This is a genomic window from Microbacterium sp. PF5 (assembly GCF_004794315.1).
Lineage (GTDB): Bacteria > Actinomycetota > Actinomycetes > Actinomycetales > Microbacteriaceae > Microbacterium > Microbacterium sufflavum.
In genome coordinates this window covers 1-56,334 of the sequence record NZ_SSDQ01000129.1, presented here as the reverse complement: position 1 = coordinate 56,334, position 56,334 = coordinate 1, and the positions used below count along the sequence as shown (strand labels likewise).

Here is a 56,334-nt window from a genome sequence, read left to right as displayed (position 1 = left end):
CTACGGCTTCCTGTCGATGCTGGTGAACCTCATCAAGGCCGAGCAGCCGACGCATCTCGCCATCGCCTTCGACACGTCACGGCACTCGTTCCGCACCGACGAGTACCCCGAGTACAAGGCCACCCGCTCCGAGACCCCCTCCGAGTTCAAGGGCCAGATCCCGCTGCTGCAGGACTGCCTCGCGGCCATGTCCATCCCGGTCCTGACGCAGGAGGGCATCGAGGCCGACGACATCCTCGCCACGCTGTCGACCCAGGGCGCCGCGCAGGGCTACGACGTGCTCGTGGTGTCGGGCGACCGCGACACCATCCAGCTGGTCACCGACGACATCACCCTGCTGTACCCGTCCGTGCAGGGCGTGTCCCAGCTCAAGCGCTACGACCCCACGACCGTGCAGGAGCGCTACGGCGTCCGCCCGGAACAGTACCCCGACATCGCGGCGCTCGTGGGCGAGACCAGTGACAACCTGCCCGGCGTCCCGAAGGTGGGGGAGAAGACTGCGGTCAAGTGGCTCACCCAGTTCGGCTCTCTCGACGAGCTGCTCGATCGCGCCGACGAGATCAAGGGCGTCGTGGGCGGCAACCTGCGCGACCACATCGACGACGTGCGTCGCAACCGCAAGCTGAACCGCCTCCTGACCGACGTCGAGCTGCCGGTGGCCCCGGGAGACCTCGCGGTCACGCCCATCGACGCCCAGGCCGTGCGCGACATCTTCGCCCGCCTGGAGTTCCGCACCCTGCTGCCGCGGGTGTTCGAGGCGGTGGGCGCGGGCGAGGTGGCCGACGACCCGGCGGCCGTGGTCGAGATGCCCGTTCCCGCGCAGGTGAGCGGCGCCGAGCTCGCCTCGTGGGCTGCCGCGCAGGAGAGCGATGTGGCACTGCGCGTGACGATCGCGGCGGGGGCTCCCGTGCGCCTGGGGGCCGCCACCGAGACGGAGCTGCGCGAGCTCGACTGGTCCGACGACGCGGCCGCGGCTCTTCGCGACTGGCTCGAGTCCTCTGCCCCGAAGGTGCTGCACGACGCGAAGCCGCAGGTGAAGGCGCTGCGGCGCCACGGCATCCGGCTCGGCGGACTGGCGTACGACACGAGTCTCGCGGGCTGGCTCCTGCGCCCGAGCTTCCCCGACAAGACGCTGTCCGACCTGGTGCAGCGTTACCTCGGAGAGAAGCTGCCCGAGGCCGACCCCTCGCAGCTGGTTCCCGAGACCGAAGGGGCGACACCGTCGCAGGAGGCCTGGTTCGTCCTGCGCGTGGCCGAGGCGCTGCGCGGCGACCTGCCGGAGCCGGTCGCCGCCGTGCTCACCGACATCGAGCTGCCGACCCTGCTCACCCTCGCCGACATGGAGCTCGCGGGGGTCGCCGTCTCACACGAGGTGCTGTCCACGTTCTCGAGCGAGCTGGCGGCACGAGCGGATGTGCTCGCGCAGGAGGCGTTCTCGGTGGTCGGGCGCGAGTTCAACCTCGGCTCGCCCAAGCAGCTGCAGGAGGTGCTGTTCGAAGACCTGCAACTGCCGAAGACGCGCAAGACCAAGACGGGCTATTCGACCGACGCCGCGGTGCTGGCCGATCTGCAGGAGTCCCACCCGCACCCGTTCCTGAGCCTGCTGCTGCAGCACCGCGAGGCGACCAAGCTGCGGCAGATCATCGAGTCGCTGGACGGGGCGATCGGACCGGACCATCGGGTGCACACCACGTACGTGCAGACGGGGAGCCAGACCGGCCGGCTGTCGAGCACCGACCCCAATCTGCAGAACATCCCGGTGCGCACCGAGGAGTCACGTCGGATCCGCAGTGCGTTCGAGGTGGGCGAGGGGTACGAGACGCTGCTGACCGCGGACTACTCGCAGATCGAGATGCGCATCATGGCGCACCTGTCGGGCGACGAGGGGCTCATCGAGGCGTTCAACAGCGGCGAAGACCTGCACCGGTTCGTGGGTGCGCGGGTGTTCGGCGTCGAGCCGGGCGATGTCACCCCGGCGATGCGCACCAAGGTCAAGGCCATGTCGTACGGTCTGGTCTACGGGCTGTCGGCGTTCGGTCTGTCGAAGCAGCTGCGCATCGAGCAGGCCGAGGCCAAGCAGCTCATGATCGAGTACTTCGCCCGCTTCGGCGCGGTGCGCGACTACCTGCGCGCGTCGGTCATGAAGGCGAAGGAAGACGGCTACACCGAGACGATCTTCGGTCGGCGCCGCCCGTTCCCCGACCTCGCGAGCCCGAACCGGGTGCTGCGCGAGAACGCCGAGCGTGCCGCGCTCAACGCCCCGATCCAGGGCAGTGCGGCGGACATCATGAAGATCGCGCTGTTCCACATCCACGACGACCTGCAGGCCGCGGAGCTCTCGTCCCGGGTGCTCCTCCAGATCCACGACGAGCTCGTGGTGGAGGTCGCGTCGGGGGAGTGGGATCGGGTCGAGCAGATCGTCCGCACCCGCATGGGCGATGCCGCGCAGCTCTCCGTCCCTCTCGACGTGCAGGTCGGTCGCGGTCGCGACTGGAACGAGGCCGCGCACTGACCTCACTGGCGAGGGGTCGGGGATTAGGCTGGAAACCATGACTTCCGCACCCCGCACCCCCTCCGCCATCGACAAGGTCGCCGATGACTGGGTCGACACCATCGCCGTGCTCGCCCCGACCCTGGGCACCTACATCGGTCGCTCGGAGGTCAACGATCGATTCGGCGACCTGAGCCCGGAAGGCCACGAAGAGGTCGCCGCGGCGACCAGGGCGACGCTCGACAAGCTGTCCGCGCTCGAGCCCGTCGACGCGATCGACGAAGTCACGAAGACCGACCTGAGCGCCGAGCTGCGCCTGGACCTCGAACTGCACGACGCGAAGTGGCATCTGCGCGACCTCAACGTGATCGCCTCCGCGGCGCAGGACGTCCGCGCCGTGTTCGACCTGATGCCGACGTCGACGGTCGACGACTGGGAGGTCATCTCGACCCGTCTCGCGGCGGTCCCTGGTGCCCTGCGCGGGTACGTCGAGACGCTGCGCACGGGGATCGCCGAGGGGGTCACGCCCGCACGGCGCCAGGTCGCAGAGGTCGCGACGCAGATCGACCGCTACATCGCCGATGACGGGTTCTTCGCGGCCTTCGTCGCGCACGCCGACCCGGACGAGGGGCAGCTGCCCGCGTCGCTCGCGCGCACGCTCGCCGACAACTCCGCCGCCGCGCGCGTGGCCTACGGCGAACTGCGCCGCTTCCTCGCCGAGGAGCTCGCCCCCGAGGCGGGGGAGCAGGATGCGGTCGGACGAGAGCTCTACGCCCTCAACTCGCGTCGGTTCCTCGGGGCGACGATCGACCTCGACGAGACGTACGAGTGGGGCCGCGAGGAACTCGCGCGGATGGTCGCCGAGCAGACGGCGATCGCGAACGAGATCCTCCCGGGAGCATCGGTCGAGGAGGCTGTCGCTCACCTCGAGGGCGATCCCGCACGCAAGCTCGTGGGCACGGAGGCACTGCAGGCGTGGATGCAGGAGACGAGCGACCGCGCGGTCGCGGAGCTCGGCGCCTCGCACTTCGACATCCCGGAGGCGATCCGCACGCTCGAGTGCATGATCGCCCCGACGCAGGAGGGCGGGATCTACTACACCGCTCCCACGGACGACTTCTCCCGCCCCGGTCGCATGTGGTGGTCGGTTCCCGAGGGCGTGACCGAGTTCGACACCTGGCGTGAGCTCACGACGGTGTACCACGAGGGTGTTCCCGGTCACCACCTGCAGATCGCCCAGGCCGTGTACAACCGCGCCGAGCTGAACTCTTGGCGCCGGCTGCTGGCGGGAACGTCCGGTCATGCGGAGGGCTGGGCGCTGTACGCCGAGCGCCTGATGGAGCAGCTCGGGTATCTGGACGACCCCGCCGACCGCCTCGGCATGCTCGACGGACAGCGCATGCGCGCCGCTCGGGTGGTGCTCGACATCGGAGTGCACCTCGGCAAGCCCCGCCTCGACGGCGAAGGTGTCTGGGACGCGGATTATGCACTCGACTTCCTGCGCCGCAACGTGAACATGTCGGACCAGTTCGTTCAGTTCGAGGTGAACCGCTACCTCGGTTGGCCGGGGCAGGCACCGTCCTACAAGGTCGGTCAGCGCATCTGGGAGCAGGTGCGGGATGCGGTCGAGCAGGCGGAGGGCGACGCGTTCTCCTTCAAGGACTTCCATAAGCGCGCACTCGACCTGGGCGGCGTCGGTCTCGACACGCTGCGCAGCGCTCTGCTTCCGCGCTGAGACCACGGGAATGCCCCTTCGGCGTCCGCTGTTCATTCAGCTGAATAGAGAGGCATGACATGGACATCGAATTCGGGCTGGACACCTTCGGGGACATCACGCGGGATCAGGACGGCGAGCTGCTCACGGCGGCGCAGACGATCCGCAACGTCGTCGCTCAGGCAGAACTGGCCGATGCGGTCGGCGTCGACTTCTTCGGCGTGGGGGAGCACCACCGTCGCGAGTTCGCGGTGTCGTCTCCGGAGATGGTGCTCGCGGCGATCGCGGGCCGGACGAAGAGCATCCGTCTCGGCACCGCCGTGACCGTGCTGTCCTCCGATGATCCCGTCCGGGTGTTCGAGAGGTTCGCCACGCTCGACGCGCTGTCCAACGGTCGCGCCGAGGTCGTGCTCGGTCGCGGCTCCTTCATCGAGTCGTTCCCGCTCTTCGGCTACGACCTGCGCGACTACGACACGCTGTTCGAGGAGAAGCTCGACCTGTTCGTGCACCTCCTGGAGGAGAAGCCGGTGACCTGGTCGGGCACCATGCGGGCATCGCTGGAGAACGCCGACGTCTTCCCGAAGACCGACAAGGGTCTGCGGACGTGGGTCGGCGTCGGCGGCAGTCCGGAGTCGGTCGTGCGCGTGGCACGCCATGGTCTGGGATTGATGCTCGCGATCATCGGCGGACCGGCCGCGCGGTTCCGGCCCTTCGTCGACCTGTACCACCGCTCCGTCGCCTCGTTCGGCACGACGTCGCACCCCGTCGCGGTGCACTCGCCGGGACACATCGCCGACACGGACGCCGAGGCCTGGGACGCCGCGTACTCGGGCTTCGAGGCGATGAACAACACCATCGGACGCGAGCGTGGATGGCCGCCGTACAGCCGTGCGCGCTTCCAGAACGACGTGGGGCCGGAGGGCGCGCTCTATGCCGGTTCGCCCGATCGCGTGGCGACGAAGATCGCCGACACGGTGACGACCCTCGGCCTCGGCCGCTTCGACCTCAAGTACGCCACCGGCACCCTGTCGCACGAGGCGATGATGCGCAGCATCGAGCTGTACGGCACCGAGGTGATTCCGCGCGTGCGGCGCTTGCTGGCCGACCGCGACTGACGACGGCGGGCGGGCGGGCACCGCGCCCGCCCGCCTCTACGATGAGTGGCATGGCCAACACCGCCCTGCCGAGCCGCACCTCGCTCGCCCAGCGCCTCGATGTCCTTCCGTTCACGCGCCGGCACCTGCGAGTGCTCTCCGGCTCCGGGGTGGGGTGGGCGCTGGACGCGATGGACGTCGGTCTCATCTCGTTCATCATCGCGGCGCTCACGCAGCAGTGGGACCTGTCGAAGGGCGAAGCGGGGCTCATCGCATCGATCGGCTTCGTCGGCATGGCTGTGGGGGCGACGCTCGGGGGACTGCTCGCCGACCGGTTCGGCCGTCGTCAGGTGTTCGCCCTGACGCTCCTCGTGTACGGCGTCGCCACCGGAGCGAGCGCCCTCGTCGGGGGAGTGGCGGCCCTGCTGGTGCTGCGCTTCTTCGTCGGCCTCGGACTGGGCGCCGAGCTTCCGGTGGCCTCGACGTACGTCAGCGAGTTCGCCCCGGCACGCATCAGGGGACGCCTGATCGTTATCCTCGAAGCGTTCTGGGCCGTGGGCTGGACCGCCTCCGCGCTGATCGGCTTCCTCGTGATCCCGGCGTCGGAGTCCGGGTGGCGCTGGGCGTTCGCGGTGGGTGCGATCCCCGCCGTCTACGCGCTCATCGTGCGGTGGGGCCTTCCGGAGTCGCCGCGCTGGCTCGCCTCGCGCGGCAGGATCGCGGAGGCCGACCGGATCGTGTCCGCCTTCGAGGCCGAGGCGGGGATGACGGCGGCCCCCGCGATCCGCAAGGAGCCGGCCTCGCGGGCGATCGCCGCCACGGCCGGGGCGAGGCTCGCGACGCTGTGGAACCGGGAGTTCCGCGTGCGCACGCTCTGTCTGTGGCTGGTGTGGCTGTCCGTGAACTTCGCGTACTACGGAGCGTTCATCTGGATTCCGAGCATCCTCGTCGACGCGGGTTTCGACCTCGTGCGGTCGTTCGGCTTCACGCTCATCATCACGCTCGCGCAACTGCCGGGGTACGCGGTGGCCGCGTGGCTGATCGAGGTGTGGGGGCGCCGCGTCACGCTGTCGGTGTTCCTCCTCGGCTCGGCCGTCTCCGCCGTGCTCTTCGGCACCGCGAGCACCGAGGCCGCGATCATCGCGACCGGTATGGCGCTCTCGTTCTTCAACCTCGGCGCCTGGGGGGCACTGTACGCGGTGACACCGGAGATCTATCCGACCTCGCTGCGGGGGACGGGCGCCGGATGGGCCGCGGGCATCGGCCGCATCGCCTCGGTCGTGGCACCGATCGCGGCCCCGGTGCTGCTCCTCGCGGGTGGTGCGCCGGTGCTCTTCGTCGTCTTCGCCGCCTGTTTCCTCCTCGCGGCGGGGGCGTCGTGGGGGCTCGTGGATCGAAGCGGTGCAGCCCTCGACGACCGCTGACGCCGCTGTCCGGGCACGGCAATAGGCTGGGTCCGTGACCGATGTGCGATTCGTGGCGATAGGCGACTCCTTCACGGAGGGCGTGGGGGATGTGCTGCCCGACGGGCGCGAGCGCGGATGGGCGGACATCGCGGCACAGGGGTGGGCCGACGCCGCCGGTCACCCGATCCAGTACGCCAACCTCGCGATCCGCGGCAAGCTCGCCTGGCCGATCGTGGAGCAGCAGCTCGAGCCCGCGCTGGCGCTGCGCCCCACCCATCTGTCGTTCAACGGGGGCGGCAACGACATGCTCCGTCCGCGGGCCGATCCCGAGCACATCGCCGACGCGTTCAGCCGCGTGCTCCGGCGCTGCGACGAGGAGGGCGTCACCATGATCCTGCTCTCCGGAGCGAACCCGAGCGGCCAGCTGCCCATGGGGTCGCTCGTGCAACGCCGGGGCGACCTGCTGTCGGAGGCCGTGCTGCGCCGCATCGAGGATCGCCCTGATGTGATCCGCGCCCTGAACTGGCCGGACCGCGAGCTCTCGAAGCCGCCGTACTGGTCGGCGGACCGCCTGCACATGAACGCCGCCGGACATCACCGGGTGGCTGCGCGGGTGCTCCACGCACTGGGCTTCGAACCCCCGGAGGCCTGGTGGGCGCCGCTCGACCGCCCGGGTCTCGGCCCGTCGGGTCTCGCGTACTATCGCGAGTTCGTGGGTCCCTGGGTGCGCCGCCGGGTCACCCGCACCTCCTCGGGTGACGGTCGCACGGCGAAGTACCCGACCTGGATCGAGTGCACGCCCGCGTGAGCGACATCCAGCTGACGCGCCTTCCCGCCGGAGAGGTCACACTGCACGATGCACGGACGCGTTCGACGCGGCAGGTAACCCTGGAGCCGTTCCTGCTCGGCGTCTTCCCGGTGACGGAGGAGCAACTGGCCGAGGTGCTGGGCGTCGCCGTGCGACATCCCCGCCGCCCGGCCGCCGACGTGAGCTGGCTGCGAGCCGTGCACTTCTGCAATGCGGCGTCGGAGTGGGAGGGCTTCGACCCCGTGTACCGCTTCGACGGCGAGGACGTGACCTGGGACACGACGGCGGACGGGTACCGGTTGCCGACCGAGGCGGAGTGGGAGTTCGCGTGCCGTGCCGGCTCCGCGGGCCCGCACTATGCACCACTCGCCGATGCGGCGTGGACAGCGGCTGATCACGTCTCCGCGCCGCAGGACGTCGGCGGGAAGCTGCCCAACCTCCACGGGCTGTTCGACACGCTCGGCAACGTGTGGGAGTGGTGCTGGGACCTGCTCGACCCCGCGCGGTACGACGACTATCGCGTCTTCCGCGGGGGCGGGTTCGCCGACGAGGCGTGGAGCGTGCGTGCGTCCGTCCGCCGCGGGGGAGCGCCCCGGATGCACCATGACGACGTGGGCTTCCGCGTCGCTCGCGGCGGCTTCGACCGCGAGGGAGAGGCCCAGGGGTGGTCGGCCGCCGGCGACCGCGCGCGCGCCAGCGTCGACGGACCGCTGCCGGGCGGCTGGACGCCCCGCCGCCGCTGAGTCGTCGCGGCCGTGCCGGGCGAGGATGGGAGACTGGGGGGATGTCCTCCCCGTTCTCGCTCATCCTGTCCCAGGGCCGTGTGGCCGACCGCACCGACGGGGCCCTGGTGGGCGCCCGGCTCGTGGCCGACGCCCTGTCCGCGCTCCTCGGCACTGACGCGCAGGTGGTGGGCACTCCCGACGCTTCCCGCCAGGACGACTGGAGCGAGGCGCTGCCGGCCGCGGCGACGACGCTCACGGGCCTGCGTCACGCCGTCGACACAGCGATCTCCTCGGGCGCGACCCCGCTGCTCGTGACGAACACCTGCGCCGCGAGCCTCGGCACCCTCCCGGCCGTCGCGGAGCATCACCCCGATGCGGTCGTGCTGTGGATCGACGCGCACGGCGACTTCAACACACCGGACACGACCGGATCGGGCTACCTCGGCGGCATGGTGCTCGCGGCCGCCTGCGGGCTCTGGGACAGCGGTCACGGTGCGGGGGTGGATCCGCGCCAGGTGGTCGTGGTGGGCGGGCGCGACATCGACCCCGCGGAGGCCGAGCTGCTGGCGGCCCACGGCGTCACGGTGCTCAGCCCGGGGGAGAGCACCCCGGAGCGACTCCGGGAGCTGGTCGCCGGACGACCCGTGTGGATCCACGTGGACTGGGACGTGCTCGAGCCCGGGTACATTCCCGCCGCGTACCGCGTGGGCGACGGGCTGCTCCCGCACCAGATCGCCGCGCTGTTCGCCTCGCTCCCGGCCGAGAGCGTCCGCGGTGTCGAGCTGGCGGAGTTCGAAGCGGGCGACGCCGAGGTCCCGGAACGCGTCAGCGTGGAGCTCGTCCTCGAGACCGTCCAGCACCTGCTGCGCTGAAGACAGGGAGCGTACCGGCTACGGGGCTGCCCCGGCGGACGTGTCGAGCTTCCACGCCGTGACCTCGACGGTGGATCCCGCGACGATGTCGAGCTCGACCGGCCACGAACCGCGCTCCAGCCCCGGAAGGCGAGCTGCGTAGAGCTGCCGTGCCACGAGCGCCCCCGCGGTCGCGTTGGCGTCCCAGCCGAGCACCGCGGTCGCCTGTCCCTGCGGGGGAACGGTGATCGTGGCGCTCCCGTCGTCTGTGGCGAGGAACGACGATCCCGGAACCACCTCGACGTCGAGCGCGTGTCCGTTCTGGTCGGCGAAGGCGATGTCCGGATAGCCCTCGATCACGCACGGCTGCTCGCTCACGTTGACCAGGTGGATCGCCTGGGCCCGGTGTCCTGTGGCTCCGTCCGCTGCACCGAGGAGCAGCGTGGCGCGGTCGCCGGTGCAGGCGTCGGTCTGGAGGGTCGGTGCACCGGCGCCCGGAGCGGTCTCGGCGACGGGATCGCCGACGGCGGTCGGATCGATGAGCGCGCCGGTCTCGTCCGTCGTCGCCTGCTGGGCGGCGTTCTCACGGATTATGTCCTGCTGTCGCGCGTCGTCGGCGAGCCCGCCGCCGACGACGAACAGCGCGACGCTGACGAGCGCACTGATCAGCGCGGTGCGCGCTCGAACCGGCGGAGCCGCCTGCCCGTCACGACGGCCGAGGAGGACGGCCGGGATCCAGCCGCTCATCACCGCCCAGTACGTCGTCACGGGGGCGCTTTCCACGACGGCCACGGTGAGTCCGCGCAGGCCGAAGTCCTGCAGGTACGAGATCGCCCGGATCGCGTCCAGCCCGAGCCCGAGCACGGCCCCCGCGATGACGGCGGCGAACCACAGAGCCCAGATGCCGCGGCCGGATGGAGCGACGCGGTCGGACACGAACCAGGTGACCGATGCCAGCACCGCCGCCACGAGCACGAGCATGACAGGCGTCCATGCCGCCGGGAGGCCCCAGGTGTTGGCCTGGACGGGACCGACGCCGAAGAAGCTGAGGAGTCGGGTGACCACGATGTCGGAGCCCCAGAGCCTCGCGGCACCTCCGGCGAGCAGCCACAGCGCGGCGAGGATCAGACCGGCCGTGACGCCACGGGGGAGGCGAGCGATCCGCCGCCGGTCCGACTCGTCGAGACGGGAAGGAGCCGAGGGGGGAGCGGAGGCCATGCGCTCATCCTAGGGGCGAGCGCGGGCGTCGCTCGGGATCCAGGCCCATGCGGATGCGTGTGCGCTTGCGTTCGATCAGGATGAAGGTCACACCCAGCGCCCAGAGGGGGAGGGGCGCGAGGAACGCCAGCCGGAATGCCTCGAGGGAGTAAGTCTCGGGCGTGCCTGCGCCCTGCACGTCGAGGAGCAGCCCGATCAGGAAGATCGCGAGGAGTGCGGCGATGAAGCCCCCCGCGTTGGTGACGCCGGTGGCGGTGCTCAGCCGGTGGCTCGGGTTGTGGGTGCGGGCGTGGTCGAACGCGATCATCGATGCCGGGCCCCCGGTGGCCAGGGCGACGGCGAGCACGGTGAGCAGCCACGCCGGAGCCGGCCCGGGGAGGGCGATCACCGCGATCCATGCCGCCGCCTGCACCCCGACAGCCGGGAGCACGAGGGCGAGGGAACGGTGGTTCGGAAGGCGCCGCGAGAGATCGCCGATCACCGGCCCCAGGACCATTCCGGCGACCACGTAGATCGAGATGATCCCAGCGGCAGCCGCGGGCCGAAGCCCTTCGCCGACGGTGAGGAACGGCATGCCCCAGAGGAGGACGAAGGCCGTGCCGGCGAACGGGGTGGTGAAGTGGGACCAGAACGCGAGGCGGGTTCCCGGGTGCGCCCACGCTGCCCGGATTCCGACGCCGGTGTCGATGGCGGACGTGACGACGCGGACGACGCCGGTGTCCGTGTTCACCGTCACGTCCGCGCCCCGCTCCGGCGGATGGTTGCGGATGACGAGCCAGACCAGCACCGTGAACAGCAGTCCGAGCCCGGCGATGCTGCCGAACGTGATGCTCCAGCTGGTCGCGTGCAACAGTGCAGCGACGGGTACCAGGGCGATGAGCTGCCCCGCCTGACCGATGATCCCGGTGAACTGCACCATGAGCGGTCCGCGTTGCGCGGGGAACCAGGTCGCCACGAGGCGCAGCACGGCGGGGAATACCGCGGCGTCGCCCGCGCCCAGGAGCACACGCGCGACGATGGCGATGCCGACGCTGGGGGACAGCGCCATGGTGAGCTGACCGGCCGCCATGAGCAGCATCCCGATCGTGATGATGGGCCGCGACCCGTAGCGGTCGAGGAGCACGCCGATCGGGATCTGCATCCCGCCGTAGACCGCCAGCTGGACGACGGCGAACAGCGCGAGGGTGGATGCGTCGGCCTGGAAGCGATCCGCCGCCTCGACACCCACGGCCCCCAGCGAGGTGCGGTTGGTGATCGCGAGCACGTAGGCGGCGACACCGACCGACCAGATGGTCCACGCGCGCCACCCCGGAGAGGCGGATGCGGGGGAGAGGGGCGGCACCGTTCCACGCTACTCCTGCCCGCCGACGCGCCGGACGAGCGCGATGTCGGTGCCCGCCGGTAGCGTGCGCCGCATGACAGGAACCTCGCAGCACCACACCATCGACTATGTCGAGCTCGTCGTCACCGACCTCGCCGCAGCGAAGCAGTTCTATGCGTCGGCGTTCGGGTGGGAGTTCGTCGACTACGGCCCCACGTACGCCGGGATCGCTTCGGGCAGGGGAGACGGCAGCGAGGTCGGGGGACTGCTCCTCGCCGAGGAGCCGCGGCCCGTCGGAGGCCCCCTCGTGCTGCTCTACTCCGACGACCTCGATACCACGCGCGACGCGATCGAACCCGCCGGCGGGCGCATCCTGCAGGAGCCGTACGACTTCCCGGGCGGACGGCGACTGCACTTCGCGGACCCGTCGGGCAACGAGCTGGGAGTCTGGTCGGCCGCGTGAGTCCGGGGCGACGGCGTTAGTCTCGTGAGCATGGCCATCGATCCCCACGACAGAGTTTCGGTGGTCATGTTCATCCGTGAGCACGGGCGCGGCGTCGCGGCGACCGTGTCAGCGGGCGGCGAGCCGGAGGCCGCGCTCGTCGGTGTGGTGGCTCTCGACGACGGGACGATCCTGTTCACGAGCCGCTCCGAGTCGCGCAAGGTCGCGAACCTCGTGGGCAACGGGGCGGTGGCGCTCGTGGTGGGCACAGAGGGGGCGGTGACCCTGCAGCTCGAGGGGAGCGCCGAGGTGGCTTCGGCCGCGCGGGCGAAGGAGCTGGAGCCGGTGTTCGTGCGGCACGCTCCGGGATCGCGCGTGACCGATCCTGGATTCGCGCTCGTCATCGTGCGACCGCGGTGGGTTCGTTCCTATGACGTCTCCGATGCCGTACCCGTGGTCGTCGAAGCCCTCTGGAGCTGAGCGGCCGCGTCAAGACAGCGCGAATCCCTACCGGTCGACCGACGGTACTGCGAGACGCACCGCCTGGGCGCTCGTGCAGCGGTGGCGGGGAAGGGCGGCAGGGAGAGGCGGCAGGGTCGACGGCCCCACCCGCTTCTCGTCTGATCTGACATAATGTGCATTATCGGTTAAGCCACGAGGGGCACCGCGGCCGAGCGACGTCGCCCACACGCTGTCATGATCGAACCCAGGAGCGCTGCACACGAACGCCCGATCGAGTTGTGTTGCCTGCTCTGGGCGCGTCCCGGGCTGGCCGTGGAACTGAGCCGCTATGAAGACGTGGTGCTGGCGTTCCTTCCAGACCACGGCGGCGTTCTCCTGCAGCGTGCGATCTCCACATCCGGTGACGACGCGCCCGACGAGGTCCAGTTGTATCGATTCCCGAACGGTGCGGCGCTGGACGCCTCTCTCGCCGATCCGCGTCGACGTGAACGCTCCGCCGAGCGGGACCGCGTCGTCGCACGCACGACGCTGTATCCCGTGGCGATCACGTCTGCGTGATCAGCGTCCGCTCACGTACTCCGCCAGGTGCTCCCCCGTGAGCGTCGATTTTTGGGATACCAAATCTGCGGGCGTCCCTTCGAACACGATTTGGCCGCCGTCGTGCCCGGCGCCGGGTCCGACATCGACGATCCAGTCGGCGTGCGCCATGACCGCCTGATGGTGCTCGATGACGATCACGGTCTTGCCCGCGTCCACGAGCCGGTCGAGCAGCCCCAGGAGCGTGTCGACGTCCGCGAGGTGCAGCCCCGTCGTGGGCTCGTCGAGCACGTAGATGTCGCCGTTCTCCCCCATCTGGATCGCCAGCTTGATGCGCTGACGTTCTCCGCCCGACAGCGTCGACAGGGGCTGGCCCAGCGACAGGTAGCCCAGACCGACGTCTTCGAGGCGGCTCAGGATCGCGGCGGCCGCGGGAAGCTTCGCCTCGCCCTCACTGAAGAAGGCCCGGGCCTCCGCGACCGGCAGATCGAGCACCTCGGTGATGTCCTTGCCGCCGAGGGTGTACTCGAGCACCGCCGCCTGGAAGCGCTTACCGCCGCAGTCCTCGCACGGTGTCTCGATCGTGTCCATGAACCCGAGCTCCGTGATGATGACGCCGGCGCCCTTGCACGCGGGGCACGCGCCCTCGGAGTTCGCGCTGAACAGAGCGGGCTTCACGCCGTTGGCTTTCGCGAAGGCCTTGCGGATGGGCTCCAGCAGACCGGTGTAGGTTGCGGGGTTGCTGCGTCGCGACCCCTTGATCGCGGACTGATCGATCGCAACGACGCCCTCGCGACCGGACACCGAGCCGTGGATGAGGGAGCTCTTGCCGGATCCGGCCACACCCGTGACGACCGTCAGCACGCCCGTCGGGATGTCGACATCGACGTTCTGCAGATTGTTGGTCGAGGCGCCGCGGACTTCGATCCGCCCGGCGCCCGTGCGCACGGCGGGCTTGAGCTTCGCGCGGTCGTCCAGGTGCTCTCCCGTGCGGGTGCCGCTGGCCTTCAATCCGTCGACCGTGCCTTCGAAGCAGATCTCGCCGCCCGCGCTCCCCGCTCCTGGACCGAGGTCGACCACGTGATCGGCGATCGCGATCGTCTCGGGCTTGTGCTCCACGACCAGGACCGTGTTCCCCTTGTCCCGGAGTTGCAGCAGCAGCCTGTTCATGCGCTGGATGTCGTGCGGATGCAGGCCGATCGTCGGCTCGTCGAACACGTACGTGACGTCGGTGAGCGCGGACCCGAGGTGCCTCAGCATCTTGATGCGCTGCGCCTCACCCCCCGACAGCGTGCCGGACGGGCGTTCCAGGCTGAGGTAGCCGAGGCCCAGCGTGACGAACGCGTCGAGGTTCGCGCTGAGGGCCTCCAGCAGAGGCGCAGCACCGGGAAGCGCCAGGCGCCGCACCCAGGCGGCGAGATCGGTCACCTGCATGCGGCACGCGTCGGCGATGCTGATCCCCTCGATCTTCGACGACCGCGCGCCCTCGGTGAGGCGGGTCCCGTCGCACTCCGGGCATACCGCGAACGTGGCGACGCGCTCCACGAACGCACGGACGTGCGGCTGCAGCGCGTCGAGGTCTTTGGAGAGCATCGACTTCGTGATCTTGGGGATCAGGCCCTCGTAGGTCATGTTGATGCCCGAGATCTTCACCTTGGTGACCTCGCCGTAGAGGAAGAGGTGCCGCTGCTTCTCGGTGAACTCCGCGATGGGCTTGTCCGCGGGGTAGAAGCCCGACTGCGAGAAGCCTTTCACCATCCAGCCGTCTGCCGTGTACCCGGGCACCATGATGGCGCCCTCGTCGAGCGACCGGGACTCGTCGACGATCTGCGACAGGTCGAGGTCCGACACCGCTCCCCTGCCCTCGCAGCGCGGGCACATGCCGCCAAGGTAGATCGCGTCCTTCACGATCTTCTTCTCGCCGCCCGGCCCGGTCATGACGCCGCTGGCCTTCTGCGTCGGGATGTTGAACGAGAACGCGGTCGGTCCGCCGATGTACGGCTGCCCGAGCTTGCTGAACAGGATGCGCAACATGGCGTTCGCGTCGGTCACGGTCCCGACGGTCGAGCGCGGGTTGGCGCCCAGCCGCTCCTGGTCCACGATGATCGCGGTGGTCAGACCCTCCAGGACGTCGACGTCGGGGCGCGGCACCGACGGCATGAATCCCTGCACGAACGCGCTGTACGTCTCGTCGATCATGCGGCGGGACTCCGCGGCGATCGTGTCGAAGACCAGCGAGCTCTTGCCCGAGCCGGACACACCGGTGAACACCGTGAGGCGTCGCTTCGGGATGTCGGCGCTGACGTCCTTCAGGTTGTTCTCGCGCGCACCCTGCACGCGGATCAGGTCGTGGGTGTCCGCGGGGTGCGGTGCAGCGGTCATCGGTGTCCTTCTGTTCGGGGCGGCGTCGCCGGTGGCGTCAGCCGGCCTGGTTGATACGGAGGAGGTTGCCCGCCGGGTCGCGGAACGCGCAGTCGCGCACGCCGTACGGCTGATCCATCGGCTCCTGCACGACATCGGCCCCCGCCTCCACGAGACGCTCGAACACGGCGTCGAGGTCATCGCTCGCGAGGGTGAGCGCGCCGTAGCTTCCTTTCGCGATCAGCTCGAGGATGGTCTGCCGCTCGGTGTCGGTGATGCCCGGGTCCGTCGCCGGCGGATGCAGCACGAGGGAGGTCTCCGGTTGGTCCGTCGGGCCGACGGTCAGCCAACGCAGCCCGTCGTAGCCGACATCGTTGCGCACCTCGAAGCCGAGGGCGTCGCGGTAGAACCCGAGCGCCGCCTCGGCGTCGGTGTGCGGGAGGAACGCGTAGTGGATGCTGATGTTCATGATGCTCACGTTAGGTCCGCGTCGGGACGCGGCGCTTCTCGATTCCTGATCGGTCGGATGACCTGCTTCGCCTGGAACGACGGGATCCCTTCGACGGTGGCGGCGCGTTCACGGTACACGCTGGGTGGGACACCGACCAGCTCCGAGAACCGCGTGCTGAACGTTCCGAGCGATGAGCAGCCCACCGCGAAGCAGACCTCGGTCACGCTGAGATCTCCGCGACGCAGCAGCGCCATCGCACGTTCGATCCGGCGCGTCATGAGGTACGCGTACGGCGACTCGCCGTATGTCTCACGGAACCGACGACTCAGGTGCCCCGCCGACATGTGCACGCCGCGGGCCAACGCCTCGACATCGAGCGGTCTGGCGTATTCGCGATCGATCCGGTCCCGCACCTTGCGCATCAGGACGAGCTCACGCAGCCGGGCATCATCCACCGCCATCACGAGACGATCCTGCCATGACGTGGGGTGTCGCGTGGTGTCGGAGTGCGACGCGTTCCGGCGGTCCTCCCCCGCGAACGCCTGCCGAGCGCTACCCTGGGGGCATCCTCACAGGATCTTCTCAGAAAGGGTCCCCAACCATGTCTGAAGCAATCAACGAGACGAAGTCGTTCTTCTCCTCCATCCGCATCGCCCTCGCCGTGTCCGGCGTGCTCGCCCTGCTCGCAGGCATCGTCCTGCTCGTCTGGCCGGTCAAGTCGGCCGTCATCGTCACGGCGATCTTCGCGTCGTACCTCGTCGTCGCCGGCATCGTCTACATCGGGCTCGGCATCTTCTCGCAGGCGAAGGGCGGCTGGGCACGGGTCGGCCACATCGTCCTCGGCCTGCTGTACATCGCGGCCGGAGTCATCGCGTTCTTCAACCTCAACGTGGCGGCGGCGACGCTCGCCCTGGTCGTGGTCATCTTCATCGGCGTGAGCTGGATCGTCGACGGTGTCGTGGCCCTCTCGCTCCTCGGCAGCGACGGGTCCCGCGTCTGGACCGTGCTCTACGCGATCCTCAGCATCGTCGCTGGAATCATCGTGCTGTTCTCGCCGGCCATCGCGGGCTTCGCGTTCTGGCTGCTCCTCGGCATCTCGCTGATCGTGCTCGGCATCGTCCAGATCGTCCGGGCCATCACGCTGGGCAAGGACGAGAAGAACGTGATCGCCGACGTGCAGGGCTCCCCCGCCGTCTGACCTCACGAGACGACTCCGCCCCGGTGCCGCCACAAGCGGGCCGGGGCGGAGTCGTATCCGAGGATCAGGAGGCGGTGAAGGCGCTCACGTCGCCGACGAGCCGCGTGTTGTCCTCGGGGACCGGATCGATGACCGCCTTCGCGACCTCGGCCGCGAACTCGGACACGTTGTACAGGCGCCCGGCCGACTCGCGGCGCTCCGCAATGGCCCCGGGGTTCGCACGCTCCAGGAGCGTGGCCGTGATGGTGCCCTCGATCATGTCGCCGGAGACCACGGTGAAACCGACGCCCTTCTCGGCGAGACCGGGGATGAGCTCGCGCAGCGCATCCTCACCGGCGCGCTTGGAGAGGGCGACCGGCTCGTACTCCGGCATCGTCGGGGTGGTGCGGATGAAGTGGGCCTGGTGGCTGGTCACGAAGACGACACGGGCGCCGTCGTCGAGCAACGGGGTGGCCGCGTTCAGCACGTTCAGCTGCGCGTCGCGGTTCAGCGTGAGGGCGTAGTCCTCCGCCATCCCGGACTCCATACCGCCGGAGGCGTTGAGCACGAGCACGTCGAGGCGGCCGAACTCCGCGCGCACCGCGTCGAACATGGCGTCCACCGACGCCGTGTCAGTCAGATCCGCGCCGACGACGAGGACCCTCCGACCGAGCTCGCGCAGTTCTGCAGCGAGCTTCTCCGCGCGCGGAGCCTTGTTGCGGAAGTTGATCACGACGTCGGCGCCCGCCTCGGCGAGGTAGCGGACGGTGTCGGCGCCGATCCCCCGGGACGAGCCGGTCACGAGGGCGACCTTGCCGTCGAGGGATCCTGCGGGAAGAACGTCGGTCACGGTGACTCCTCATGATGCGTGAAACGCCGTGAGCGCACGGCTCTCTCACATTACCAAGCGGTCGCGAGGGCACCCCGATCGCCGGGGCAGCGCGTGATACGTTGACCACAAAGGAGGCCGAATGGACAACTTCTCGACTTTCGTCGTGTTCATCGACCAGTGGGCGTGGATCGGATGGCTGGTCCTCATCGCCGTCTTCCTCGTGATCGAGATGCTCTCGCTGGACTTCACGTTCCTCATGCTCAGCTTCGGCGGCCTGGTCGGACTCGTCACGGACTTCCTCGGCGTGCCGGTGTGGATCCAGATCATCATCGCCGGCATCGCTGCCGCCCTCTTCATCCTGTTCCTCCGGCCTCCGCTGCTGCGGCGGCTGCATCGCGGCGCCGACCCGGCCCGGTCGAACGTGGATGCTCTGGTCGATCTGCGCGGCTTCGCACTGAGCGACATCACGCAGGTGTCCGGGCAAGCCAAGCTCGCCAACGGCGACACCTGGACGGCCCGCTCGTCCTCCCCCGTGCCCATCCCCCAGGGCGCTCCGATCGCCGTCACCGCCATCAACGGCGCCACGGCGATCGTCCGTCCCCTCAACGACTAGGAGAACACGTGGACGACGCATCGTTCATCCCCACGGTGATCATCTGGATCCTGGTGATCGCGGTCATCATCTTCGTGATCGTCACCATCGCCAGGGCCATCCGCATCATCCCCCAGGCGACCGCGGGTGTCGTCGAGCGGCTCGGCCGCTACCACAAGACCCTCTCCCCTGGGCTGAACATCCTGGTGCCCTTCATCGATCGCCTCCGCCCGCTGATCGACATGCGCGAGCAGGTCGTCTCCTTCCCGCCCCAGCCGGTGATCACGGAGGACAACCTGGTCGTGTCGATCGACACCGTCGTCTATTTCCAAGTGACGGACGCGCGCGCGGCGACATACGAGATCGCCAACTACCTCGGCGCCGTCGAGCAGCTCACCACGACCACGCTGCGCAACGTCGTCGGCGGTCTCAACCTCGAAGAGGCACTGACCAGCCGCGACAACATCAACGGGCAGCTCCGCGTGGTGCTGGACGAGGCCACCGGCAAGTGGGGCATCCGCGTCGGTCGCGTCGAGCTGAAGGCCATCGACCCGCCCGTCTCGATCCAGGACTCCATGGAGAAGCAGATGCGCGCCGAGCGGGACCGTCGTGCCGCCATCCTCACGGCGGAGGGCACCAAGCAGTCCGCCATCCTCGAGGCGGAGGGTCTGCGGCAGGCGGAGATCCTGCGGGCGGAGGGCGACAAGCAGGCGGCCGTGCTCCGTGCCCAGGGCGAGGCGGAGGCGATCCAGAACGTCTTCAGCGCGATCCATCAGGGCGCTCCCGACGACAAGCTCCTCGCGTATCAGTACCTCCAGATGCTGCCGAAGATCAGCGAGGGCCCGTCCAACAAGCTGTGGATCGTGCCCAGCGAACTGACGGAGGCACTGAAGGGCATCGGCAGCGCCTTCACCCCGAAGCCGGGCCAGGGGCCCACGGACCCCGCACCCCGCGTGTGACGCACCCGTTCTTCACGAACGCCCGCTCCCCGCGGATCTTCGCGCATCGCGGTCTGGTGACCGCCGCAGGCGAGGAATCCGGGGTGTGGGAGAACACGGCGGGGGCCTTCGCCGCCGCGCACGCGGCCGGCGTCGAGTACATCGAGACCGACTGCCAGGTGACCGCCGACGGGGACGTCGTCCTGGTGCACGACCCCGACCTGCGCCGCCTCGCTGACGACTCGCGCGCGGTGAGCGAGGTCCGCACCCGTGAGCTGCGTGCACTCTTCGCCGATCACGGCGGGCTGCTCACCGTCGGTGATGCGCTCTCGTCCTTCCCCGACGTGCGCTTCAACATCGACGTCAAGACGCCGGCTGCGGCCGGACTCCTCGGCCCCGTCCTCGCCCCGCACACCGAGCGCGTCCTGATCACGAGCTTCTCCGACGCGAGCCGTCGAGCGACGGTCGAGGAAGTGAGACGCGCCGGGGCCGCGCAGCGCCCCGCCACGTCGGGCGGACGCCGCACGATCGCCTCGGCCCGCGCGCTGTCGGCCCTCCGCCTCTCCCCCGCGCGTGCCCTGCGTGACATCGACGCGCTCCAGATACCGGAGCGTCGTGGCGCCCTGACCGTCCTCACCCCCGCGCTCCTGCGGGCGGCGCATCGGGCCGGGATCGAGGTGCACGTCTGGACGGTCAACGACCCGGATGAGATGCGTCGTCTCCACCGGATGGGGGTGGACGGGATCGTGTCGGACCGCGCCGACCTCGCGGTCTCGGTCCTCGCTCCAGAGTAGGGCGAGCTCTTTACCCGCCGGCGCTGGGATTCCACTGTGAATACCGCCGAGATCGCGGTCACGTGGATGAAGCCCACAGGCTCGAGCGTTATACCTGACAGCGACGAGAGGACCACACAATGGCAGATCGCAGCCTGCGCGGCATCCGACTCGGCGCCCAGAGCCTACAGAGCGAAGAGGGCGTCGTTTTCATGGAGCGCCGTGAGACCACCTACACCTGTGACACGTGCGGACACGACACCACCCTGATGTTCGCGGCCGACGCCGAACCCCCGCAGACCTGGGAGTGCCGCGCCTGCGGTGCTGAGGCCCGACTGCAGGTCGACGGTCAGTCCGTCACCATCGAGGCGAGCGACGAGAAGTCCGCCCGCACGCACTGGGACATGCTGATGGAGCGCCGCACCCGCGCCGAGCTCGAGGAGCTCCTCGAAGAGCGGCTCGCCTTCATCCGTGCCCGCCGCGGCGCGGGAGAAGATCCCACTAGGGAGAAGATCGGCGCCTAACGCCGACGGGCGCGCCACCACCCGACCACGAGCGCGCCCACCCCGCCCCACAGCAGCACCTGCTGCACCCAGGGGCCCAGGACGACACCCGCCGTGAGGCCGGAGCGCAGCTCGACATCCTCGAGCATCGCTCCGGCCTCATCCGCGTCCAGGCTGGTGATGGTCCGGCCATCGTGGCGGATCACCTGACTCGTGCCGACCGTGGAGATGTTCACCACACTCCGGCCCGTCTCGATCGCCCGCATGCGCGCGAACGCGAGCTGCTGGAGGTTCTCGTCGGTACCGCGGAAGTCCGCGTTGTTGGTCTGGAACACCAGCACCTGCGCGCCGCCGCCGATGCCCTCGAGGATCACGTCGTCGTAGATCACGTCGAAGCAAATCGCGAGACCCACCTTCACACCGTCGACCTCGACGATGGGAGCGTTCGTGCCCGGCGTGTACTCGCGCTGGATGAGCCCGATCAGATCAGGGACCAGCGCATTGAAGAAGGCGCGGTCGGGAACGTACTCACCGAACGGCACGGGGTGGCGCTTGTCGTGCGACTGCGACGCCTCACCGCTCTGGGTCCACAGCATCGACGTGTTGTAGAAGCGGTCGCCTCGCGCGGTCGCCGCGTTGGCGAGCAACGGGGCATCCACCCGATTGGCGACCAAGGTCATCCGGCGGGCGAGAGCCGAGCCCTCGGCGGGATCGGCGTCGAGGGATCCCTCCGGCCACACGAGCAGATCGAGATCCTCGCCGTAGAGGGGCGCAGTCGCCTCGGTCTGGGCCTGGATCACGGAGAACGGTTCGCGCGAGTCGAAGTAGCCCGTCGGTCCGTTCCCCTGCACGGCTCCGATGCGCATCGTCCCCGTGGCTGCCGTCGGGAACAGCGGGGTGAACACCAGCACCACCACGACTGCTGCGGGAACGACCAGCCGCAGCGGACGCCGCCAGGACCCGGTCCGGACCAGCTCGATCACCATGGCCGTCAGCAGCACCATCAGGAAGCTCAGCCCGCTGACCCCCAGCCACGAGGTGACCGGAGCGAGCGGACTCTCGGCCTGACTCATGCCCAGGCGCGCCCACGGGAATCCGCCGTAGGGCCACCAGCCCAGGAAGAGCTCCCGCCCGACCCACAGTGCGGCGACCACCGTCGGCAGGATGAGCAGGCGGCCAGCCGTGCCGGGGAATGCCCGCGGAAGCCAGCGGTAGGCCAGGGCGATGGGGACGAGCGCGACCGCGGTCAGCGCACCCTCGACGACGCTGAGCGCCGCCCAGGGCAAAGGCCCGAGGTAGCGGGAGGTCCAGGACACCAGCAGACCGAAGAAGACGACGCCGTACACGAGGCCGACGAGCAGGGCGCCGCCCGCCCGTCGCCCGATCAACGCCAGCAGCAGGAGCCCGGTGGCCGGGAACGCGAGGATCCACACCGCGGCCTCGGGGAACGCGAGATCCATGAGCACCGCCGCCCAGACAGCAGCGAGCACCGCGCCCCACAGCGGCAGGAGGGCACGCGGGCGGACGGGGACGGACGGATCGGTCACGGCGCTCACCCTCACATCGACGAGTAGGCGACGATGCCCCGCCGCACGCCGTCGAGGGCGAGCCGAGCGGTGCGCGCGAGAGCGGGGTCTTCGGCGACGATCGAGAGCTGGTCCAGCAGGTCGATCGTCTGCTTCGCCCAGCGGACGAAGTCTCCGGCGGCCATGTCGGCGTCGATCAGGACGCGGTCGAGCGCACCCCCACGCGCCCAGGTATGCATCGCCCCCGCAAGGCCGGCGGCCAGGGGCTCGCTGCCGGGCAGCTGGTGATCCCGCTCGAGGTCGTCCAGCTCGGCCCAGAGGGCGGTCGTCCGGTCGTACGCGGCGCGGAACGGGCCCCGGGGCAGACCTCGCTCCCCCGTGTTCGACTCGTCCCGCCGCGGCTCGTGCACGAGGCAGCAGGCCATGGCGGCGAGAGACGGAGCGTCCAGGCTCTTCCAGAGGTCCTGACGCAGCGACTCGGCGACCAGGAGGTCACGCTCCCCGTAGATCCGCCGCATGGTGCGGCCAGCCTCCGTCAGCAGGGTCTCGTCGTCGTCTCGGCGGAGGTAGTCGAGTGTCTCCAGCACCTCCACCACGCGATCGAACACCCGCGCGACGGTCCCGGTGCGGTTCTCGATCTGGCGGCGCGTGCGATCGGTCTGCCTCTTGAGCTTCCAGTAGCGTTCGGCCCACCGCGCGTGCGCCTCGCGATCCGGACAGCGGTGGCAGGGATGTCGCTGCATCTGCGTGCGCAACGACTGGATGCGCTTCATCCGCTTGTCCCGTGCGGCACGCGGCGCGTTCGCGTCCTGCCGGTTCTTCTTCTCCAGGTCGCTGAGCTCACGGCGGATCGCGGCGTACTCGGGGAAGTCGCCGTGCTCGCAGGCCATGGCGGAGCGATAACCGGCAAGAGACTCCTCCGCCTCACGCACCTGGCGCGCCAGGCCGACGACGGCGCGATCGGCCTGGAACTGCGCGAACGACGACTCCAGGATCTGCCGCGCCCTGCCCTTCCCGAACATGTCGATCAGGTTGACGGCCATGTTGTAGGTCGGCCGGAAGCTGGAGTTCAACGGATACGTGCGTCGGGAGGCGAGGGCGGCCACGGCCTGCGGATCCATGCCCTCGGTCCACTGCACGACCGCGTGGCCCTCCACGTCGATCCCCCGGCGACCCGCCCGCCCGGTGAGCTGCGTGTACTCGCCGGACGTGATCGCGACACGCGCCTCGCCGTTGAACTTCTCCATCTTCTCCAGCACGACGGTCCGGGCCGGCATGTTGATGCCGAGAGCGAGCGTCTCGGTCGCGAACACGACCTTCACGAGCTTGCGCTGGAAAAGTTCCTCGACGACCTCCTTGAACGCCGGAAGCAGACCGGCGTGATGGGCGGCCACGCCGCGCTCGAGGTTGTCGAGCCACTCCCAGTAGCCGAGCACACCGAGATCCTCGTCCTGCAGGGTGCGCGTGCGCTCCTCGACGATGGCGCGGATCTCGGCCCGCTCCTCGTTCGAGGTGAGGCGGATGCCCGCGCGCCGGACCTGCTGCACGGCGGCATCGCAGCCGACACGGCTGAAGATGAAGAAGATGGCGGGCAGGAGACTCGACCGCTCCAGGAGCTCGACCACATCCGGGCGATCCATCCGCTCGATGCGACGCGCGTTGGCCGAGCGCACCGGGCGTCGTCCGCCGCGAGGCGGGCGCTGCGCCTGCCGTCCAGCGTGACGGTTGCTGCGATACGACTGCGCCTGCCGATTCGCCTCGTACGTCGAGCCCGTGAAGGAGCGGATCCGCATGAGCTCCTGGTTGACCTGGGCCGTCGCGAGACCCGCCCTGTCGTCGAACAGCGGAAGCAGGTCGTCGCGCACGAGCACGTGCTGCTCCAGGGGCACCGGCCGCACCTCGGACACGATCACCTCCGTGTCGCCCCGCACCGTGTCGAGCCAGTCGCCGAACTCCTCCGCATTCGACACCGTCGCGCTGAGGGAGACCAGACGCACGCGCGGGGGCAGGTGGATGATCACTTCCTCCCACACGGCTCCGCGGAACCGGTCGGCCAGGTAGTGCACCTCATCCATCACGACGTAGCGCAGATCGCGGAGCGCGGCGGAGTCCGCGTAGATCATGTTCCGCAGCACCTCGGTCGTCATCACGACGATGCGAGCGTTGCCGTTGATGTTCGTGTCGCCGGTGAGCAACCCGACCTCGTCGGGGCCGTAGACGTCGACGAGCTCGCGGAACTTCTGGTTCGACAGAGCCTTCATCGGCGTCGTGTAGAACGCCTTGTCCGTCGGGCTCTGCATCGCGAGGTGGATCGCGAACTCACCGACGATCGTCTTGCCCGCTCCGGTCGGCGCCGCGACCAGCACGCTGCGCCCGTTCTCCAGGGCGTGACACCCGGCCAGCTGGAACGGATCGAGCTGGAATCGCTGGCGCGCGGCGAAGGCGACGGTCTGCGGATGGCTCGCCGCGTCCTGCGCCTGCGCGTAACGGTCGGACGGAGAACTCATACGGCGTCAGGGACGATGCCGGCGGCCGCATCCCTCTTCCGTTTGCGCCGATCGAAGAGCAGAGAGAGTCCCGCGGCGGCGAAGAACAGCACGATGAGGATCCCGGCGAGCATCAGCATGCTCACGACGTCGGCGGCGGGAGTCGCGAGGGCGGCGAAGATCGTCGCGATGAGGACCGCGACTCGCCAACCCTTGAGGATGGCGCGACCCGACATGACGCCGGCCAGGTTCAGCGCGACCAGGAACACCGGGAGCACGAACGACACCCCGATCACGATCATCAGCTTGAAGACGAAGTCGTAGTACTCCTGCGCGTAGTAGAAGTTCGTCCCGCCCTCGGGGGTGAAGCTCCACATGAGTTCGATCACGTGCGGCATGATCATGACGCCGAGGTAGCAGCCGGCGAAGAAGAGCGGAACCGCGGCCAGCACGAAGCCGACCGTGTACTTGATCTCCTTGCGCGTGAGCCCCGGCATGATGAACGCCCAGACCTGCCACAGCCAGATGGGCGCGGACAGGAACAGCCCGATCGAGAAGGCGATGCGCATGCGCATGTCGAAGGCCGCGGTCACCGTGCCGAAGTTCAGCGCGCTGAAATCGTCGCCGCGTTTCTCGGTGATGATCCGGATGGGCTCCGTGATGAAGTGGATGACCGGGTCCGCGACGATGAACGCGATCACCATGCCGACCACCAGCGCGAGGGCAGCGTACATGAGACGCTTCCGCAGCTCGACGAGATGCGCGCCGAGCGACATCCGCCGATCCCGGTCGGCCTTCGCCTTCACGGTCGGTTCGATGGCTGCCACGGCCGGTCAGGCGCGAGGCGGAGTCTCAGGTTCGGCGCCCGTGTCCTTCACCGAGGTGGGCTCAGCGACGGCGGACTCGGCGCGCGTCGCATCTTCTTCCTTCATCGCCTTCATCTCACCCTTGAACACGCGGGCGGACTGCCCCATGCTCTTCGCGAGCGCCGGCAGCTTGGCAGCGCCGAAGAGAAGGAGGATGACGGCGAGCACGATCAGCAGGTGCCAGCCTTGCATTCCAGCGAACATATCGACATTCCCGTCGTCGGGGGGCTTTCGTCCCCAGTCTACAGATCAATCCTGCGTATCGGGCTGGTGGTACAGCGCGAGTCCCGCCTCCGCCCACTCGCGCGTCGCCGACCGAGCGACTCCCGGCTCCCGGACTTCCATCGCTCCGCCGAACCTGGCCGCGAGGCGCTTGATGCCCCGCGGGTCCGCCAGATGCAGACGGGCCGTCACGACGCCGTTCGCGGGCTCCATCGCTTCCGCCGGCAGGAACCCGCTGAGCAACGGGGCGAGCCGCTCCGGCACGCGCACCGTGACCTCGCCTTCGTCCTCCAGACCGGCGAACGCCTCGGGAACCTGGTCGCCGCCGTGGGTACTGGGGATGTCGGTCAGCGTCGGCTCGCTCACCCGATCCAGGTGGAAGGTACGCATCGCCTCGCGCATGTGGCACCATCCCTGCAGGTACCACTGCCCGTTCGTGATCAGGATCTGGACGGGATCGACGGTGCGCGTGGTCGGAGTCGAGTCAGGCGCCTGGTAGGTGAACGAGACGGCGACGCCCTGCTGCAGCCCGCGCGACACCACGGAACGGACCTCGTCGACGGCGCTCGGCGCCACGACGACATCGGCGGGGGCATCGGCCGCACCGCGGGAGAGCTTCGAGATCAGACCGGCGACGAGACCCGAGTCGGAGACCGCCGGAACGGCCGCCACCATCTGCAGCCCGGCCAGGAGCGCGGCGGCCTCCCGGGCGGTGAACCGCGGAACCCGGCGCAGCGCGACGTCGTTCGTGATCTCGATGACGTCCTCCAGCTCGAGCAGGTCCCAGTTGATGTCGAACATCTCCTGAGGCTGCTGCCAGAATCCGGCCTCGCCCGGCAATCCGATCACGGTGAGCTTCTCGACCATCGCGCGCATCTCGCGCGGCGTGACGCCGAACTCCTCCGCGGCCTCCGCGAGAGATACCTGCCCGTGCTCGAGCAGGTAGGGAACGAGTGTCAGGTACAGGCGTACGCGATCAGCGGCAAGGAGCGGCTTCTGCTGCGGGCTCATGCGCGTGCCCCCGTGTCGGTGTGCGCCTCCACGACAGCGGACAACCGGGCGACCACGGCGTCACGCAGCGGGGCAGGCTCGACCACCCGTACCTCGGGACCGTACGAGGCCAGCTCGTCGGCGAGGATGTGCAGGTCCACGAATGGCACGCGGATGCCCTGCGCGGCGGCGGTCGCGCGTCGTCCGAGCCTCAGCGCGGCCTCGGTGCCCGGAGTCACCTCCAGAAGCGCGGAGTTCGCCGCAGCGACCTGCTCGAGTCCGCTCAGCGCGCGCTCCCCCGCTCCCTCGCGGAGGGCGGGGTCGAACGACGTCGCGCTCACCGCCACGTCGCCCACGATGCGGCTCAGCAGGAAGGTGCGGTCCTCCTCCACATCCACATCGACCCCGTAGACGTGCCAGCGCGCCTCATAGTCCACCAGTGCCAGCGGCCGGACGCGGCGACGACGCGGCGCATCCTCGCCGGGCTTCAGATAGTCGAACGACACCACACGGCTGCGCTCGATCGCGTCCTGCAGCGGAGAGAAGGCCGCGTCCCGTGCGGTGATGCGCGGAGCGAAGCCGATGATCGGCTCATCGCCGTCGATACCGAGGGCGCGGATCTTGCGCACCCCCGACTGCGCGTCGCCCGAGACCGACTCCGCACTCCACACGCTTCCCGCCAGGCGCAGCACCGCGAGCTCCGCCGCGGTGAACTCGATGTCGCTCGGCAGGTCGTACTCCGCTTGGGGGATGCGGTACCGCGCCTCCCGGAGATCGTTCGGGTCGGCAGCATCGCCGATCGTCTCGATCGGCACGCCGAGCGACCGGAGCTCGTCCTTGTCGCGCTCGAACATCTTCTCCAGGGCATCGGAGCGCGTACCCGCGTCCGCCCGCTGCCGATACCCCGAGACGTTGTCGAGGATCTGCTGCTTCGTCAGCCCGATCTCCGTCGCCATCAGCGCCACGACGAGGTTCGTCAGGCGCTCTTCGGCAGGGATCCGGGCGGCCATCACGGAGCGGCTGAGGGGGCGATGCCGAGGATGTCCACCACGACGGCCATCGCGACGGAGTTCTCGGTCTTCGGGAGCACGACGAGCACCTGCGAGCCGACCGGGTGCCCCACGAGGGCCTCAGCCACGGGGGGTGCGATCTGCGCCATCTGGTCGACGGCCTGCTGGCCCCAGGAGCTCTGGATGACCTTCTTGTCGTCCCAGCCCACGGCCGTGAAGTGAACGAGCGGAGAGTCGTCCTTCGTGACCTTCTCTCCGTCACCGAGGATGAGCGTCTGCACGACCTGCTTCTTCGGTGCGGCGCTGTCCGGGATGATCACGCCGGGAGTGCCGTCGGGAGCACGGACCACGGTCGGCATGCCCTGCGCATCGTTGAACTGCAGCGAGCCCTCGGCGCTCGGGTGGAACGCATCGACGACGTCGACCACGAAGACGGCGACGTCGTCCTCCGCCATGCCGAAGCCCTTGAGATTCGCGGCACCGAAGTCGTCGGGCGTGAGCCCGGCCACGACGCGGCTTCCGGCGGTCGCGCACTCGAGGACGTCGGCAAGGCCGGGCGCCTGCGAGGCCCACGACTCGATGCTGGACGCGCGCGTGCTGTCGCTGTCGTAGGACGTGGCGAACACCTTCTCACCCGTCTCGCCGCTGTAGATCGAGAGCTGCACGATGATCGGCTGCGCGTCGTCGACGATGCGACGGCCGTCTCCGGTCACCGCGTCGGTGAACGACGTCTCGGTCAGGCGGAGGGGACTGAAGATGTCGACGTCGGGCGTGGAGCCGACCTCTCCGTCGACAGTCACGGCGTCGCCGATGCCGTTCGCGTGGCCCGTGCGATCGCACGAGGCGTCGGCGGAAGACGCGGTCACGCTGCACCCGGTCAGAGCGAGGGCGGCGAGACTGAGGGTGGCCAGAACGGCGGACGTTTTACGCACGCGCTCCAGTCTATTCCGTCGACTGCCCGGATTCGCGCGACGCGGCGGCTTGGCGCGCGCCTTCGGCGGCCTTTCCCGCCTCGCGAGCCCGCTTGCGGAGGTTCTTGTCCGTGATCTCGCGGTCGCCGACGGCCCCCGGCGTCCACAGCTCGACGTCGGCGTCGCTGTAGCTGCTCTTCGACGCGCGCCGCTTGACCGACGGCGCGACCGCGCCGGGCGCGAGCCGGCGGGCCGTGAGGAGGAAGCCGGTGTGCGCCACCATCCGGTGATCCGGTCGCACTGCGAGCCCCTCGACGTGCCAACCGCGCACCATGGTCTCCGACGCATCGGGATCGGTGAACAGACCGGTTCCGCGGATGTACTCCGCAACCCTCGAGAGCTGGGTCGCGGTCGCGATGTAGCAGAGCACCACGCCGCCCGGTGTGAGCGCGTCGGCCACCGCGTCGATGCACTCCCACGGGGCGAGCATGTCGAGGACGACCCGGTCGACGGAACCGGCCTCGACCTCGGCGGGCAGGGCCTCGACGAGATCGCCCACCACCACTCGCCAGGTGTCCGGGGTCTCGCCAAAGAACGTCTCCACATTGCTGCGGGCCACGTCGGCGAACTCCTCGCGCCGCTCGAACGAGATCAGGGTCCCGGCGGGTCCGATCGCGCGCAACAGCGACAGGGACAGCGCGCCGGAGCCGACGCCCGCCTCGACCACCGTCGCCCCGGGGAAGACGTCCGCCTGCATCACGATCTGCGCTGCATCCTTCGGGTAGACGATCGCCGCACCGCGCGGCATCGACATCGCGAAGTCGCGCAGCAGGGGGCGCAGGGCCAGATACTCGTGCCCGGAGCTGTTCGCCACGACGGAGCCGTCGGGAAGCCCGATCAGGTCGCGGTGCCGCAGCACGCCGTGGTGCGTATGCAGCTCGCCGTCCTCGCGCAGCGTGACCGTGTGCAGGCGCCCCTTCGGGCCGGTGAGCTGAACGCGGTCGCCCTCGCGGAACGGACCGCTCGGTCGCTGGGTCGCCGTCATCGGGTCGCCTCCGTGGTCGTGTGCGCGCCGAACAGCTCGGCGATGTCCGCGGCACCGCGGAGGTGCAGTGTGGGCCAGAGTTGGTGGGCGCCGAGGCCGTCGAGCGGCACGATGTGCGGCACCCCCAGCGTGAGCGCCCCCGACGCGAGACCCGCTCGCAGCCCCGTCGGGGAGTCCTCGATCACCACGACCTCCGCGATGTCGACATCCAGCAGCGCAGCGGCCTGCAGATACGGCTCAGGGTGGGGCTTGGGATTATCCACGTCGTCGCCGGCGACGACGACGTCGAAGGCCTCGAAGTCGATCAGGTCCACCACGTCCAGGGCCATCCGGCGCAGCGACATCGTGACCAGGCCCGTGCGGATGTCGGCGGCGCGCAGGTCGCGCAGCAGCTCGCGAGCCCCGGGGCGGAACGGCACCCCCTGCGTGCGCAACGCCTGCTGCACGGCGTCGGTGAGGTGCGAGACGATCGCCTCCGGCTCCATGTCGACGCCCGCGTCCTGCAGGATGATCGCACTGTCGAGGAGCCCGCTGCCGACGAGCCGCAGGGCGTCTTCGTGCGTCCAGGTCCCTCCGAACGACTCGACCAGCGCGGTCTCGGCCGCCATCCAGTAGGGCTCGGTGTCGACGAGTGTTCCATCCATGTCCCAGAGGACCGCGCGGGGCTTGCTGCTCACTGAACCCATGCTAGCTGGGCGCGGCCCACATCCCGCCGTCGCGGGCTAGCCTGGGGTGACCGGAACCGCGAACCCGATGGGAGCACATGGTGGATGTCCTCGGTCCCCGCATCGTCATCGCCGCGTTCGACGGCTGGAACGATGCGGGCGAAGCGGCCAGCGGCGCGATCGCGGCGCTGCAGTCGTCCGGCGACTACGACCTCGTGCATTCGGTCGACCCCGAGCTGTACTTCGACTACCAGTACACGCGTCCCGCCACCCGCATGGATGCGGAGGGGCGACGTCAGCTCACCTGGCCGGAGGCCGGGCTCTGGCGTCCGCGGAACCCCGGGCCCGGCCCGGAGTTCTGGCTGCTCACCGGCGCCGAGCCCGCCCGCACCTGGCAGGCGTTCGCCTCGGAGTTCATCGACGTCGCGCTGCGCGACGACGTCACCGGTTTCGTGACCCTCGGCGCGATGCTGTCGGACGTGCCGCACACCCGACCCATCTCGATCTTCGCCTCGAGCCAGAACGACCAGGTGCGTGAGGCGCACGGCCTCGAGCGATCGGTGTACGAAGGTCCCGTCGGCATCCTCACGGTGTTCGAGCACTTCGCGGAGAACGCCGGGATCCCCTCGGTCAGCCTCTGGGCCAGCGTGCCCCACTACGTCGCCTCTGCCGCCCCCTCGCCGAAGGTGACGCTCGCCCTCCTCGATCGACTCGAGGAGCTCACCGGTGTCGACGTCGACCGCCGGCACCTGCGCACCGAGGCAGCCGCATGGGAGGCGTCGATCGACGCTGCGGCATCCGAGGACGAGGAGATGGCCGAGTACATCCGTCAGCTGGAGCGCACGCGCGACACCTGGGACTCACCCGATGCCTCCGGCGACGCGATCGCCCAGGCGTTCGAACGCTACCTGCGCCGCCGCGACGACGGTCCGGGCGACCGCAAGCGCTGACGGGGACGCGCCGCGCTCAGGCGGGGATGACGCCCATACCCAGCAGCACGAGCAGCACGGTGCCGAGCAGGATGCGGTAGATCACGAACGGCAGGAAGCTGCGCTTCGAGATCCAGCTCATGAAGAACGCGATCACTCCGAGCGCCACCACGAAGGCCACACCGGTGGCCGCGAGCGTGTCGCCGAAGGAGAAGAACGACGGCTCGCCCCAGCTCTTGAACACCTGGTAGAAGCCGCTGCCGAAGACGGCGGGGATCGCGAGCAGGAAGGCATAGCGCGCAGCAGCCGCCCTCTCGTAACCCAGGAACAGCCCCATCGTGATCGTGCCGCCCGACCGCGAGACGCCGGGGATCAGCGCGAGAGCCTGCGCGAAACCGAACGCGATGCCGTGCGGATACGTCAGATCTCCGAGCTTGCGCCGCTTGGCGCCCACGTAGTCGGCGATTCCGAGCAGGATGCCGAACAGGATGAGCATGATCGCCACGAGCCACAGCGAACGGAACACCGTCTCGATCTGGTCCTGGAACAGCAGACCGAGCACGACGATCGGAACGCTGCCGATGATGATCAGCCACCCCATGCGCGCATCCGGGTCGTTGCGCGGCACCGCGCCGGTGAGCGAGCGGAACCACTGGGACACGATGCGGACGATGTCGCGCCAGAAGAACACGACGACGGCGGCCTCGGTGCCGATCTGCGTGATGGCGGTGAACGCCGCACCCGGATCCTCCCCCGACGGCAGGAAGGTCCCGAGGATGCGCAGATGCGCACTCGATGAGATCGGGAGGAACTCGGTCAGTCCCTGGACGATCCCCAGGATGAGCGCTTCGAACAGATGCATGGCAGGGCCTTCAGATCTCGGGAGGGCACGGAGGGCGCGAGCGTCACTCAGTACGTGCGCAGCAGATCGGTCAGCACCCGCTGACCGAAGACAAGAGAGTCTACGGGCACCCGCTCGTCGACTCCATGGAACATGCCCGTGAAATCCAGGTCGGCGGGCAGTCGCAGCGGTGCGAAGCCGTACCCGGTGATGCCGAGAGCCGCCAGCGCTTTGTTGTCGGTCCCGGCGCCGAGCAGGTACGGGATGACGGGAACGCCCGGATCGTGGCGTCCGAGAGCCGCGACCATCGCGTCGACCAGCTCGCCGGAGAACGCCGTCTCCATGCCGATGTCGCGCACCACCGTCTCGATGCGGATGTCGTCGCCCACGATCTGCTGGAGCTCGGCGAGCACGTCGTCCTCGGTGCCGGGGATCACGCGCACGTCGATCAGCGCCTCCGCACGCTCGGGGATCACGTTGTGCTTGTATCCCGCGGTGAGCACGGTCGGATTGGTGGTGGTGCGGAACGTGGAGCGCAGGAACGCCTCCGCCGGGCCCGCGGCCGCCGCCAGCGCGTCCGGGTCGTCGACGCTGCGCCCGCTGAGCGCGCTGAGGCCCTCCAGGAGCGCCGTCGTGGTGGGCGTCAGTCGGATGGGCCAGCGCGTGCGGCCGATCGCGGCGACGGCCTCGGCGAGCCTGGTCACCGCATTCTCCTCATGCAGACGACTGCCGTGGCCCGCGCGACCGGTGGCGACCAGCCGGATCCAGATCAGCGCCTTCTCGCCCACCTGCAGGAGATAGGCCCGGCGATCGTCGACCGAGATGGAGTATCCGCCCACCTCGCTGATCGCGTCGGTCGCCCCGGCGAACCACTCCGGGCGATCCTTGACCACGAGCGCCGACCCCTCGACACCACCGTTCTCCTCGTCGGCGAAGAACGCGAGTACGAGATCGCGCTCCGGCTGCTCCCCCGCGCGGAGGATGTCGGCGACCGACGTGAGGATCATCGCGTCCATGTTCTTCATGTCGACCGCGCCTCGGCCCCACAGCATGCCGTCGCGCACGATCCCGGCGAACGGATCGACGCTCCAGTCCTCGGCGACCGCCGGTACGACGTCGAGGTGACCGTGGACCACGAGGGCGGGCTTGCTCGCATCGCGTCCCCGCACCCTCGCCATGACGTTCGTGCGTCGCGGCACCGGCTCGTAGTACTCGACCGGCAGCCCGAGCGCCTCCAGATAGGCGCCGACGTACTCCGCGGCCTCCCGCTCCCCCTTCGCGTTTCCGCCTCCGTAGTTGGATGTGTCGAAGCGGATGAGGTCGCTCGCGACGCGCGCGACCTCGGGCAGCGAGGGATCGGTCATGCGTCCCAGGCTATCGAAACAGCGTGCCACGCCCGGGCGTCGCGCCCAGTTCGATCGCCCCTTCAGAACGTGCTAATGTCATTCTTCGGTCGGCAACGACACATCCCACACCTGCGCGGGTGGCGGAATGGTAGACGCGCTAGCTTGAGGTGCTAGTGCCCGATAGGGCGTGGGGGTTCAAGTCCCCCTCCGCGCACAGACACGAAGGCCCCGGATCCCCACGGATCCGGGGCCTTCGTCGTACCGCCCCGCCGTCAGACGGCACCCACGCCGAACAGCAGGCCCAGCGCATAGGTGATCGCCGCGGCTCCGAAGCCGATCGCGAGCTGACGCAGGGCGCGGCGCAGGGGCGGCCCGCCCGACAGCACCCCGACCATGGCTCCCGTGCTCAGCAGCGCGATGCCGACCAGGACGAGGGCGACGATGATCGCCGTGGGCCCCTCGAGCCCGAAGATCCACGGGAGGACGGGCACGATCGCTCCGGACGCGAACAGCAGGAAGCTCGAGATGGCCGCCGTCCAGTCGCTGCCGACGATCTCGTGGTCGTCGGCCCCCTGGACCGCGACCGGACCCGTGGCCGCCCGACGCACGCCCTCCTGGGCGGCCGACACGATCCGACGAGCCCGGGCGAGCGACTCCGTCTGATCCATCCCGCGGGCGCGGTACACGAGGGCCAGTTCGTTCTCGTCGATGTCGAGGTCGGCGGCGGCGGCCGCGGCGTCCTCATTGGCCTCCGTCGCCGCGAGCAGCTCGCGCTGCGACCGCACCGACACGAACTCGCCCGCACCCATCGACAGCGCCCCGGCCAGCAGGCCGGCGATCCCGCTGAACAGGACGAAGCCTGAGCTCACCCCGGTCGCCCCGATGCCGAGCACGAGGGCGAGATTGCTCACGAGACCGTCGTTGGCGCCGAACACCGCCGCACGGAAGGAGCCGGAGAGCCGTCGCCGTCCTCGCGCCGCCAGGCCGCGCACGACCTCGTGGTGGACCTTCTCGTCAGCGCGCATCGCAGGGGTCGCCCAGCGCTCGGCATCGTACGGCGACCGAGCCTCGGCACTCTGCGCCAGCGCGAGGACGAAGATCGACCCGAACCGTCCCGCCATCCAGCCGAGAAGACGCGAGCGCAGGCCCGCCCTCGGAAGCCGCCGCGGTTCACCGCCGAGCAGATCGAGCCAGTGCTTCTCGTGCCGGCGTTCGGCCTCGGCCAGTCCCAGCAGGATCGCGCGCTCCTCCCCCGTCCGACGGGCGGCGAGGCGGCTGTACACGGCTCCCTCAGCGCGCTCCTCCACGAGGTAGCGGGCCCATCGGCGGCGGTCAGAGGCCGTCGAATCCGCGGCGGCAGGGGCAGTCATGGGTCCTCCAGGAATCAGCGTGCCCGATGCGCGGGCAACCGTTCCACGCTATCCGCGAGCGGAGCGCGCAACCGCGTCCTGGCACCGATTGCCAGCATTTCGGGGATCCGAAGCAGACGCGGTGGTGATCCCGGTCAGGAGCGGACGCGCTTGCGGAGGACCTCGATGCGCGACTGCAGCTGAGTGACCGTGGCCTGCGCGACCGCCGGCCCCCCGCAGATGCGCCGGAGCTCGGCGTGCACGGCGCCGTGCGGTTGTCCCGACTGGCGCGCGTACAACCCGACCAGGCTGTTCAGCAGCTGCCTCTGCTCGCGGAGGGTGCGGTGGAGCGGCGCGGGAAGCGTCGTGGTGGCCGTCGCCGGCTCCGCGGCCTCGCGCACCTCCCGGTGCCGGGACTGTCGCGCCTGGCGCTGCATCAGGAGCTCGTGGACATGCTCGGGCTCGAGCAGACCGGGGAAGCCGATGAACTCCTCCTCCTCCGGCGTGTTCGGCTCCGCGAGCTGACCGAACTCCTTGCCCTCGAACACGACGCGATCGAAGTGCGCGACGGACGAGATGGCCTGGTAGCTGAACTCCTGGGTGAGTGCGTCGGAGGTCTCCTCCTCGCGGTTCGCACTCTCCAGGAGCGAGTCGTCGAGACCGTCCTCGTCTTTCGAGCCGCGGTCGAGCGCGTGATCGCGCTGCTTCTCCATCTCGTTCGCGAGCTTCATCAGCACGGGCACGTGGGGCAGGAACACGCTGGCCGCCTCGCCCCGGCGTCGGGCCCGCACGAACCGGCCGATCGCCTGCGCGAAGAACAGCGGGGTCGACGACGAGGTGGCGTACACGCCCACCGCGAGCCGCGGCACGTCCACCCCCTCGGACACCATGCGCACGGCGACCATCCAGCGCTGAGTGCCGGCGGAGAACTTCTCGATGCGCTCCGACGCCGTGGCATCGTCGGACAGCACGATCGTGGGCTGCTCGCGCGTGATGCTGTGGAGGATCTTCGCGTACGCCCTTGCCACGGTCTGATCGGTCGCCAGCACCAGCCCGCCCGCGTCCGGCACGTGATGGCGGATCTCGGTGAGGCGACGGTCTGCGGCGGAGAGCACGGCCGGCATCCAGTCGCCCTCGGGGTCGAGGGCCGTGCGCCATGCCTGCGACGTGACGTCTTTCGTGTTGTCCTGACCGAGATGGGTCTCCAGCTCGTCGCCCGCGCTCGTGCGCCAGCGCATCTTGCCCGCGTACATGTGGAACAGGACAGGACGGACGACACCGTCGGCGAGAGCACGCCCATAGCCGTACGCGTAGTCGGTGCTGGACACGCGGGCACCGGTCTCGTCGGGCAGGTACTCCACGAACGGGATCGGCGCGGTGTCGCTGCGGAACGGGGTACCCGAGAGCAGCAGCCGCCGCTTGGCAGGGCCGTACGCGTCGCGGATCGCATCGCCCCAGCTCAGCGCGTCGCCGCCGTGGTGCACCTCGTCGAGGATGACCAGGGTCTTCGCGTCTTCCGTGAGGTGGCGATGGATCGACGACTTCGCGGCGACCTGCGCGTACGTGACGACGACGCCGTGATAGTGCCGGGCGGGGGCCCAGTGGCTGTTGCGGAACCGCGGGTCGAGCCGGATGTGCACCCGAGCCGCCGCATCGGCCCACTGCGTCTTCAGGTGCTCCGTCGGGGCCACCACGATCACCCGGTCGACCTCGCCCATCCGCATGAGCTCCACCGCGAGTGTCAGCGCGAACGTGGTCTTGCCGGCGCCCGGGGTCGCGGCGACGAGGAAGTCGCGCTGGTCGGCCTGGAAGTAGGCGTCGAGGGCCTCCTGCTGCCACGCGCGCAGCTTGCTCGCCGTTCCCCACGGGGCGCGCTGAGGAAAGGAGGGAGAGAGCATCGACTCCACGATAATCGCTGCCGGGGACACCACGGCATCCGCCGCGATCGCCGCGCGCGTCCGCCCCCGCGGAACCTCCGACGGGTAGGCTCGGTCACTGCGCAGCGGCCGACCGCCGCCCGCAAGCCCCCGCGAAGGAGAGCCGGATGAGCGACCAGGAATCGACCAGGAGCCCCTACGTCCCGAACGAGACTCCGCATCCGTGGCGACGGTTCGTCGCCATCGGCGACTCCTTCACCGAGGGCATCGGCGACCCCGACCCCGTGAACCCCGGCGCCCACCGCGGCTGGGCCGACCGCGTCGCCGAGGTCCTCGCACAGCAGGTCGACGACTTCGCGTACGCCAACCTCGCCGTGCGCGGCAAGCTCATCGCCCAGATCGTCGCCGACCAGGTGGAGCCGGCCGTGGCGCTGCGACCCGACCTGATCTCGATCTGCGCGGGTGGCAACGACGTCATCCGCCCCGGCACCGACCCGGACGCGATCGCCGCCCAGCTCGAGGACGCCGTGTCGCGCCTGTCGTCCACGGGCGCCGCCGTCATCCTGTTCACCGGCATCGACACCGGGTTCACCCCGGTGTTCCGACCCTTCCGCGGCAAGGTCGCGATCTACAACGAGAACGTGCGCGCGATCGCGGAGCGGCACGACTGCATCGTCGCCGACCAGTGGGCGCTCAAGGTCGTGCAGGACGCGCGATTCTTCGACGACGACCGTCTGCACTACAACGCGCTCGGGCATCACGAGGTGGCCCGCATGGTGCTGCGCGCCCTCAACGTCCCGAACGATCTGGAGGCCATGCAGCCCGAGCCGCTCCCCCTCCGTACGTGGCGTGCGGCCAGAGCCGAAGACCTGGGCTGGGCGCGGGAGCACCTCGTGCCGTGGGTGCTGCGGCGGCTGCGGCATCAGTCCTCGGGCGACAACATCGCCGCCAAGCGACCGGAGCCCGGACCGGTGATCCTCCCCGGCCGCGACTGATCGGTCAGTTCTGCAGCGCCCACAGCGCGACGGCAGCGGCGGAGGCGACGTTGAGCGAGTCGACGCCGCCCGACATGGGGATCGTCACCACGGTGTCTGCCGCTGCCAGCGCCTCCCGCGACAGACCGTCCCCCTCCGAGCCCATCAGCAGGGCGACCCGCTCCGGGCACTCCGCAGCGTAGACATCCAGCGGTATCGCGCCGTCGTCGAGGGCGAGAGCGGCGATGTCGAACCCCTGCGCGGTGAGGTCGCGCATCCCCTCACCCAGGTCGGCCACGCGGGTCCACGGCACCTGGAACACCGTTCCCATGCTCACCCGCACGCTCCGGCGGTACAGCGGATCGGCACAGCGCGCCGAGACCAGCACCGCGTCGGCCCCCAGCCCGGCGGCCGCACGGAACGCGGCGCCCACGTTCGCGTGGTCACCGAGCCCCTCCAGCACCAGAACGAGCCGGGCCCCGCGGATCACGTCGGCGACCGGGGCGAGGGCGGGGCGCTGCATCGACGCGAGGGCTCCGCGGTGCACGGCGTAGCCCGTGACGCGTTCGGCCAGTTCGTCGGAAACGACCAGCACCGGGACCGGCAGCTCTCCGAGCACACGCGCCATCTCCTCGACCCGACGTTCGGCGACGAGCACGGAGCGCGGGCGGTGACCGGCCGCCACCGCGCGCTCGATCACCGTCGTCGTCTCCGCGATGTAGAGCCCCTCGGCCGGCTCGGTGACGGCCCGCAGCGCCGTGTCCGTCAACCCGCGGTAGTCGTCGAGCCGCGGGTCGTCGAGGTCGGTCACGGACGTCAGGTGCATCCCTCCACTCTGCCAGCGCGAGACCGGCCCCGTCGCCGCGCCGTAGACTCGCACGGGGAGGTCCTGTGAGCGCGTCGAACACCGCCGAGTCATCGGCCACCCTCGGCAGGGTCGCCGACCTGCTCCGCGGCCGGCGCATCGCCTTCCTCACCGGAGCCGGGATCTCGACCGACTCGGGCATCCCCGCCTATCGCGGCGAAGGCGCGCGCACGCGCAGCGACCCCATGACGATCCAGACGTACCTCGGTGACGAGGCCGCCCGACGGCGGTACTGGGTGGGCGGGCACCTCGGCTGGCGCGCGTTCGCACAGGCCGCCCCCAACCCGGGACACCTGGCCGTCGCCGCGATGGAAACCGCCGGGACCGTGTCCGGTGTCATCACCCAGAACGTCGACGGCCTGCACCTGCGGGCCGGCAGCTCGCACGTGATCGAGGTCCACGGCACCATGCGCCGCGTCCTGTGCCTGCACTGCGGACAGGTGTTCGACCGACGCGACATCGCCGTGCAGATCGAGGAGCTCAACCCCTGGATCACCGTGCCCGAGAACGTGGCCCTCGCACCGGACGGCGATGTGCTGCCCGAGAGCACGGACGGCTTCGTGATCCCCGCGTGCACGGTGTGCGGCGGGATGCTCAAGCCCGACGTGGTGTTCTTCGGCGAGTACGTGCCCCAGGACCGATTCCGCGCGGCCGAATCCCTGCTGCGCTCCAGCACGGCCCTGATCGTCGCTGGCTCGTCCCTGGTCGTCAACTCCGGCGTGCGGCTCGTCGACCGCGCCCGACGCCGGGGGATCCCGCTCATCATCGTCAACCGCGAACCGACACGCGCCGACGCCTGGGCGGACGCCACGCTCGCCGCAGGCACCAGCGACGTCCTTCCCGCCCTCCAGGAGCTGCTGCAGTGACCCACCTCACCCTCATCCGCCACGGACAGACCGACTGGAACCTCGCGAGGCGCATCCAGGGCTCCACCGACATCCCCCTCAACGACACCGGGCGCGAGGACGCACGCTGGGCCGCGGAGAAGCTCGCCGGGACCGCGCACCACGCCGTGTACACGAGCCCGCTCTCCCGCGCCAGGGAGACCGCGGAGATCATCGCGCAGCGTCTCGGGCTCGACATCGCCGGTGTCGTCCCCGACCTGCGCGAGCGGGAGTTCGGCGAGGGCGAGGGACTCCTGGTCCCCGACTACATCTCGACGTACGGCGACTGGCACGCGGAAGTTCCCGGCGCCGAGTCGCTGCCCGACGTCGGGGTGAGGGCGATCGCGGCCCTGCACCGCATCGCCAGGGAGGCGCGACGGCGTTCGGCCCCGCAGGCGGAGTCGGTGCTCGTGGTCACGCACGGCGGAGTGATCCGCGCCGTGATCGATCACGTCTCCGGCGGCACGCTCCCCCGCGAGGGCACCGTGCTGGGCAACGGCTCGGCGCACCGCTTCGTCGCGGCACCGGGGTACCTGCGACTGCTCGACGAGTCGCCCGTGCTCTGACGCCCCGGCGCTCTGTCGCGCGGTGGATGACGCGGCCTCAGCGGGCGCGGGAGACCACGAAGCGCGCGTGCCGGAGCACGGGCTCGTCCACCATGCGGCCGTCGAACCGGAAGACCCCGCGCTCCGTGGCGGCTGCCTCCAGCACGGCCCTCGCCCACGCGACGGTCTCGGCGTCGGGGCGGTAGGCCTCTCGCACGATGGACACCTGGCTCGGGTGGATGCACGCCGTGGCGCGGAAGCCGGATGCCGCAGCGTCGGCGGCCTCCTGCTGCAGCCCTTCCAGGTCGCCGATGTCGACGTGCACGGCATCGATGGCAGCTTTGCCGTACGACCCCGCCTCGAGCAGCACGCGGGCGCGGGCGTAGCGGGCGACGTCGCGGTAACGGCCGGCCGGGGTCCGCGACGAGGTGCCGCCCAGTGAGGCGACCAGATCCTCCGCTCCCCACATCAGGGCGACCACCCGCGGATGCGCCGCGATGTCGGGCGCCGCGTGGACACCGCGCGCCGTCTCGCACAGCGCGATCAGGTCGTACGCGTCGCCGAGACGGTCGAGATCGGACGCACTCTCGCTCTTCGCGACCATGACCGTCCGGAAGCCCGTCTCCGCCAGGGCCGCGAGGTCGGCGTCGAACTCGGCGGAGCTCGGCGCGTTCACCCGCACGATCACGCGCGCCGGGTCGAGCGCGGCCGATCGCACGTTCGCTCTGGCCTCGGCCTTCGCCGCCGGAAGCACCGCGTCCTCCAGGTCGAGGATGACCGCGTCGGCGCGGTCGAGCGCCTTCGCGAAGCGCTCCGGGCGATCCGCCGGGCAGAACAGCAGCGCGGGGCCGAGGTCGAAGCTCATGCGGACGCCTCCGGGCGGCAGCGGACCAGGACCGTGCGCGTGGCCGTGGCGACCACGGTGCCGTCCTGGTTCCGCCCCGTGTGCGCGAGTCGCACGACCCCCGTCCCCGAGCGGGAGGATGACAGGCGCTTCTCCTCCACGACGGTCTCCGTGGTGAGGGTGTCGCCCGCGAACAGCGGGTGCGGGAACGCGATGTCGCCCATGCCGAGCTGCGCCACGAGCGTGCCCTGCGTGAGCTGCGCCACCGAGGTCCCGACCATCGTGGACAGGGTCCACATCGAGTTGATCAGTCGCGCGTGGAACGGCTCGCTGGCGTCGGCGAAGGCGGCGTCGAGGTGCAGCGCCTGCGTGTTCATGGTGAGCGTCGTGAAGAGCACGTTGTCGGCCTCGGTCGCCGTGCGCCCTGGTCGATGCAGGTACCGCACGCCCGTGTCGAACTCCTCGAAGTACAGTCCGCGCTGCTCGATGTCGCGCATGCTCATCCCTCCACGCTACCCGGCGAGCCCCAGGGCCCTGGCGATCACCAGCAGCTGGACCTCCGTCGTGCCCTCGCCGATCTCGAGGATCTTGGAGTCGCGGTAGTGGCGTGCCACGGGGAACTCGTTCATGAAGCCGTTGCCGCCGAAGATCTGCGTCGCATCCCGCGCGTTGTCCATCGCGGCCTCTCCCGCCACGAGCTTCGCGATCGCCGCGGCCTCCGCGAACGGGGAGCCCGCGTCGCGCAACCGGGCGGCATGGTGCCACGCGAGTCGCGCGGTGTGCACGCGCGCACGCATGCGGGCGAGCGTGAACTGGGCGTTCTGCCGGGTGCTGAGCGCGCTGCCGAAGATCGTGCGACTCTTCGCGTAGGCGACCGCCGCCTCCAGGCACCCCTCGGCCGCACCGGTGGAGAGGGCGGCGATCGCGATGCGACCCTCGTCGAGGATGCTCAGGAAGTTGCGGAACCCGCTGCCACGCGCCCCCAGCAGGTTGCCGGCGGGCACCCTCGCCCCGTCGAACGTGAGCGGGTGGGTGTCCGAGGCGTTCCAGCCGACCTTGTCGTAGGGCGGCTCGACCGTGAACCCCGGGGTGCCGTTGGGCACGATGATCGTCGAGATCTCCTTGCGTCCCTCGGGCGCGCCGGTCACGGCGGTCACCGTCACGAAGCGCGTGATCGGCGTGCCGGAGTTGGTGATGAACTGCTTGGAGCCGTCGATCACCCAGTCGTCACCGTCGAGCCGTGCCGTGGTTCGCGTGGCGCCGGCGTCGCTTCCCGCCTCCGGCTCCGTCAGCCCGAACCCGGCGAGAGCGCGTCCGGCGAGCAGGTCAGGCAGCAGCTCGCGCTTCTGCTCCTCCGAGCCGAACCGGTAGATCGGCATCGCGCCCAGGCTGACCCCCGCCTCCAACGTGATCGCGATCGACTGGTCGACCCGGCCCAGCGCCTCGATCGCGATGCCGAGCGCCATATAGTCGCCGCCCTGTCCGCCGTACTCCTCGGGGAAGGGAAGGCCGAACAGCCCGAGCTCGCCCATCTGCGCGACCACGTCCATCGAGAGCGTGTGCGTGCGGTCGGCCTCGTAGGACTGCGGGGCGACCACGGTGTCGGCGAACTCCCGCACCATCCCCGCGAGCTCGCGCTCCTCGTCGGTCAGGCTCTCGATCATCGGTCGTCCTCCATCGTCGTCACCCGGGCGACCGGTTGGTCGCGCCGTACCTGGTCGCCGATCGCGACCAACAGGTGCACCACCCCGTCGTGCGGGGCGAGCACCTGGTGCTCCATCTTCATGGCCTCGATCGCGACGAGCGGCTCGCCGGCCGCGACGACCGCGCCGTCCGCGACGTGCACGGCCACCACGCTCCCCGGCATCGGGGCTCGTCCCTCCGGCTCGCTCGCGCGACCACCGTCGCCGGTCGCGGCCAGCCGACGCTGGAGGCGCGCGCGCCGATCCACGGGCAGAAGCCTCATGGTGGCCCCGTCTTCGACGACCCACACCGCCCCGTCGGCATCCACGGCCGCGCGCACCGTCGAACGTCCTGGGTCGGCGTCGTGCAGCTCGACCACCGCGTCGTCATCCGTGAGCACGGTGAGGGGCGCGACCGGAGCGGGATCGGCGCCGAGCCGCCACCCGGCGAGTCGTCCCCACAGCGCGTCGGCGGCTCGCGGCGATGCCCCGACGGGCTGGAGAGCGGCGGCTGCAGCGGCGAGCTGCGATGCGGAGGGTCGGCTCGGCTCCAGCGGGAGCAGCGTCTCGATCAGCCCCGTGTCGAGGTCGCCCGCGACGACACGCTCGTCGTGCAGCAGCCGCCTCAGGAACCCGATGTTCGTGTCGACCCCCAGCACCACGGTGCGCGCCAGGGCGTCGTCCAGGCGGCGGAGGGCGGTCGCCCGGTCGTCGGCGTGAGCGATCACCTTCGCGATCATCGGATCGTAGTAGCCCGTCACCACGCTGCCCGTCTCGACAGCCGCGTCGACCCGGACCCCATCCGGGGCCTCGAACAGCAGCACGGTCCCGGTGGACGGCAGGAAGCCGCGCTCCGGAGCCTCGGCGTACACGCGCGCCTCGACGGCATGACCCCGCCCGCGCGGCTCGACCTCGAGGGGACGACCGTCGGCGACCTGCAGTTGCAGCGCCACGAGGTCGAGCCCGGTCACTTCCTCCGTCACCGGGTGCTCGACCTGGAGGCGCGTGTTCATCTCGATGAAGAACACGTTCTCCGGGGCGTCCGCATCGACCAGGAACTCCACGGTGCCGACCCCGACGTAGGCGACGCTCTCCGCCGCGCGCACCGCCGCCGTCAGGAGCCGGTCGCGCGTGTCCTCGGGGATGCCGGCCGACGGCGCCTCCTCGATGACCTTCTGATGCCGTCGCTGCAGCGTGCACTCGCGCTCACCCAGCGCCACCACCCGGCCGTGTGCATCGCCGAAGACCTGCACCTCGATGTGCCGCGGCCGGGCGATGAGCCGTTCGAGGATGAGCGCGTCGTCGCCGAAGGCCGCGGCGGCGACCCGTCGCGCGGAGGACAGGGCGGGGCGCAGTGCGGCCGCGTCCGCGACGACCTCCATGCCCTTGCCGCCTCCGCCCGCGCTCGGCTTCACCAGGAGGGGGAACCCGACCGCGTCCGCCTCCTCCTCGATCTCCGCGTCGGACAGCCCGCGTGCGTCGAACCCCGGAACGACCGGCACCCCGCTCCGCGCGACGTGGTCCCGCGCCCTGGCCTTGTCGCCCATGACCTGCAGAGCCGTCACGGAGGGGCCGACGAACACGATTCCGCTCTCGGCGCACGCCTCCGCCAGCCCGACGCTCTCGGACAGGAAGCCGTAGCCGGGGTGGATCGCCTGCGCGCCGGTGGCCCGCGCGGCCGCGACGACGGCATCGATGTCGAGATAGGACTCGGCCGCCGGAGCCGGCCCGATGCGGACCGCCACATCGGCCTCGCGCACATGGGGTGCCCCCGCGTCGGCATCGCTGTAGACCGCGACACTGCGGATACCCAGAGCGCGGAGCGTGCGGATGATGCGTCGGGCGATCTCGCCGCGGTTCGCGACGAGGACGGTGGTGAAGGAGAGACGCGGTGACGAAGACATGGGACTCACATCCGGAAGACGCCGAAGCGCGGTTCGGGCAGCGGGGTGCGGGAGACGACATCGAGCGCCAGCCCGAGCAGGTCGCGGGTCTGCGCGGGGTCGACGATGCCGTCGTCCCACAGGCGCGCCGTGGCGTAGTACGGCTCGCCCTGCCGCTCGTACTGCTCGCGGATCGGCTCCTCGAACGCCGCACGGTCGTCGGGCGCCCAGGTCTCACCGCGCGCGGCCAGCTGGTCCTCTTTCACCGTGGCCAGGACCGATGCGGCCTGAGCACCGCCCATGACCGAGATGCGGCTCGCCGGCCACGTCCACAGGAACCGCGGGGAGTAGGCGCGTCCGCACATCGAGTAGTTGCCCGCCCCGAACGACCCGCCGATGATCACGGTGAGCTTCGGGACACGGGTGGTCGCGACCGCGGTGACCATCTTGGCCCCGTCCTTCGCGATCCCTCCGGCCTCCGCGTCCGACCCGACCATGAAGCCGGTGATGTTCTGCAGGAACAGCAGCGGGATGCCGCGCTGGTCGCACAGCTCGATGAAGTGGGCGCCCTTGAGCGCCGACTCGCTGAACAGCACGCCGTTGTTCGCGACGATGCCGACCGGGTGTCCGTGGAGGCGCGCGAAGCCGGTGACGAGGGTGGTGCCGTATTCGGCCTTGAACTCCCGGAAGGTATCGCCGTCGACGAGCCGGTCGATCACGACGTGCACGTCGTAGGACGCGTTCACGTCCACCGGGACCACGTCGTACAGTGAGCCCGTCTCGGACGGCGGTCTGCTCTCGACGACCTCCCAGGCGGGCGAGGCGGGCGCGGGAAGCGTCGCGACGATGTCCCGCAGGATCTCCAGTGCGTGCTCGTCATCCTCCGCGAGGTGGTCGACGACGCCGCTGCGCTTCGCGTGGAGCTCTCCACCCCCGAGCTCCTCCGCGGAGACGACCTCGCCGATCGCGGCTTTCACGAGCGGAGGTCCGCCCAGGAAGATGGTGCCCTGATCGCGCACGATCACCGTCTCGTCGCTCATCGCCGGGACATACGCTCCCCCAGCGGTGCACGACCCGAGCACGGCGGCGAGCTGCGGAACACCCGCGGCCGAGAGGCGCGCCTGGTGGAAGAAGATGCGCCCGAAGTGGTCGCGATCGGGGAAGACCTCGTCCTGTCGCGGCAGGAACGCCCCGCCCGAGTCGACGAGATACAGGCACGGGAGGCGGTTCTCGAGCGCGATCTCCTGTGCCCGCAGGTGCTTCTTGACCGTGAGCGGGTAGTAGGTGCCGCCCTTCACTGTCGCGTCGTTGCAGACGACCATGACGTGGCGGCCGTGTACGAGTCCGATACCCGCGATGACCCCGGCTCCCGGCGCCTCTCCCCCGTACAGGCCGTCCGCCGCCAGCGGAGCGATCTCCATGAAGGGGCTGCCCTCGTCGAGCACCCGCGCGACCCGGTCGCGCGGAAGCAGCTTGCCGCGCGCGACATGACGTTCGCGCGACGCCTCCGGACCGCCGAGGGCGGCGGTCGCGATCCGAGCACGGAGCTCGTGCGCCAGATCTTCCTGGGTTGCCGGCATCGTGATGTCCTCCTCGACCCACGACCGCGCCACGGACTGCCCTGGCGCGGTGCACGCATTCTCGGTTAGTGTTCACTAACCCGATGATTCAGGTTAGCGAGGATTAACTGAGATGACAAGCCCGCTCACCGCCAGGGACCGCGCGAAAGCAGAGCGGTCCGACGCGCTGCTGCACGCGGCCGCCCGGCTGTTCGCCGACCGCGGCTACACCGGCGTGAGCCTCGAGGAGATCGGCGCAGCGGTCGGCGTCTCCGGCCCCGCCGTCTACCGACACTTCGCGGGAAAACAGGCCCTGCTCGGTGCCGTGCTCGTGAAGGTCAGCCACGACCTGGTCGACGGGGGTGACCGCGTGGCGGTATCCGCCGCCGACCCTCAGGAGCGCATGCGCGCGCTCATCCGGTTCCACGTGGACTTCGCGCTCGGCAACGCCGAGGTCATCCAGGTGCAGGACCGCGACGTCGCGCATCTGGCCGACGCCGACCGCGCCGAGGTCCGCCGGCTCCAGCGTGCCTACATCGAGCTCTGGATGGACGCGCTCGCCGCGATCGATCCCCGCGACGACGTCGCCCGCGACGAACTCCGGCTGCGCGTCCAGGCGTGCTTCGGGCTGATCAACTCGACGCCCCACAGCACGCGAGCCGCGACGAGGCGGCACTCCGCCACCGCGACCGTACTGGTCACGATGGCGGAGGCGGCGCTGCGCGCCCTCATCTGAGCAGCATCGCCCTGCCGGGCTCCTCGAGCACGTCGGCCACGGCCTTCAGGAACGCGGCGCCCTCCGCGCCGTCCACAATCCGGTGGTCGAACGAGAGGCTCAGCGTCATCACCTGACGCAGCGCGATCTCTCCGGCGTGTTCCCACGGCTGCCGCCTGACCGCACCGACCGCGAGGATGCCCGACTGACCCGGCGGCAGGATCGGCGTCCCGGCATCCACGCCGAACACTCCGATGTTCGAGATCGAGAACGTGCCGCCGGACAGCTCCGCGGGCGACGTCTTGCCCGCGCGAGCCGTCTCTGCGAGCGCCGCGATGGCATCCGCGAGTTCCACCAGGGTCATCCGCTCCGCATCGCGGATCATCGGCACGATCAGGCCCCGCTCGGTCGCCGCGGCGATCCCGAGGTCGACGTAGCCGTGCTGGACGATCTCGCCCGCCTCTTCATCCCACCGCGCGTTCAGGCCCGGCGCCCCGCCGAGGGCGAGGCACACCGCCTTCGCGACGACGGCGAGCGGACCGATCCGGTGGCCACTGAGTGCGCGGTCCTCGCGCAGTCGTGCCAGTAGGTCCATCGTCGCGGTGACGTCGACCGTGTGGAAGACGGTGACGTGCGGCGCCGTGAACGCGCTCTGCACCATCGCCGCCGCGGTGTGCTTGCGTACTCCCCGGATCGGGATGCGGGTCTCGCGGTCGGGCTGGTGGCCGGTCGGACGAGCGGCACTCCCCGGCACGGGCGCGGGCGTGCGCGTCGCGTCCGAGCGGGCCGCGAGCCGCTCGGCGTACGCGTCGACATCCTGACGTGTGATCAGCCGGTCGCCGACCTCCGCCGCGACCAGCACCAGGTCGACGCCGAGGCGCTTCGCGTGCGCCCGCACGGGCGGCGTCGAGCGCGGCCGTTCGATCACGGTCTCCACGGACGCCGAGGGCGAGGCGTCGTGGGGGGCGGCCTCCAGCACCGCGGTGTCCGCCGCCGGACTCGCGCCACCGATCCGACGGGCACGCCGCGCGGGCCGGCCCGCCGTCGTGGGAGCAGCACCGTAGCCGACGAGGTTCGGCTGCGTCTTCTCGCTGCCTTCGGCCTCGGCACCCTCGATCGCGGGGGTCGGAGTCTGCGGTTCCTCACCGGCGACGTCGAAGGCGATGAGCGGTGCCCCCACCGCCACGGTCTCGCCCGCCTCGGCATGCAGGCTGGACACGGTGCCCTCGTAGGGCGAGGGCAGTTCCACCACGGCCTTCGCGGTCTCGACCTCGGCGAGGGTCTGGTTCAGCGCCACCTTCTCGCCGGGCGAGACGAGCCACTGCACGACCTCCGCCTCGGTGAGCCCTTCCCCCAGGTCGGGCAGACGGAACTCGGCGATCATGCGTCCGCTCCCGTCAGGCTGTTCGGGCGGTCCATCACGCGATCGACAGCGTCGAGGATGCGGTCGAGGTCGGGCAGATGGTACTTCTCGAGCTTCGCGGGCGGATACGGCACGTCGTGTCCGGTCACGCGCAGCGGCGCGTGCTCGAGGTACTCGAAGCAGCGCTCGGTGATGCTGGCGATGACCTCGGCACCGAGCCCGGCTTCCCTGGAGGCTTCGTGCGCGACCACGACCCGGCCCGTCTTGCGCACCGAGGCGGCGACCGAGTCGTAGTCCACGGGCGAGAGCGAGCGGAGATCGACGACCTCCAACGACAGCCCCTCGTCTTCAGCGGCGTCGGCGGCCTGCAGCGCCGTCGTCACCATCGCACCGTAGGCGATCACCGTCGCGTCCGTGCCCGCACGGACGACACGGGCGAGTCCCATCGGCGGCGCGTCGGCGAGCGGTGCCTCCAGGTCGACCTCGCCCTTGTGGTGGTAGAGGCGCTTGGGCTCGAAGAAGACGACAGGGTCGTCCGAGGCGATCGCCTGGCGCAGGCTGCGGTACGCGTCCTGCGGGTTCGACACCGCGACGACGCGCAGCCCGGCGGTGTGCGCGAAGTAGGCCTCCGGCGACTCGGAGTGGTGCTCCGCGGCTCCGATGCCTCCGGCCCACGGGATGCGGATCGTGAGGGGCATCTTCACCCGGCCCTGAGTCCGATAGTGCAGCTTCGCCACCTGCGACACGATCTGATCGAATGCCGGGTACACGAAGCCGTCGAACTGGATCTCGACCACCGGGCGGTAGCCGCGGAACGCGAGCCCGACCGCCGTGCCGACGATGCCCGACTCGGCGAGCGGGGTGTCGATCACCCGCGCGGCGCCGAACTCGTCGAGCAGTCCGTCGGTGATGCGGAACACCCCTCCGAGCTTGCCGATGTCCTCGCCGAGGAGCACGACCCGGTCGTCGTCCCGCATGGCCTGGCGCAGTCCGGCGCCGAGGGCCTTGCCGAGCGTGAGCTGGGTCATGTCACACCTCGCTCTCGAACGACGCGAGGTACGCGGCGTACTCGTCGCGCTGACGCTCCAGCCCCGTGTGCGGCTCGGCGTACACGCCGTCGAACACGGCCAGCGGCGGACGCGTGACCATTCCGAGACAGGCCGCCCGCATCTCCTTCGCCACCGCGTCAGCCGCCGCCTGCGTGTCCGCCACGTGGTCGTCGTCGAACTCCCCCACACGGCGCAGGTACGCCTCCAGCCGAGCGATCGGATCCCGCCGACGCCAGGCCTCCAGCTCCGCGTCGTCGCGGTACCGGGTGGGGTCGTCCGCGGTGGTGTGCGGGCCCATGCGGTAGGTCACGGCCTCGATGTACGCGGGTCCACGGCCGGAACGCGCATGGTCGAGAGCCCACCGCATCGCCGCCAGGCACGCGAGCACGTCGTTGCCGTCGACCCGCAGGCTGGGGATCCCGAATCCGGGCGCCCGTCCCGCGATCGGGTACTGGGACTGCACGGCGACCGGCTCCGAGATCGCCCAGTGGTTGTTCTGACACACGAACACGACGGGGGCCTGGTACGAGGCGGCGAAGATCATCGCCTCGTTGACGTCACCCTGACTCGTCGCACCGTCACCGAAATAGGTGACCGCCACTTCCGCCGCCTTCTCGTGCTGGATCCCCAGTGCGTAGCCGACGGCGTGGAGCGTCTGCGCGCCGATGATGATCTGCAGCGGCGCGACACCGAGAGCCGCGGGGTCGTACGCCGCCCCCTCCTCCCCGCGCCACATGCGCACGTAATCGCCCGGCTGGGCGCCGCGCGCGTAGATCACGCCGGTCTCACGGTAGCTGGGGAACACGAAGTCGCGGGGGTCGAGAGCTCGGGCGGTGCCGATCTGCGTCGCCTCCTGGCCCTGACACGGCGCCCACAGTCCGAGCTGGCCCTGACGCTGCAGCGCCACGCCCTCCGCGTCGATGCGACGGAGTACGACCATGTCGCGGTGGAGCGCGCGGAGCTGCGCGGCGTCCACGTCCACGACGAACGGGTCGAGGCGCGGGTTCGGGACGCGGGACCCGTCCGGGGCGAGAAGACGCTCCGAGAGTTCCAGATCCTGGGCGGTGTCTGCGATCGGTGTGGCCTGCGGTGACATCGTCGTCCTCCTCGTCCGGCGGCCCTCGTGGGGCTTCGCGCAACGGTGCCGGCGTCATCACCGGCATGGTCTGAGGGTACGTCTGCTCAACACCTCGCTCAAGCAATCGTCCACCACCTGAGCATGTTGCTCATTTTTCGCCAGTTCGGGCCTGCTAGGGTTTGGCACTATGCCTGGACTGGACCGAATCGATCTCGAGCTGCTCGCGTCGCTCGCCGACGATCCGCGGATCACGATCGTCGCGCTCGCGGAGAAGATGGGGCTGTCACGCAACACGATCCAGGCGCGGATGGCCCGCCTGGATCAGACCGGCGTCTTCCTCTCCTACGAGCGCGCCTTCTCCCCCGACGTCCTGGGCTTCCCGCTGCAGGCCTTCGTCAGCATCGGCGTACGCCAGACCGAGCTTCCCCGCATCATCACCGAACTCGCCCGCATCCCCGAGGTCGTGCAGGCGCACGGACTCAGCGGATCGATCGACCTCCTCGCCCGCGTCGCGTGCCGTGACGCCAGGCACCTGTTCGACACCGACGCGCGCATCCTGTCGATCGACGGGGTCGAGCGCACCGAGACCTCCCTGGCCATGGGCGAGGTGATCCCGTTCCGGGTGGCGGGGCTCATCGGCCTCGCGCGACGGGAATCCTCAGGAAGCGCCTGATCGCCCCGGCTGCTTCGACCGGGGTCTCGTAGTGGATCAGATGACCGACGTGGGCGATCTCGACGAGTTCCGCGTCGGCGAACAGGGTCGCCAGCCGCCGCTCCGCCTCGATGGGCGTGATGTCGTCGCGCTGCGCCGCGACCAGCAGCGTCGGCACGTCGATGCGCGGCGCGAACTCGCGCACGTCGTGCGACACGCTCGCGACGAACGCATCGTGCAGCACGTCGCGGTCGGAGAACCGGGAGAAGTAGGTGTCGTGCTGATCGTGGATGAAGCGGCGCAGCCCCGGGTCGCGGGTCTTCGCCATCGTGATGCTCATCACGCGCACGATGACCCGGTTTCGCAGCACCGCGGTACCGAGCCGGTCGGGCAGCTTCGCGCCGAGGGCGTAGTAGAGCACCGCCAGCCGGGTCATCAGCCCCTTCGGCCCCTCCAGTGCCGGCGCGCCGATGGGGTTGAGGAGGATCAGGCGCGGCGTCGCGAGACCTCCCGCGACGGCGGCCGCCGCGACGATGGAGCCGAAGGAGTGGCCGAGGATCACCGCTCCCGGGGCGGTGGCTGCGACGAAGTCCGTCAACCACGCGGCGTACTCGTCGAGGTCGTGGCGCCGTCCGGGGAGCGGCGCGGTCTCCCCGAAGCCCGGGAGATCCGGGACCAGAACCCGCACCTCCGGAAGGTACGCGAGCACCGGCTCGAGGCCGTGGTGCTCGCCGCGGAACCCGTGCACGGCGACGATGGTCGTGTCGGCGTCGCGCGGACCGTACTCCCAGTACGCCGTGACACCGCCGCGGACGGCGACCTCGTGGCGCTCCACGGGGAGGGTGCTCAGGCGGTCCGCGTAGGGGGAAGGCACGGTCATACCCCGAGTCTACGAGCGACCGACGCCACCCTCTGCCTCGGTGTCAGCATGATGGGTTATCGTCCCAAGTGGCCTTCCTCTTCGGGTCGGTCACGCAACGAGGAGCCGAAGGTGCAGTTCACATCCAGGGATGTCGCGCAGGTGGAGCCCACCTGGAAGCAGTTCGTGCCGTCCGCCACGCTTGAGGACGTCGACCCCCATCGCTTCCGCTTCGATTGGCGTTCGATGGAGCTCGGGGCCACCACGGTCCTCCGTTACGACCTCGCCGCACAGGTGCACGCCAGAACGCAGCCGGACGATCAACTGCTGGTGTGCCGTGTCGACTCTCCGGACGCGCAGGTGTGGTCGCATCGCCAACCGCTCGACGCGGGTGTGCCGTGGCTCACCGACGGCACCCAGGTGGACGCGACGTGGGAGCACGGAGCCCGCGTGCGCCACATCGTCACCGAGAACCAGCGCGTGCGCGACACCGTCACCGTGCCCGGTGCGGGAGCCGGAGCCGTGCCCCGCTCCGCCGTGAACGCCAGGTCGAAGCTCAGGTCGGGCGTCGCACGGTAGTTCGCGTGCACCGATGCGGCGATCACGTTCGTGCCGGCGACGAGTGCACCGGCCGGGACGTCGAACACGACCCGGTTGCCGACCGCTGTCGCATTCGAGACCACGGCGTTCGCCAGCGAGTTCTGCGTGATCGCACCCGCGGGCATCCGCACCCGACCGAGCTCCACCCCGTTCAGGTACACGACCACACCATCATTGGCGATCACCGAGACCTTGCCGTTCACCACCGTCGTCGGGTCGTCCACCGTGAACGTCTTGCGGAACTGCGCGCTCAGCGGCTTGGTCGCCAGGTTCGAGGGATCGATGTTCGTCGCCGCCCCCGACACGCCCCGCGCGAACAGGCCCTTTCCGACCGCCCACGACGACGCATCGAAGGTCGCCGCGTTCCAGTCCGCCGGCAGCGCATCCGACGAGTACCGCCACGACCACGAGTCCCCGTTCGTCACGAACGTCAATGCGTTCGGGGACGCCGGCTGCAGAGTGAACACCGCGGTGGACGCCGAGCGGTTGCCCGTGACATCCCGCGCCCGCACGACGTAGGTCGTCGCCTCGGCAGGAACCGGGACCGTCAGGTTCGCGGCCGTCGTCGACGCGATCACCCGGTTGCCACGCAGCACCTCGTACGTCACACCGGAACCCGCATCGGAGGATGCCCCCCACGCGAGCGTCGCGGTCGTCCCATCCGCGTTCGGCGTCGACGACATCGCGCCCGGCGTCGTCGGGGCCACCGAGTCCCGCGGCGCGAACCGGATGAAACCGCCGGACCACTGGTTGACCTGCCCCGCCCGCATGGAGTCGGTCAGATCACCACCGATCCAGAGCGCGCCGGTGCTGTCGAAGAACGAGCCCCACACACCCTGACCCGCGCGCGACTGCACGACCGGGGACCAGTCGGGGATGTACTTGCCCGTCGCCGCATCCCAGGCACCGGCGTAGTTGATCTTGTCGACCTCGGTCCACGGGTCCGTGATCTCCTTCTTCAGGTACTTGTCCTGGTAGGCGTGGTCGCCGCAGTGGCACCCCGCCACCACGATGGATCCGTTGTCGTCCACGGTCTGGATGTCGCCACCGTTGTGGGTGATGGATCCGCTGACGCGCTGGAAGGTGTTGCGGTCGTAGCCGAACAGCGAGTGCTGCGACCCGCCGAGGTACACCCGGTCTCCGATCTCCGCGACACCGTTCTGCCACAGGTACCCCTGATAGTGCCCCTGGGCGTCGACGGTCGACTCACTGAACGACGGCACCCACACCGGACTCGTCAGCGGAGCCCCGGCACCCGTCTGAATCGCCGTTCCGTCCGGCGTGTACGTGCCACCCTTGGAGTCGAAGTACCCCGCGAAGTAGGCACGATCGCCCCGCGCGGATGCGTCCACGGCGACCGTGGTGCCGTTGAGGTTCGCGTTCCAGTTGGTGTCCGGAAGGCCCGTCGCGAGATTGATGCGACCCCCGTTCCAGGCGCTCGCACTCGTCGTCGTCCCCACTGCGGTGAGGTGCGTCATCGAGCCGGCGACGTAGAGATAACCGCCCTGGATATCCAGATCGTGGATGTAGGGAACCGCACCGACCGTGCGGTGCTCCGCCTTGACCTGCTGCCCGGAGAGCTGCCCCGTCACCGGATCCAGGAAGGCCAGGGCTGGCTGAGCGACACCGTTGACCGTCGTGAACTGCCCGCCGATCGCGAGACGCCCATCGGGCAGCGTCGCGATCGCCTTGACCTGGCCGTTCAGGACGGGCCGGAAGGACGACACCCACTGACCGGTGTTCACGTCGAATCCCGCAAGGTAGGGTTGCTCCACCTTGCCGGCACCATCGCGCGTCTGCTGCACGTACTGGAAGTTGCCGCCCGCGAACACCGTGTTACCGGCCTGACCGAATTCGGCCACCTCGACGTTGAGTTCCCCGGCCTGGCCGTTCGCCAGACCGGAGACCCCCCATACGGTCTTCATCGCGTCGCTGTTCGGGATGGAGGGCAGCGTCGATGCCGGCGTGCCCGTCGATGGCACCGTCCCGAAGTCCAGGTCGGCGAGTTTCAGCTGTGGTCTGACGAACATCTGGGCGAACGGGATGGCGTACCCCTGTCCGGCCGGGGCCCACATGTAGGAGGTGGGAGTGTCGGCGCCGGTGACCTGTGCACCGTAGGACCAGCCCTCGAGGTACTTGTGCGTCGCTCGTTGAGCAACCCCGGTCATGTTCCACCCGGTGCCGTCGTCGTTACCGAAACCATAACCCTGGGGCATGGTGGGGCCACCCCACCCGACGGAACCTGTCCACCCGCCGGACCCGGTGTAGCCGCCGAACACCCAGCTGCCCACCGGGTTGCCGCCGCTCAGGGTCCAGTTCCAGCGGTCGCGCCGGGTCAGGCTGAAGCGGACCTCCTGCCAGCGGGTGCCGTCCAGCGCCGAAGCGCGGTTGACGCGAATGCTGTTCGGCGGAAGCTGATCGGGTCGTCCGCCGTTGAGCAGTCCGTCCACCGTCTTGGCGGGAAGCTGCGCGGGCTTGAATGCCGCCGTACCGCTGGGCGTGGAGAAGATCTGCTCGGGGGTACCGAGGCCGTTGTAGTTCTCCTTCCATCCCTCGCGCCCGCGGCCGATCATCACCCAGCCGCCGCCGAGACTCACCTGGTCGCAGTAGAACTGCTGCGGGTAGACGAGCTTCGGCGTCAGGAGCCAGTAGACACCGCTCGGCTGGGACGGATAGTTCTGCTTGATCTCCCAGCACGACGCGGCGGCCGTCTCCTGGGTCTTGCCGTCGGGAAGCGCCGTCGCGGCCGACGCCGCGGCCGGGACGACCAGCGACCCCGCTACCGCGGCGGCGGCCAAAGCCGCGCCGACGAGAGCGCGGGCACCCCAGCCCCGCACCCTGTTCTGCATGCGATTCATCGAATCCTTCTTCTCTGTCATCGGCTCAGGCCGATCTCTGGCTTCTTGCACGACGAACCCACCCCACGAGTTCGCCGCGGTCGCGCGTGCGCGCAGGCGTCACAGACGCTGCACACTCATGAGACGCAGGGACACCGGGTTCATTACGCAGTGATACGTAGAATGTTGGCCTGTCGCGAAGTGTGCCCTGCGTCCTGCCATGTCAGCGGGGCATCTGGAGCGTGAGGTCGTAGCTGAGGTCCCGCGTGGTCGGCGTGTTCGCGTGCACGGAGGCGGCGATCACGTTGGTGCCCTCGACGAGCAGCTTCGCCGGAACGACGAAGGTGAACGTCTTCCGTGCGGCCGCGTCCGCCCGCGGGGCAGCCGTGGCGAGCGTGTCCTGGTCGAGTGGCCCCGTCGGCAGGTTCGCCCGGCCGAGATCGACCCCGTTGAGGTACACGACCACTCCGTCATCGGCGATCACCGTGACCGTGCCGTCATGCACGCGCCCGGCCCCGGTGACCGTGAACGCCTTGCGGAACTGGGCGCTGACCGGCTTCGCGGACAGGCTCGTGGGGTCGATGTTCGTGGTCTCCCCCGTGACGCCGCGGCCGAGGAGACCCGGCCCGCTGTTCCACCCGGCGGCGTCGTAGTCCACGCCGTTCCAGTCGTCGGGCAGAGCCTGGGTCGAGTACCGCCACGCCCACGTCGACCCGCTGTGGATCGTGACCATCTTCGCCCCCTTCGCCGCCGGCGAATGCGCGGTCATCATCTCGAACACCGCTCCGCCCGCCGAGGCGGCGGTCACCAGCGAGGTCGTGAATGCGGTGGCGGCGATCGTCGCTCCCACCAGAGCACGCATCCCCCAGGTGCGTGCTCGAGTTCCCTTCAGGTACATCGGATTCCTTCGTGTCCGTCGTTGCGTATCGGCGCACTGCACCCACGACCGAATCCGGGCGCGGGTGAGGCGGCAGGCAGATGCCTCCGGCTCAGCTCACCCCCGCTGCGAACGTCCCCATATCATGAGACGTTTCGACGCCCGATTCATTACGCCGGAATCCCGGATCGATTTGCGATGCGGACGGGGCCGGGCACCCGGAGGCGCCCGACCCCGCCCCTCCGGTCACCGCGGCATGGTGAGTGCGGCGTCGAAGGTGAGGTCGGGTGTGCCGCGGTAGTTGGCGTG

The 56,334-nt window shown here is 70.0% G+C and carries 52 protein-coding genes and 1 tRNA gene (1 of these 53 only partly in view); 22 read left to right on the top strand and 31 right to left on the bottom strand.

The annotated features are described in order from the left end of the window. The 7 genes in view from polA to DW297_RS11295 are tightly spaced (at most 59 nt apart) and all read left to right on the top strand, a layout consistent with a single transcriptional unit that may run on beyond the window. Window positions 1-2,512, top strand: partial view of a DNA polymerase I gene (gene polA, locus DW297_RS11325; RefSeq protein ID WP_205828278.1) — the 3' portion only. It extends 122 nt beyond the left edge of the window; only the last 2,512 of its 2,634 coding nucleotides appear in the window; its start codon lies off the left edge, out of view; its stop codon occupies window positions 2,510-2,512. 37 nt (window positions 2,513-2,549) lie between these two features. Then, window positions 2,550-4,226 carry a DUF885 domain-containing protein gene (locus DW297_RS11320; protein ID WP_136032400.1) on the top strand — a complete coding sequence of 559 codons (1,677 nt, stop codon included), beginning with the start codon at window positions 2,550-2,552 and terminating at the stop codon, window positions 4,224-4,226. 59 nt (window positions 4,227-4,285) lie between these two features. Continuing rightward, on the top strand, window positions 4,286-5,320 hold the full coding sequence (locus DW297_RS11315) for an LLM class flavin-dependent oxidoreductase (RefSeq protein ID WP_136032398.1): 1,035 nt from the start codon (window positions 4,286-4,288) through the stop codon (window positions 5,318-5,320). A gap of 50 nt (window positions 5,321-5,370) precedes the next feature. Continuing rightward, the gene (locus DW297_RS11310) at window positions 5,371-6,723 is read left to right on the top strand and encodes an MFS transporter (RefSeq protein WP_136032396.1); all 1,353 of its coding nucleotides are present in this window, start codon (window positions 5,371-5,373) and stop codon (window positions 6,721-6,723) included. A gap of 43 nt (window positions 6,724-6,766) precedes the next feature. Beyond that, on the top strand, window positions 6,767-7,513 hold the full coding sequence (locus DW297_RS11305) for an SGNH/GDSL hydrolase family protein (RefSeq protein WP_136032447.1): 747 nt from the start codon (window positions 6,767-6,769) through the stop codon (window positions 7,511-7,513). After that, the gene (locus tag DW297_RS11300; protein WP_136032394.1) at window positions 7,510-8,256 is read left to right on the top strand and encodes a formylglycine-generating enzyme family protein; all 747 of its coding nucleotides are present in this window, start codon (window positions 7,510-7,512) and stop codon (window positions 8,254-8,256) included. Before DW297_RS11305 ends, DW297_RS11300 begins: the two co-directional genes overlap by 4 nt. A gap of 41 nt (window positions 8,257-8,297) precedes the next feature. Then, on the top strand, window positions 8,298-9,110 hold the full coding sequence (locus DW297_RS11295) for an arginase family protein (RefSeq protein WP_136032392.1): 813 nt from the start codon (window positions 8,298-8,300) through the stop codon (window positions 9,108-9,110). Between the two features lie 18 nt (window positions 9,111-9,128). On the opposite strand, the gene DW297_RS11290 is transcribed toward DW297_RS11295, so the two are convergent. Together DW297_RS11290 and DW297_RS11285 are read right to left on the bottom strand one after the other, a co-directional pair. Next, window positions 9,129-10,307 (bottom strand): DUF4232 domain-containing protein, encoded by a 1,179-nt coding sequence (locus DW297_RS11290; protein WP_136032390.1) that lies wholly within the window; start codon window positions 10,305-10,307, stop codon window positions 9,129-9,131. 4 nt (window positions 10,308-10,311) lie between these two features. After that, window positions 10,312-11,649: an MFS transporter gene (locus tag DW297_RS11285; RefSeq protein WP_136032387.1), complete on the bottom strand. Its 1,338-nt coding sequence runs from the start codon at window positions 11,647-11,649 to the stop codon at window positions 10,312-10,314. Between the two features lie 73 nt (window positions 11,650-11,722). Here DW297_RS11285 and DW297_RS11280 point away from each other — a divergent pair, with 73 nt between their 5' ends. The 3 genes from DW297_RS11280 to DW297_RS11270 all read left to right on the top strand — a co-directional run bounded on the left by DW297_RS11280 (window position 11,723) and on the right by DW297_RS11270 (window position 13,090). Further along, window positions 11,723-12,091 carry a VOC family protein gene (locus DW297_RS11280; RefSeq protein ID WP_136032385.1) on the top strand — a complete coding sequence of 123 codons (369 nt, stop codon included), beginning with the start codon at window positions 11,723-11,725 and terminating at the stop codon, window positions 12,089-12,091. 30 nt (window positions 12,092-12,121) lie between these two features. Beyond that, a complete protein-coding gene (locus tag DW297_RS11275) occupies window positions 12,122-12,550 on the top strand; it encodes a pyridoxamine 5'-phosphate oxidase family protein (protein ID WP_136032383.1) in 429 nt (142 codons plus the stop codon). A gap of 216 nt (window positions 12,551-12,766) precedes the next feature. Continuing rightward, complete coding sequence (locus tag DW297_RS11270; RefSeq protein ID WP_136032381.1) at window positions 12,767-13,090, top strand: hypothetical protein; 324 nt, start codon at window positions 12,767-12,769, stop codon at window positions 13,088-13,090. Here the strand turns inward: DW297_RS11270 and DW297_RS11265 are convergent, their stop codons facing one another. Genes DW297_RS11265 through DW297_RS11255 form a run of 3 tightly spaced genes read right to left on the bottom strand, consistent with a single transcriptional unit; the run spans window position 13,091 to window position 16,342 of the window. Next, complete coding sequence (locus DW297_RS11265) at window positions 13,091-15,451, bottom strand: ATP-binding cassette domain-containing protein (protein WP_136032378.1); 2,361 nt, start codon at window positions 15,449-15,451, stop codon at window positions 13,091-13,093. It abuts the gene before it with no gap. Between the two features lie 37 nt (window positions 15,452-15,488). Beyond that, window positions 15,489-15,899: a VOC family protein gene (locus DW297_RS11260; protein ID WP_136032376.1), complete on the bottom strand. Its 411-nt coding sequence runs from the start codon at window positions 15,897-15,899 to the stop codon at window positions 15,489-15,491. A 5-nt stretch (window positions 15,900-15,904) separates the two neighbouring features. Continuing rightward, window positions 15,905-16,342, bottom strand: a complete 438-nt coding sequence (locus DW297_RS11255; protein ID WP_136032445.1) for a helix-turn-helix transcriptional regulator — start codon at window positions 16,340-16,342, stop codon at window positions 15,905-15,907. A gap of 140 nt (window positions 16,343-16,482) precedes the next feature. On the opposite strand from DW297_RS11255, the gene DW297_RS11250 reads away from it, so the two are divergent. Next, window positions 16,483-17,079 (top strand): HdeD family acid-resistance protein, encoded by a 597-nt coding sequence (locus DW297_RS11250; RefSeq protein WP_136032374.1) that lies wholly within the window; start codon window positions 16,483-16,485, stop codon window positions 17,077-17,079. Between the two features lie 64 nt (window positions 17,080-17,143). Here DW297_RS11250 and DW297_RS11245 read toward each other — a convergent pair whose 3' ends face one another. Then, window positions 17,144-17,908, bottom strand: coding sequence for an SDR family oxidoreductase (locus tag DW297_RS11245; protein WP_136032372.1), 765 nt, complete (start codon window positions 17,906-17,908; stop codon window positions 17,144-17,146). 121 nt (window positions 17,909-18,029) lie between these two features. Here DW297_RS11245 and DW297_RS11240 point away from each other — a divergent pair, with 121 nt between their 5' ends. The 4 genes from DW297_RS11240 to DW297_RS11225 all read left to right on the top strand — a co-directional run bounded on the left by DW297_RS11240 (window position 18,030) and on the right by DW297_RS11225 (window position 20,717). Beyond that, complete coding sequence (locus tag DW297_RS11240) at window positions 18,030-18,503, top strand: NfeD family protein (protein ID WP_136032370.1); 474 nt, start codon at window positions 18,030-18,032, stop codon at window positions 18,501-18,503. Window positions 18,504-18,511: 8 nt separating this feature from the next. Then, on the top strand, window positions 18,512-19,441 hold the full coding sequence (locus DW297_RS11235; protein WP_136032368.1) for an SPFH domain-containing protein: 930 nt from the start codon (window positions 18,512-18,514) through the stop codon (window positions 19,439-19,441). After that, on the top strand, window positions 19,438-20,214 hold the full coding sequence (locus tag DW297_RS11230; protein WP_136032366.1) for a glycerophosphodiester phosphodiesterase family protein: 777 nt from the start codon (window positions 19,438-19,440) through the stop codon (window positions 20,212-20,214). Before DW297_RS11235 ends, DW297_RS11230 begins: the two co-directional genes overlap by 4 nt. 119 nt (window positions 20,215-20,333) lie before the next feature. Then, window positions 20,334-20,717, top strand: coding sequence for an RNA polymerase-binding protein RbpA (locus DW297_RS11225; RefSeq protein ID WP_136032364.1), 384 nt, complete (start codon window positions 20,334-20,336; stop codon window positions 20,715-20,717). Here the strand turns inward: DW297_RS11225 and lnt are convergent. From lnt to DW297_RS11180, 9 genes are all read right to left on the bottom strand, one after another. Continuing rightward, window positions 20,714-22,156, bottom strand: coding sequence for an apolipoprotein N-acyltransferase (gene lnt, locus DW297_RS11220; protein WP_446724370.1), 1,443 nt, complete (start codon window positions 22,154-22,156; stop codon window positions 20,714-20,716). The genes DW297_RS11225 and lnt overlap by 4 nt on opposite strands. A 98-nt stretch (window positions 22,157-22,254) precedes the next feature. Continuing rightward, window positions 22,255-24,729 carry a DEAD/DEAH box helicase gene (locus tag DW297_RS11215; protein WP_136032360.1) on the bottom strand — a complete coding sequence of 825 codons (2,475 nt, stop codon included), beginning with the start codon at window positions 24,727-24,729 and terminating at the stop codon, window positions 22,255-22,257. Next, window positions 24,726-25,484, bottom strand: coding sequence for a twin-arginine translocase subunit TatC (gene tatC, locus DW297_RS11210; RefSeq protein WP_136032443.1), 759 nt, complete (start codon window positions 25,482-25,484; stop codon window positions 24,726-24,728). Before tatC ends, DW297_RS11215 begins: the two co-directional genes overlap by 4 nt. A 57-nt stretch (window positions 25,485-25,541) precedes the next feature. Continuing rightward, complete coding sequence (gene tatA, locus DW297_RS11205; RefSeq protein WP_136032358.1) at window positions 25,542-25,778, bottom strand: Sec-independent protein translocase subunit TatA; 237 nt, start codon at window positions 25,776-25,778, stop codon at window positions 25,542-25,544. A 45-nt stretch (window positions 25,779-25,823) separates the two neighbouring features. Continuing rightward, window positions 25,824-26,807 (bottom strand): helix-turn-helix transcriptional regulator, encoded by a 984-nt coding sequence (locus DW297_RS11200; protein WP_136032356.1) that lies wholly within the window; start codon window positions 26,805-26,807, stop codon window positions 25,824-25,826. Next, entirely contained in the window at window positions 26,804-27,796 is a 993-nt protein-coding gene (locus DW297_RS11195; protein WP_136032354.1) for a helix-turn-helix transcriptional regulator, read from the bottom strand. The genes DW297_RS11200 and DW297_RS11195 overlap by 4 nt, the downstream gene beginning before the upstream one ends. After that, the gene (locus tag DW297_RS11190) at window positions 27,796-28,728 is read right to left on the bottom strand and encodes an FKBP-type peptidyl-prolyl cis-trans isomerase (protein ID WP_136032352.1); all 933 of its coding nucleotides are present in this window, start codon (window positions 28,726-28,728) and stop codon (window positions 27,796-27,798) included. Before DW297_RS11190 ends, DW297_RS11195 begins: the two co-directional genes overlap by 1 nt. 10 nt (window positions 28,729-28,738) lie before the next feature. Continuing rightward, the gene (locus DW297_RS11185; RefSeq protein ID WP_136032350.1) at window positions 28,739-29,752 is read right to left on the bottom strand and encodes a tRNA (adenine-N1)-methyltransferase; all 1,014 of its coding nucleotides are present in this window, start codon (window positions 29,750-29,752) and stop codon (window positions 28,739-28,741) included. Continuing rightward, window positions 29,749-30,429, bottom strand: a complete 681-nt coding sequence (locus DW297_RS11180) for an HAD family hydrolase (protein ID WP_206251255.1) — start codon at window positions 30,427-30,429, stop codon at window positions 29,749-29,751. Before DW297_RS11180 ends, DW297_RS11185 begins: the two co-directional genes overlap by 4 nt. Before the next feature lie 89 nt (window positions 30,430-30,518). Here DW297_RS11180 and DW297_RS11175 point away from each other — a divergent pair, with 89 nt between their 5' ends. Next, window positions 30,519-31,367 (top strand): PAC2 family protein, encoded by an 849-nt coding sequence (locus tag DW297_RS11175; protein WP_136032441.1) that lies wholly within the window; start codon window positions 30,519-30,521, stop codon window positions 31,365-31,367. 16 nt (window positions 31,368-31,383) lie between these two features. Here DW297_RS11175 and DW297_RS11170 read toward each other — a convergent pair whose 3' ends face one another. Both DW297_RS11170 and DW297_RS11165 read right to left on the bottom strand, forming a co-directional pair. Then, complete coding sequence (locus tag DW297_RS11170) at window positions 31,384-32,208, bottom strand: undecaprenyl-diphosphate phosphatase (RefSeq protein ID WP_136032346.1); 825 nt, start codon at window positions 32,206-32,208, stop codon at window positions 31,384-31,386. Between the two features lie 47 nt (window positions 32,209-32,255). Further along, the gene (locus tag DW297_RS11165) at window positions 32,256-33,551 is read right to left on the bottom strand and encodes a M20/M25/M40 family metallo-hydrolase (protein WP_136032344.1); all 1,296 of its coding nucleotides are present in this window, start codon (window positions 33,549-33,551) and stop codon (window positions 32,256-32,258) included. Window positions 33,552-33,664: 113 nt separating this feature from the next. On the opposite strand from DW297_RS11165, the gene DW297_RS11160 reads away from it, so the two are divergent. After that, window positions 33,665-33,747: transfer RNA gene (locus DW297_RS11160), tRNA-Leu, on the top strand. A 58-nt stretch (window positions 33,748-33,805) separates the two neighbouring features. Here the strand turns inward: DW297_RS11160 and DW297_RS11155 are convergent. Then, window positions 33,806-34,903, bottom strand: a complete 1,098-nt coding sequence (locus tag DW297_RS11155; protein WP_136032342.1) for a VIT1/CCC1 transporter family protein — start codon at window positions 34,901-34,903, stop codon at window positions 33,806-33,808. Between the two features lie 134 nt (window positions 34,904-35,037). Continuing rightward, window positions 35,038-36,780, bottom strand: a complete 1,743-nt coding sequence (locus tag DW297_RS11150) for a DEAD/DEAH box helicase (protein WP_136032340.1) — start codon at window positions 36,778-36,780, stop codon at window positions 35,038-35,040. A 146-nt stretch (window positions 36,781-36,926) separates the two neighbouring features. Between DW297_RS11150 and DW297_RS11145 the strand changes: the two genes are divergently transcribed. Then, entirely contained in the window at window positions 36,927-37,754 is an 828-nt protein-coding gene (locus DW297_RS11145) for an SGNH/GDSL hydrolase family protein (RefSeq protein WP_136032337.1), read from the top strand. A gap of 4 nt (window positions 37,755-37,758) precedes the next feature. Here DW297_RS11145 and DW297_RS11140 read toward each other — a convergent pair whose 3' ends face one another. Next, window positions 37,759-38,559, bottom strand: coding sequence for a TrmH family RNA methyltransferase (locus tag DW297_RS11140; RefSeq protein ID WP_136032335.1), 801 nt, complete (start codon window positions 38,557-38,559; stop codon window positions 37,759-37,761). A 65-nt stretch (window positions 38,560-38,624) separates the two neighbouring features. Between DW297_RS11140 and DW297_RS11135 the strand changes: the two genes are divergently transcribed. Further along, complete coding sequence (locus DW297_RS11135) at window positions 38,625-39,464, top strand: Sir2 family NAD-dependent protein deacetylase (RefSeq protein ID WP_136032333.1); 840 nt, start codon at window positions 38,625-38,627, stop codon at window positions 39,462-39,464. After that, a complete protein-coding gene (locus DW297_RS11130; RefSeq protein ID WP_136032331.1) occupies window positions 39,461-40,048 on the top strand; it encodes a histidine phosphatase family protein in 588 nt (195 codons plus the stop codon). Before DW297_RS11135 ends, DW297_RS11130 begins: the two co-directional genes overlap by 4 nt. 37 nt (window positions 40,049-40,085) lie before the next feature. Here DW297_RS11130 and DW297_RS11125 read toward each other — a convergent pair whose 3' ends face one another. The 5 genes from DW297_RS11125 to DW297_RS11105 are packed head-to-tail and all read right to left on the bottom strand — an operon-like array spanning window position 40,086 to window position 46,016. Continuing rightward, on the bottom strand, window positions 40,086-40,892 hold the full coding sequence (locus tag DW297_RS11125) for an HpcH/HpaI aldolase/citrate lyase family protein (protein ID WP_136032329.1): 807 nt from the start codon (window positions 40,890-40,892) through the stop codon (window positions 40,086-40,088). Beyond that, window positions 40,889-41,374 carry a MaoC family dehydratase gene (locus DW297_RS11120; protein ID WP_136032327.1) on the bottom strand — a complete coding sequence of 162 codons (486 nt, stop codon included), beginning with the start codon at window positions 41,372-41,374 and terminating at the stop codon, window positions 40,889-40,891. The genes DW297_RS11125 and DW297_RS11120 overlap by 4 nt, the downstream gene beginning before the upstream one ends. Window positions 41,375-41,383: 9 nt before the next feature. Further along, a complete protein-coding gene (locus tag DW297_RS11115; RefSeq protein ID WP_136032325.1) occupies window positions 41,384-42,535 on the bottom strand; it encodes an acyl-CoA dehydrogenase family protein in 1,152 nt (383 codons plus the stop codon). Continuing rightward, entirely contained in the window at window positions 42,532-44,457 is a 1,926-nt protein-coding gene (locus DW297_RS11110; RefSeq protein WP_136032323.1) for an acetyl/propionyl/methylcrotonyl-CoA carboxylase subunit alpha, read from the bottom strand. The genes DW297_RS11115 and DW297_RS11110 overlap by 4 nt, the downstream gene beginning before the upstream one ends. A 5-nt stretch (window positions 44,458-44,462) precedes the next feature. Continuing rightward, entirely contained in the window at window positions 44,463-46,016 is a 1,554-nt protein-coding gene (locus tag DW297_RS11105; protein ID WP_136032321.1) for a carboxyl transferase domain-containing protein, read from the bottom strand. Between the two features lie 112 nt (window positions 46,017-46,128). Between DW297_RS11105 and DW297_RS11100 the strand changes: the two genes are divergently transcribed. After that, the gene (locus DW297_RS11100; RefSeq protein ID WP_136032319.1) at window positions 46,129-46,731 is read left to right on the top strand and encodes a TetR/AcrR family transcriptional regulator; all 603 of its coding nucleotides are present in this window, start codon (window positions 46,129-46,131) and stop codon (window positions 46,729-46,731) included. Here DW297_RS11100 and DW297_RS11095 read toward each other — a convergent pair. Genes DW297_RS11095 through pdhA form a run of 3 tightly spaced genes read right to left on the bottom strand, consistent with a single transcriptional unit; the run spans window position 46,724 to window position 50,218 of the window. Next, on the bottom strand, window positions 46,724-48,094 hold the full coding sequence (locus DW297_RS11095; RefSeq protein WP_136032317.1) for a dihydrolipoamide acetyltransferase family protein: 1,371 nt from the start codon (window positions 48,092-48,094) through the stop codon (window positions 46,724-46,726). The two genes, DW297_RS11100 and DW297_RS11095, sit on opposite strands and share 8 nt — an antisense overlap. Further along, window positions 48,091-49,101, bottom strand: a complete 1,011-nt coding sequence (locus DW297_RS11090; RefSeq protein WP_136032316.1) for an alpha-ketoacid dehydrogenase subunit beta — start codon at window positions 49,099-49,101, stop codon at window positions 48,091-48,093. The genes DW297_RS11095 and DW297_RS11090 overlap by 4 nt, the downstream gene beginning before the upstream one ends. A 1-nt stretch (window position 49,102) precedes the next feature. After that, window positions 49,103-50,218 carry a pyruvate dehydrogenase (acetyl-transferring) E1 component subunit alpha gene (gene pdhA / locus DW297_RS11085; protein WP_136032314.1) on the bottom strand — a complete coding sequence of 372 codons (1,116 nt, stop codon included), beginning with the start codon at window positions 50,216-50,218 and terminating at the stop codon, window positions 49,103-49,105. A gap of 169 nt (window positions 50,219-50,387) precedes the next feature. Here pdhA and DW297_RS11080 point away from each other — a divergent pair, with 169 nt between their 5' ends. Continuing rightward, entirely contained in the window at window positions 50,388-50,873 is a 486-nt protein-coding gene (locus tag DW297_RS11080; RefSeq protein ID WP_136032312.1) for an Lrp/AsnC family transcriptional regulator, read from the top strand. Here DW297_RS11080 and DW297_RS11075 read toward each other — a convergent pair. The 3 genes from DW297_RS11075 to DW297_RS11065 all read right to left on the bottom strand — a co-directional run bounded on the left by DW297_RS11075 (window position 50,833) and on the right by DW297_RS11065 (window position 56,046). Continuing rightward, on the bottom strand, window positions 50,833-51,732 hold the full coding sequence (locus DW297_RS11075; RefSeq protein ID WP_136032311.1) for an alpha/beta fold hydrolase: 900 nt from the start codon (window positions 51,730-51,732) through the stop codon (window positions 50,833-50,835). The two genes, DW297_RS11080 and DW297_RS11075, sit on opposite strands and share 41 nt — an antisense overlap. 299 nt (window positions 51,733-52,031) lie before the next feature. Further along, window positions 52,032-55,169, bottom strand: a complete 3,138-nt coding sequence (locus DW297_RS11070) for a fibrinogen-like YCDxxxxGGGW domain-containing protein (protein WP_136032308.1) — start codon at window positions 55,167-55,169, stop codon at window positions 52,032-52,034. A gap of 202 nt (window positions 55,170-55,371) precedes the next feature. Next, window positions 55,372-56,046, bottom strand: coding sequence for a hypothetical protein (locus tag DW297_RS11065; RefSeq protein ID WP_136032306.1), 675 nt, complete (start codon window positions 56,044-56,046; stop codon window positions 55,372-55,374). Between the last annotated feature and the right edge of the window lie 288 nt (window positions 56,047-56,334).

Bases quoted from the DNA above. Each gene is read 5' to 3' on its own strand.
- DW297_RS11275 (WP_136032383.1), top strand. From the start codon at position 12,122: ATGGCCATCGATCCCCACGACAGAGTTTCGGTGGTCATGTTCATCCGT.
- DW297_RS11250 (WP_136032374.1), top strand. From the start codon at position 16,483: ATGTCTGAAGCAATCAACGAGACGAAGTCGTTCTTCTCCTCCATCCGC.
- DW297_RS11240 (WP_136032370.1), top strand. From the start codon at position 18,030: ATGGACAACTTCTCGACTTTCGTCGTGTTCATCGACCAGTGGGCGTGG.
- DW297_RS11265 (WP_136032378.1), bottom strand. From the start codon at position 15,451: ATGACCGCTGCACCGCACCCCGCGGACACCCACGACCTGATCCGCGTG.
- tatA (WP_136032358.1), bottom strand. From the start codon at position 25,778: ATGTTCGCTGGAATGCAAGGCTGGCACCTGCTGATCGTGCTCGCCGTC.
- lnt (WP_446724370.1), bottom strand. From the start codon at position 22,156: ATGGATCTCGCGTTCCCCGAGGCCGCGGTGTGGATCCTCGCGTTCCCG.
- DW297_RS11150 (WP_136032340.1), bottom strand. From the start codon at position 36,780: ATGCTCTCTCCCTCCTTTCCTCAGCGCGCCCCGTGGGGAACGGCGAGC.
- DW297_RS11165 (WP_136032344.1), bottom strand. From the start codon at position 33,551: ATGACCGATCCCTCGCTGCCCGAGGTCGCGCGCGTCGCGAGCGACCTC.
- DW297_RS11155 (WP_136032342.1), bottom strand. From the start codon at position 34,903: ATGACTGCCCCTGCCGCCGCGGATTCGACGGCCTCTGACCGCCGCCGA.
- DW297_RS11065 (WP_136032306.1), bottom strand. From the start codon at position 56,046: ATGTACCTGAAGGGAACTCGAGCACGCACCTGGGGGATGCGTGCTCTG.
- DW297_RS11215 (WP_136032360.1), bottom strand. From the start codon at position 24,729: ATGAGTTCTCCGTCCGACCGTTACGCGCAGGCGCAGGACGCGGCGAGC.
- DW297_RS11110 (WP_136032323.1), bottom strand. From the start codon at position 44,457: ATGTCTTCGTCACCGCGTCTCTCCTTCACCACCGTCCTCGTCGCGAAC.
- DW297_RS11270 (WP_136032381.1), top strand. From the start codon at position 12,767: ATGATCGAACCCAGGAGCGCTGCACACGAACGCCCGATCGAGTTGTGT.
- DW297_RS11090 (WP_136032316.1), bottom strand. From the start codon at position 49,101: ATGACCCAGCTCACGCTCGGCAAGGCCCTCGGCGCCGGACTGCGCCAG.
- DW297_RS11105 (WP_136032321.1), bottom strand. From the start codon at position 46,016: ATGCCGGCAACCCAGGAAGATCTGGCGCACGAGCTCCGTGCTCGGATC.
- pdhA (WP_136032314.1), bottom strand. From the start codon at position 50,218: ATGTCACCGCAGGCCACACCGATCGCAGACACCGCCCAGGATCTGGAA.
- DW297_RS11125 (WP_136032329.1), bottom strand. From the start codon at position 40,892: ATGAGCTTCGACCTCGGCCCCGCGCTGCTGTTCTGCCCGGCGGATCGC.
- DW297_RS11290 (WP_136032390.1), bottom strand. From the start codon at position 10,307: ATGGCCTCCGCTCCCCCCTCGGCTCCTTCCCGTCTCGACGAGTCGGAC.
- DW297_RS11120 (WP_136032327.1), bottom strand. From the start codon at position 41,374: ATGAGCATGCGCGACATCGAGCAGCGCGGACTGTACTTCGAGGAGTTC.
- DW297_RS11115 (WP_136032325.1), bottom strand. From the start codon at position 42,535: ATGATCGAGAGCCTGACCGACGAGGAGCGCGAGCTCGCGGGGATGGTG.
- DW297_RS11310 (WP_136032396.1), top strand. From the start codon at position 5,371: ATGGCCAACACCGCCCTGCCGAGCCGCACCTCGCTCGCCCAGCGCCTC.
- DW297_RS11185 (WP_136032350.1), bottom strand. From the start codon at position 29,752: ATGACGGCGACCCAGCGACCGAGCGGTCCGTTCCGCGAGGGCGACCGC.
- DW297_RS11280 (WP_136032385.1), top strand. From the start codon at position 11,723: ATGACAGGAACCTCGCAGCACCACACCATCGACTATGTCGAGCTCGTC.
- tatC (WP_136032443.1), bottom strand. From the start codon at position 25,484: ATGTCGCTCGGCGCGCATCTCGTCGAGCTGCGGAAGCGTCTCATGTAC.
- DW297_RS11295 (WP_136032392.1), top strand. From the start codon at position 8,298: ATGTCCTCCCCGTTCTCGCTCATCCTGTCCCAGGGCCGTGTGGCCGAC.
- DW297_RS11070 (WP_136032308.1), bottom strand. From the start codon at position 55,169: ATGAATCGCATGCAGAACAGGGTGCGGGGCTGGGGTGCCCGCGCTCTC.
- DW297_RS11260 (WP_136032376.1), bottom strand. From the start codon at position 15,899: ATGAACATCAGCATCCACTACGCGTTCCTCCCGCACACCGACGCCGAG.
- DW297_RS11145 (WP_136032337.1), top strand. From the start codon at position 36,927: ATGAGCGACCAGGAATCGACCAGGAGCCCCTACGTCCCGAACGAGACT.
- DW297_RS11095 (WP_136032317.1), bottom strand. From the start codon at position 48,094: ATGATCGCCGAGTTCCGTCTGCCCGACCTGGGGGAAGGGCTCACCGAG.
- DW297_RS11200 (WP_136032356.1), bottom strand. From the start codon at position 26,807: ATGAGCCCGCAGCAGAAGCCGCTCCTTGCCGCTGATCGCGTACGCCTG.
- DW297_RS11080 (WP_136032312.1), top strand. From the start codon at position 50,388: ATGCCTGGACTGGACCGAATCGATCTCGAGCTGCTCGCGTCGCTCGCC.
- DW297_RS11255 (WP_136032445.1), bottom strand. From the start codon at position 16,342: ATGGCGGTGGATGATGCCCGGCTGCGTGAGCTCGTCCTGATGCGCAAG.
- DW297_RS11315 (WP_136032398.1), top strand. From the start codon at position 4,286: ATGGACATCGAATTCGGGCTGGACACCTTCGGGGACATCACGCGGGAT.
- DW297_RS11140 (WP_136032335.1), bottom strand. From the start codon at position 38,559: ATGCACCTGACGTCCGTGACCGACCTCGACGACCCGCGGCTCGACGAC.
- DW297_RS11225 (WP_136032364.1), top strand. From the start codon at position 20,334: ATGGCAGATCGCAGCCTGCGCGGCATCCGACTCGGCGCCCAGAGCCTA.
- DW297_RS11100 (WP_136032319.1), top strand. From the start codon at position 46,129: ATGACAAGCCCGCTCACCGCCAGGGACCGCGCGAAAGCAGAGCGGTCC.
- DW297_RS11320 (WP_136032400.1), top strand. From the start codon at position 2,550: ATGACTTCCGCACCCCGCACCCCCTCCGCCATCGACAAGGTCGCCGAT.
- DW297_RS11075 (WP_136032311.1), bottom strand. From the start codon at position 51,732: ATGACCGTGCCTTCCCCCTACGCGGACCGCCTGAGCACCCTCCCCGTG.
- DW297_RS11170 (WP_136032346.1), bottom strand. From the start codon at position 32,208: ATGCATCTGTTCGAAGCGCTCATCCTGGGGATCGTCCAGGGACTGACC.
- DW297_RS11195 (WP_136032354.1), bottom strand. From the start codon at position 27,796: ATGGCCGCCCGGATCCCTGCCGAAGAGCGCCTGACGAACCTCGTCGTG.